The following is a 57,671-nucleotide window of genomic DNA, read 5'->3' as shown; positions in this document are numbered from 1 at the left end:
ATTCTGGCGCAATATTAACCTTCAAATTACAGTCATAATTAGTGCTGTATCTAGAATTTATAGATGCTTGTTTTAGTAGATTTTCACTCTTTATATACTCTTCGTTTATATCTTTCTTAATTATCCTATATAGTTCATTTTCGTTATCATCTGTAACTGTAAATTTAAAATCTTTAGCTAATTTTCTTAAAGTTGAATATTCTTTACCAATATAACTTAAATTCAGCTTATCTTTGCTTTTATCTATATGTTGCAGTATTTCATCTACTTCTCCTTCATTTAAAACATACCTAAACTTTTCTTCACTTTCTTCATTAAAATAGACAATAGGTTTAACATCAACATCTGTTATAATTGAAATAGGTAATTTAAGAGCAGGCAGTTTATATTCCTCTTTCCACAAGTTAGATCGAGAAAATAACTTAACATATCTTTCAAATGAAGTTCCTCTTACATTCACCAACGATATACCATATTTAAACAACGGATAATCTAATAATTCAGCTAATGCAGGAAGAAGAAGCATTTCTGAGTCCCCTTCGACCAAAATAACTCCCTTAGCAAAAAATAGATTACTTTTCGTAGAATCTAAAAACCTCTCCAAAAACTTATAATCTAATTCATTTAACATTGTATATTCTTCTTTTAAAGGAAATGCACAATTATCATATAATAAAATAATACTAGATGGATTAATTGAAGCAACTAAGTTTGGACTGTGTGAAGTTAGAATAAATTGACTTGCATTTTCTTTATCTTCTAATTCATTCTCTAAAAATTTAATTAATCTAATTTGTGCTTGTGTATGTAAATGTGCCTCTACTTCCTCTATTAATGTAATATTTGGGCCAATTACCTCACTACCTGTAAGGTAATTATTCAGAAGAAGTAATTCAGTTGCAATAAAAAGCAAATTTTGATTTCCTAAGCCTAAGTTTATGTCTTCCGTATCTAGACTTAACTTTCTTAAAATTGAATTCAAATCTGTTTTAGTAACACTAAATTTCGCTTTAGATTTACTCATATCTGCATTATCATAAAAATCCTCTAAAAGATTTTCTACATCTTGTAGTATCGAGTGTCCAGACACATATTCTGTTTCAAAATAATTTACAATCTCTTCATTAGCTTTTTTCATTACAGAAACTAATTTGTGATCTCCATTGTTATCTTCTTTAAAAGTTGGATGAGCTTTTAATATGTTCACAAGTCTTGATTTTACACCGGGTTTGAGTTCAGCATTTGCATCTCTTAAAGGCTTCAAATATGTAGCTTTTAGAACTTCTCTTGCTGCACTGGCTAATTGACGTTCAAAACTTTCCTCGCCAGCAACTAACTTTCTATCAATATATTCATTTCCATTATCATTTTTTCGTTTTTCCACTTTCAAAGCTACTCTTAAACTGTATTTCCCATCTTCATCAAAAGATAACCATTCTAAAAACAATCCAGCTTCTTTTTCACTTAAATCTGAAAAAAATCCTTCAATACAAAACTCTTCACTGTATTTATCTTTTTCATAACTAAAAAAATCTTCTGGTTTAATTTTCTCATATTCATCACTAACACTTCCCAATAAATAACGGATTGCATCTACAATTGCTGTTTTACCAGCATCATTTTCTCCTACCAAAATATTAAAAGATGGATTTAAATGTAGAGTTAACCCTGGACTTCCACCTTCTCCGGTTCCGAATTTTCTAAAATTATAGAGTTTGATTGTTTTAAGATACATAACATTAAATCCTCCTTTTAGATTAAAATACAATAATAACCAAATAAAGTATACCTTTTTCTTAGGTATACTTCAAAAAAAGTGGGAAATCAGTCACTCTTCCCTCTCTATATTACTTTGTATCACATCTTCTAAATAATATTCATCTAAATCTCCATATCTATTACTTTGAGTTAAAGATAACCCCAAACATTGATGCAAATATTCGACTCCAAAATTTATTGCAGCATATTGAATACTAGCAATTCTTAAATTTTTAGGTGTCATACTCGTTATTTTCTTTACAGATCTAGATATAACTGTCATATTAATCGGACGATCTTCAATTGTAAGATAAGAACAAAATAGATATTCACTTTCACGTAATCCTAACTTTTCTTCTCTATCTAATAAAATATGTGTAAGCAATTTGATCTCAAGATTTGACATTACAATTGAGGGTCTCCCTTCGATAATAATCGTATTACTCTCCAAAGAAATATGAGACATTTTAATCCCCAATATTTGTCTAGTCGTTAAACTATGGAAATACACTAAGACGGTAACCAATACTTCAAATGGATAATCAAATTTTAAATTTAATATTGAAGAATATATCTGTGCATGCTCATTTTTTGATAAAGGTTTGACGGTAACTTTATAGTCTCTAGCTGTAAAATCCTCTATTGGATTTGCAAAAAGCCAACGTTTTTTTAAACAGAATTCAAAGAAATTATATAGCGCACGTTTTTTTATTGTTCTATTTTTTTCAGGAAAGCCAATTAAAAAATTATTAATCTCTCTCTCGGTAACTTCAGACCAAGAATTCATAGATTCTTTTTCCACTAACCAACTGGCAAGATCAAAAACATGTCTTATTTTTGATTCCATAGTTGACCATTTAACTTCTTTACTAGCATTTTTCTTTATATAATTTTCTTTTTCTAATTCAAATTTGTTGAAGTAAGCTTGTATCGATTTTGCTAGCTCTTTAGGTAAACGGTCTAGCATTTTATTTATTCGATTTTTTGTTTTCATAGTCTCATTATCTATGTTATTTACCTCTAGTATTTCCTCTTGTTCTAAATAGCTTATAAAATATTTTTTAAATTTACTTTGGAATTTCTCATTAAATTTTTCTAACCAATTATTAGATAGTGAAAAATGGTACATATTTTTATTTTTTATCAGTTTAAGACCTTTATCATTGTCACAATCATTTTCTGCTTTTATTTGAGGCAAATAGTCAGAAGTAAAATTAATAAACTCAATGGATTCCTTTAAAATTTTGTCCATTATAATGTTGTCCTTACCGATCTTAAATAAAAATGCTATGTAACTTTTGTATAAATTTCTTGTAATTTCATTTAGAAAATTTGAATTAATAAATTCCTGACTTATTGTATTTACTAAGGTTCTATACCCCAAACATTTAAAACAATAATAATTTTTACTCTTTAATTTAGAGATATTTTTCCCACAATCTGAACAATATTCAGTATTAAAGTAATATTCTAAAATATTTTTTTGATATCTAGTATTTGGTCTAATAGATTTCAAACTATAATTCTCAGAAGGTACATCAAAATTCAAAATTTCTAAAGAATAAAAGTATACTTTTATTGCTTCAAGGATTGAAGGAGACTTAATACTACTTGACCGATAAAAATAGTCATTAACAAATACTTCACTGACATTATTTAAATTATTTAAACCATTAATAATCTTTATAAAATCAATTACTGCTCTATTTTTGAAGATATAAGAATTGTCACTTTTAGAAAGGAAGTCAATAAATTCTAGAACGTAGATTGATCTCTCAAATTTAACCAACTTCTTTTTTAGATAGTCTAAATCCAAAACATATTTTTCAAATGCTTTTTGAGCTATACAATTATTACAAAAACCAACTTTTAATAAAGTTTTTTTAGAAGCAAGATTATTACAACCTTGACAATTATCATATACTATATCTTTCAATTTTAAATTGGAGGAAGTGATCGTTCACCATTAGCTACTTTTAATACTTCCTTTTTCTCCTTTATATTTTTCTCCATTATTGTACTTGGAGAATGTACAAGTAAATCATTAGGTTTACAATTTAAAGTTGAACAAAGTGCATCTAAGGTAGTAACTTTCATTTGTTTAGGCATTTCATTTATTAAAGCTGAAATAGATGGAGCCGACATTTTATAACCTGTCTTCTCTTCCATTAATCTTGCCAATTCTGTACCTGTCCATATTTCATTCTTAGCCATTATATGACGTAATTTCCATTCAACTGTCATGATCTTCCCTCCTTAACACTTCTTCTAATTGTGCACGCCATTTATCTTGAGCAATTTTAATTCGTTTTTCAATAAAATTGCTGCTAGGTTCTAAATATCCAGCTGTTGTGGCTACATTAGAATGTCCTAACAACTTACTCATCGTTAGTATATCAACACCTAACTCTATGTAATTTGTAGCAAAAGCGTGCCTTAACTGATGTGCACTAAAATACTCGTGTTTAGGAATACCAATCTCTTTTTGTCGTCTAACTAGATTATTTCTCATTGTATCTCTACAAACTCTTAATCCTGATTCTGATAAAAACAAAGCTTGGTTATCGTTCAAGCTGCCTAAACCGGGTCTAATTTCTTCCAAATACCAATTTAGTAATACATCTACATTTGACAACATAGGAATCCATCTTGGTTTATATCCAGTTCCTCTACTGCCTTTCCCAAAACGAATATGAATTTTCCCAATTTCACCTAAATCAAATCTTAAATCATTAACATCAAGCATTACAAGCTCATTTATCCTCAATCCAGTTAATAATAATGTTTTGAAAAAAACATAGTCCCTAGCTACGGTAAAATACTTTCTGCTCTTTAACATCCTATTTTTTAAACCCTCAAAAAATAAATCTAATACTTCTTTTTTAGGAGGAACTACTCTAACATCATTATCATCTTTTCTATGGAAAAACTTATTAAACTCATCTATTACATCTGGGACTACATAACTAGTCACCTGTTTTATTTCTAAATTCCTTCTCGACTTTAAATAATTGTAAAATGTTGAAATATTAGATTGATATTTCCGTCGTGTACTATGTGCTAAACCTTTACCAACTAAACTTAAATAAAATTTTTCTACATCTTCAGCCTCAATTTCCCATACCTTTTTGTTAGTAAATTTGATGAACTCTTCAATATTTCTCAAGTTTAAAGCTATAGTTTGTCTTGTATATCCTTTTACAATTTGCTGTTTTTCCCAATCTTCTATCAATTTAATTTGAAATTCATCTAAATCAATATATTGATTCTGTAAATTATTATGTAGAACTTTCAGATTTCTCATTATAATTATATACCCCTCGTTTTAGGTGTTACCTAATTTTTTTAGGCAACACCATAGTATCACGAAGAACTTATATTGTCTAACTTGTACATAATCCGATGATTATGAGCACAAATAATGGAAGCGGCAGACCGTTTAACAGCTTCTCGAAAGTAGGGTGAGAATCCAGCGCCTTCATATATTTCTATATTAGGTTTCCAAGAACTCCCCTCCAAACCGTACGTACTCCTCTCAGAGTATACGGCTTTCCATTTACTTTAATCTAACTTACCATTATGTAAATCGTGATGACACGATGTACATAACGCCATTGTCTTTCTTCTTCGGGCAATCATTTTTTGTTCCCACATTTTCTTGCCTTTTAAATCTTTTAGTTTATGGATGTGATGCATTTCAAGTGGTACTCCCACTGTACTGCACCATTCACATTTTTCGACAAGTAATCGGTCAATCATACTCGTTCGCCCTGTATAAATTAATGTATTTTCAACTATATCAACTGTTGGCTGTTTAATCGTATCGTTCTTTTCCATTCATTGCTCTGTAAAATAAGCAATTTTTAGACCCTCTTTGGTTTCATATCGAACACCCATTTTCCTATTAATCTTATATTTAGTGATAATTTTGCTGACAGTACTTTTATATTTATTCGTATACGTTTTAATCATGCTGTATTTCATCGTTTGACGGAAAGACTGTAAAACATGTACATTACTCGCTAGACGATAGTAATTGTAGTAACCCTCTATTTCCGCATTGTACGTACGTAAAATTTCAAGATCATCATTATGCACCAAATACGGGCGATGAATGGGTTTCCAACCATTGTTTGCTCCTATTTTTAACGCATTTAACTGTAGAAGTTTTTGGATATATTTTTCATGTGGAACGAAAAGCTTTGCTTGATAGTTGAACTTACGCTTTTTTGTTCCATTTGGCATTTTCATTCTATGCCAATCTCTCATAACACGAATATCATACCCAAGAAAACGCGCATTTTTCTTACTGTGAGTAATTAAGGTCTTTTCATCGCTTAACTCTAACTTTAGTTGTTTTTTTAAGAACATTTTCAAGTCTTGCTTAGTTTGTTCGGCTTCCTTTTTACTACCGATGACACCTAGTATAAAATCATCTGCGTACCGCACATATTTTAAACGTCGGTAATTTGGGTCAAAAAGGTCTTTACTATCATGGCTTTGTAATTCTTTATAAAGCGCTTTTAATTCTTTTAACCGTTCTTTCTTTTGTTCTTCACTTAATTTAGACCAATCACGTTTATTGTTACTTTTTCTCTTCGCAATTTTTGATGCTAAGTTATGATAAGTAAGATTGTGTGTACGTTTATCACCTTTATTATAGCTTTCTATATATTGCTCCACATATTTGTCGAGTTCATTTAAATAAATGTTCGATAACAGAGGACTAATAATCCCGCCTTGTGGTGCACCACTATAAGTTTTGTGAAATACCCAATCTTCCACATAGCCTGCTCGCAAAAACTTCCAGATTAAATTGATGAATTTTTCATCTTGAATCTGTTTTCTTAAAATATTTATTAATACATGGTGGTCTATATTATCGAAGAAGCCTTTAATATCCCCCTCAATAAACCATCTTGTCCCCGTAAAAGTATTGCGGATTTCTTTCAATGCTGTATGACAGCTAAGATTTGGTCTAAATCCATGAGAGTGTATGGAAAAATGCGGTTCATAAATACTTTCAAGTAATCGCCGAACAACTTCTTGGACTAATTTATCCTCGAAGGTAGGAATGCCAAGCGGTCTTGTTTTCCCGTTCTTTTTTGGGATATACGTCCGTCGTGCTGGATTTGGTTGATACGTTTGCGTTTTTAATTTTTCAATGAGCTTTTCAATACGTTTTATACTCATACCATCAATCGTATCTTCATTGATCCCTCTTGTATTACTGCCCTTGTTTGTATACAATTTTGCGTAAGCTTCAAAATAGAACTCTTTATTGTATAAGTTACGATATAGCCGTTCAAATACATAATCCTTATCTTTTGCTTTGGCAGTTAGACGATTTAATACTACTTTTGGAATTCTCATAGAGCCTCCGCTCCTTCCCAATTTTGTATTAACGTTGTAAACTGCTCCCCTTCGCCATGTACTAGGCTTTCCCTAGCTCGGACTACTACGAGAGCTCCGTTACCATATCAGATATTCAGTGTCTATACACATAGCCCAAAGGCATTCTGACTTAGGTAATCCCCATTTAGATTTATAAAGACTTGTCGCATGTATAATGTCGGATATGACGTTCGCTCGTTACTTTTATACGAAAGTTGGGTGAAATGGTATCACATCATTGACCTCGAAATCTTTAAGGACAATGCACATTTCAAATAGCGTAAATCATGACCTCCCGCTAAAGGTCCCCGTAGTCCCCCTTGAGCTGTCATTCAAGCAGTTTAGCCTTTATCCTTATTTATACAATTCATCTCGCCATTCAGTCGTACTTCGGTCATTAAGTAACTTATGGCTTTTCCAACATGCTACACTCCCTGTCCGGTTTCCCTTTCAGATAAGTTGGCTGATGATAGGGTGAAGCTTGTGATATGTCCCTACTGCTATGCGAAAGCAGATTCCTTATAAACCCTTATGGGCGCACAATTTCCCTGGGATGAACGATCGAGGCGTTTAAACTACCTATAAAAATGGTCTGTTTATGAATAATTTGATTCTTGATATTCAGAAAAAGAACAACAAAATGCTCTTGGTTAAGCGACGTCATATCAGGCATTAAGTAGGCTGCTGCATCTTGCGGAGAACGTATCGTAAATTTCTCAATATTTTGTTTTTGAGCCAATCGTCTACCAAGTTCAATGGCTGCGAGTAATTGAATGGCTTTCACCTCACCGATTCCTTTAATAGCCACCATTTCTTCGATGGTTGCATGCTTCAAATGATGTAAACGTTCAAACACATTTAATACTCTATTTGCAAGAGCAAGTACAGATTCTTCCTTCGTCCCTGTTCTCAATAAAATGGCGAGCAGCTCTTGATTGGATAGACTTTCAGCCCCTTGCCGTAACAGCCGTTCACGAGGACGATCCTCCATATGGACATCACGTATCATCAAACTTGGTAAAACCTCTTCCAGCAAAAATACTCACTCCTTCGCAAATTGGATAATTTGTCGTGCTACCAATTGCGAAAACAAAGCTGCAAGTGGTAGACCTACAACATTGTTATAATCTCCTTCAATTCGTTTAACTAATAGTGTGCCTACTGTCTGAATACCATAACCACCAGCTTTATCAAATGGATCTCCAGAATCTACATAGGCTTCAATTAACTCTTGAGATAAATGATGAAAAATAACTGTAGTTTCCTCTACAAAAATCGTTTCTTTTCCATTTGGTTCGATAATTGCTACCGCTGTCATAACAACATGCTTGTTGTCTGACAATCGCTGTAAATGTGAAATAGCTTCCTCACGTGTTTTTGGTTTATGTAGTAGCTCATCCTTGTAAACCACGATTGTATCTGCACCAATAATCGTGGCATTAGGTGCTTTTCTGGCTACATCACGCGTCTTTAATAGAGCCACTCCCTTTACATAATCCTGCATAGTATTGGCTTGTACACTTGTTTCCTCCACTTCACTAGTCATTACTTCAAACGGAAGTGCTAACATGCCCAGTAATTCCTTTCTCCTTGGTGACGCAGAAGCAAGGACAAGCTTATAATTTGTTTTCAACATGATCTGACCATTCCTCCTTATCCTTATGATAACGAAGAATAGACGATTTGAAAATTTTCAAAAAATCAAGATAATGATACTTTCGCGATCTTTTATGCTTAAAACTTCACCTGAAGACATGTATTTTTAGATTGATAATGCGCAAAAACATGCAGTCGAATAATGTTAACATCGTTGGAAATAGTAGAGGCAGCCGCTCCAATTGATTGCCAATCCTCTGGTAATGTAGAGTCCTTTCCATTTTCTTTAAAATTTAATTTTGTAGCTTTTTTGTCTGCTAAGGCTGTTGGCAGTTCTGCAAGTGTTGGTTCCTTACAGCTTGCGCCACTGACAGTAAATGCTTTTTTAAAGGTTGCGGGTTCCTGTAAAAATTCTAGCTGACTTTCTTCTGTTACCATGCTTGTCCATACATAGAATTTTCCATCAACCTGAACAATCGCACTCTCTTTTAATGCTGGGTATTCCGCAACAAAAGAACTGGCACTCTCATAATTCGAATACACACCTGCTTGACTGGCAAAAAACATAGGGGCATTAGATGTATTGGTTGTCTCACCGGCAGTTGGAATCGTCTCTGTTTTTGATTGATTATTTGCTACTTCACTACCATTTATCTTTAACGGTAACTGTGTACTGGCCTGTAACACGCCTAAAAAAATCGCCACACCTAATAAACCAACAAATCCACCAATAATCATTGCTCGAAATATTTGTTTTTTTATCACATGACTTACAATTTTCATGCATCTATCACCTCACCCTTCCACCGATCTATCCAACTAGTAGCGTTGCAAAAATTCGATGACTCAATATGATATAAGTATATGTAGATTACGAAGTGTAAATGCGAGTTAATTGTGATTTGCTACAGAACTGTTGAAAGGAAAACATGGTCTCTAGCTATAAAAAAACTAGGACTCCCTCTCAAGAGTCCTAGTCGGTTTATTCTTTTAATCTATTACGTACCGCTGTTAGTAAATACAATGAGCCAGATACGATTGTTCTTTGCTGACTTAGTGACTGCGCCTGTAAAAAAGGTACATAATCCACAAGGACAGCTTTGGATGCTGCATTGGAAAGGGTTAGCATTTGTTGCGCAGTCATCGCTCGCGGATTGTCAAAATCAACAAAATAAAAATTATCGCTGACCTGCTCAAAAAGGCGGAGAATCTGCTGTACGTCTTTATCTGCTAATATACCGATAACAAATGTTATGCGCTCATTTGGAAACTCACATTGAATCGTTTCCACTAATTTTTCCGCACTTGCTGGATTATGAGCACCATCTAAAATAACACAGGGCATTATTTCTTCAAAACGTCCTAAAATAGTAGCCCTTTGCACTGCCTGACGTATAGCTACTTCACTCGTAGATACATCTAATACAGATGCCACTTCAAAAAATGCTGTAATGGCAAGTGCCATATTATTCGCTTGATGTGTTCCCTTCATAGACCGAGTTAGTTTTGCTATTTGAAACTGTTGCACTACATTGGTATAGCATTCTCCATCAGCTGTTGATTTGACAGTAAAATGTTGACCTAATGCTAGAACATTGGCATTTTTCCGAGCGGCTTCATCATCAACAATACGCTTAGCTTCATCTGGTAAATCACCTATAATGACAGGGCGAGATCGTTTAATAATGCCTGCTTTGTGACGGGCAATATGGGAAAGCGTATCTCCTAAAAATTTTGTATGTTCTAACGCGATGCTTGGGATAATGGAGACAATCGGTGTTACCACATTCGTGCTATCCAGTAACCCACCCATACCTGCTTCAATAAGCGCGATATCCACGTGCTCATTCACAAAATGTAAAAATGCAGCTACAGTTAGTAATTCAAAATCCGTTAGTTTTTCACTAAGCTCTGCCTGTTGCATTTGTTGAAAAACTCGATCCATTTCAGCTTCCGTTATAGGGTGACCAGCTATTTGAATTTGATCATGGACATCCACTATACATGGAGACATAAATTTGCCTACGCGTAAGCCATGTTCTTGAGCAATTGCCTCCAGAAACGTTAACGTAGATCCTTTACCATTTGTGCCTGCTAAGTGGACAACACGCAATGTTTGCTCGGGGTTTCCTACTAAGGACAAGGCCTCTTCAATCGCCTCAAGACCAGGTTTAATCACATCATCGCTTTTGACATGCCATTTTTCTTTATAATGATCAAGTTTTGGAATCATTGTCCTTCCTCCTCTAGCCATTGTCGAACTTCCGCTATAAAGTATAAAGAACCTGTAATGACCACAATATCCTCTTCATGGCGTTCATGTAGTACAGTTTGAACAATTTCTAGCCATTCTTCGTGATGTGTTTTATGTGCATGTGTCGATAACATCGCTAAGCTCTCGGCAGGCATTGCATTGGGCAGGTTTATTTGCGTAAAAGCAATTGAAATCGCCACAGCATCCATTAGCTCTATACTGTTGGCATGATCCTTATCAGCCAATGCTGCATAAATGAATCGATATTGGTTGTTAGGATAGACATCCTTGAGTGTTTGGATTAGGGCAGCTGTACCTTCTGAATTATGAGCGCCATCTAGCACAATATGATTCGGCCATTGCTCGAAACGGCCAGCCCACTGTGCGCGTTGTAGTCCTTGACGAATTGTATCATCAGCAAAGGAAAGGTATCCGTCTTCACGTAATAAAAGTAGAGCCGTAATAGCAAGACTTGCATTATTAATTTGATGGGGACCAGCCATTTTTAAAGGTACATCCATCATCACGACCTGTTCTTTTTTATATGTAAATTGCTGATAATCTGTGCCTTGCTCACTATTTGTCACCGTAAAATCTTGTCCTAAAACGAAGCATGGTGCGTGTCGTTCCTCTGCCGTGGCTTTAATAACAGCTAATGCCTCCTCATTCCTAACTCCTACTACAACTGGTACGCCTCTTTTGATGATGCCTGCTTTTTCACTGGCAACCTTTGCGAATGTATCACCTAAAAATGCAGTATGCTCTAGCGAAATCGTTGTAATAATCGCTAAAAGCGGCGTGACGACATTGGTCGCATCTAAACGTCCTCCAAGCCCTGTTTCAATAATCGCTATATCTACTCCTTGATGGGCAAAATATTGAAACATAATCAGTGTGACTACCTCAAAAAAGCTGGGAAAATCGCCATTGTATTGTTCTTCTATAATTTTGGCTAGTTGATTGAAATAGGCTAAAAATTGCTCATCCGAGATTTGCTTGCCGTTAATAGTCATCCGTTCATTGACTCTCTCCAAATGCGGGGACGTAAATGCTCCTACTTTGTAACCCGCATGTTGTAGCATTTCTCTTAAGGCATTCACCGTAGAGCCTTTGCCATTTGAACCTGCCACATGAATTACACGTAGTTGATTGTGCGGATGACCTAAATGGGCAAGTACTTCTCGCATGAGGACAAGTGGTGCACGTTTATGATCAACTGCTTTTAATGTAAAGATAAATTTTGTACATTCGTTCATTGTGTTAAACAAAAGAAACACTCCCTCTTACTGCAATACCTTTATTTTAGTACAAGTAATGTTTAATAACATCGTTAAATAGCAAAACACTCGAAAAAACACGCTGCTAGCGACTGCGTGTTAGTTTTATTTTTTCAATTAATGTACTTGGTGAGCATCTAATAGAACCCCCATATTGTCAATAGCGGGAGAATATTTGGACGTTGTACTCATTCAAAGGGGTTTTTAACATTTAAATATCGAAATTCGAGCAATACTCATTTATTTTTTGAATCGTTAATAAATCTGTACGTGATAACTGGATACAATTCTGTTGAGGTTTATTTGCTAATAGAGCACACGTCCACTGGCATTAAATAAACGATAATACTTTGCTTCTAATAATTTCAAAAGATTCGTTTCTATCAGTACCCTTGCACTTACAAAATCTAATTCATCACATGCTTTATTGACTTTCGTAATAATTGTGGCAATGTGTCCTGTCAACCTCAACACCTCCACTTTTCATACAATAGGCTCTACAAAAAGGGGGCTAGCCATCCCAATTCACCAAAACATTCAGGTTTTTTATCCTACTGAACGAATGATAACACTAATCTATTAGACTTATTATTTCGAATAACACTATATTTTAACCTAATTACACACATACCTTTTGCTCCATATAAAAAAGAAGCAATGGATGACTTTACAGCCATCCATTGCTTCCTCATTACATATTTTTTAATTCTTCTAAACGTTTTAACACAACAGCATGCTTGCTTTCATAATCTGCTAATTTTTCACGCTCTGCATTGACTAACGCTTCAGGTGCTTTCGATACGAACTTCTCATTTGATAACTTACCAGTAACAAGCTTTACTTCTTTTGCCCATTTCTCTAACTCTTTTTCAAGGCGAGCAATTTCTTCCTCTAAGTTAATAAGACCAACAAGTGGTAGGAACACTTGCGCTCCTGTGACAACAGCCGTCATTGATTGACCTGGTGCCTCTAAACCTTCACCAATTGTGAGGGTATCAGGATTACAGAATTTTTCTAAATAGCCTTGATTCGCTTCAAGAACAGCTACTGTTGCTGCATCTTTCGCTGAAATAAATAGCGGTACTTTTTTGCTCATCGGTGTATTCACTTCCGCACGAATATTACGTACTGAACGTATAATATCCATTAGGAGCTTCATATTATCTGCTTCATCAGCAAAATGAAGATCCGCACGTACTGTTGGCCATGCAGCCACTGTAATCGATTCACCTTCATGTGGTAAGTGCTGCCAAATTTCTTCTGTAATGAATGGCATAAATGGATGTAATAAACGCATTGTTTGATCCAGTACGTAAGCTAAAATAGAACGAGTAGTCTTTTTAGCTACTTCATCCTCACCATAAAGTGGTAATTTCGCCATTTCAATATACCAAGAACAGAAATCATCCCAAATGAAATTGTATAATTCACGACCAACTTCTCCAAATTCATAACGTTCTGCAAGAGAAGTTACACGTTCAATCGTTTCATTTAAGCGTGTTAAGATCCATTTGTCAGCAACGGATTTTTCACCTGTTAAGTCGATTTCATCATAGGTCATACCGTCCATATTCATAAGTGCGAAACGTGATGCATTCCAAATCTTATTGGCAAAATTCCATACTGCCTCTACTTTTTCAGTTGTATAGCGTAAATCTTGACCAGGTGATGAACCAGTCGCTAGGAAATAGCGTAAAGAGTCTGCACCGTATTGCTCAATAACATCCATTGGATCTACACCATTACCAAGTGACTTACTCATTTTACGACCTTCGCCATCACGTACTAAACCGTGAATTAACACATCTTTGAATGGGCGTTGACCTGTAAATTCAAGGCCTTGGAAAATCATGCGAGATACCCAGAAGAAAATAATATCATATCCCGTTACTAATGTGCTGGTTGGGTAATAACGTTTATATTCTTCATTTGCCTCATCTGGCCAGCCCATTGTAGAAAACGGCCAGAGCGCAGAAGAGAACCAAGTATCGAGTACATCTTCATCTTGCGTCCAATTTTCGGAATCAGTTGGGGCTTCTTTTCCTACGTAAACTTCGCCTGTTTCATTATGATACCAAGCTGGGATTTGATGGCCCCACCATAATTGACGAGAAATACACCAATCACGGATATTCTCCATCCAACGAGAATATGTGTTTTCAAAACGAGCTGGGACAAAGTTTACTTTCCCTTCTTCATCTTTTTGAAGCTCGAGGGAAGTGTCAGCAAGTGGTTGCATTTTAACGAACCATTGTGCTGAAAGGTATGGCTCAACAACAGCACCAGAACGTTCAGAGTGACCTACTGAATGCATATGCTCTTCAATACGAATCAGCACGCCTGCTTCTTGTAAATCAGCAACAATTTGCTTACGGCATTCAAAACGATCCATCCCTTTATATTTGCCAGCAAGATCATTCATTGTACCGTCTTCATTCATCACAAGAATGCGCTCTAGGTTGTGACGATTTCCAACTTCAAAGTCGTTCGGATCATGGGCTGGTGTCATTTTTACAACTCCAGTACCAAATTCCTTATCAACATAGTCATCAGCTACAATCGGAATTTCACGACCTACAATCGGTAAAATAACTGTTTTACCAATTAAATGCTGATAGCGCTCATCGTTCGGGTGAACAGCTACCCCAGAGTCACCGAGCATTGTTTCAGGACGTGTTGTAGCAACTTCTACATATCCTGAGCCATCCGCTAAAGGATATTTCATATGATAGAATGCACCTTGCACATCCTGATAAATTACCTCAATATCAGATAATGCTGTTTTCGCTGCTGGATCCCAGTTGATAATACGTTCGCCACGGTAAATTAAACCTTTTTCATATAACTCAACAAAAACTGTTTTAACTGCATCTGAAAGACCTTTATCTAGTGTGAAACGTTCACGTGTGTAGTCTAAACCAAGGCCAAGCTTTGCCCATTGATCACGAATATGTCCAGCATATTCTTCTTTCCATTCCCATGTTTTTTCAAGGAATTTTTCACGGCCTAAATCATAACGTGTAATATTATCCTCACGCAGTTTTGCTTCTACTTTTGCTTGTGTTGCGATCCCTGCATGGTCCATACCTGGTAACCAAAGGGCATCATAGCCTTGCATGCGTTTCATACGAGTAAGGATATCTTGTAATGTTGTATCCCAAGCATGCCCAAGATGTAATTTACCTGTTACGTTCGGTGGTGGAATAACGATGGAATAAGGCTTTTTCCCACTTTCAGGCTGTGCCTCGAAAAATTTCCCTTGTAACCACCATTCATAGCGACCGGCTTCAATGGACTGTGGGTCATATTTAGTTGGCATTGAAATGTTTTCTGTCATCTTGACTCCTCCTATTGTTTGAAGACTATTGGTAAAGAAATGCTGTTCATTTTTTTACCCAATAAAAAAACTCCTCTCGTCTAAAAGGACGAAGGAGTTTTAATTCGCGGTACCACCTTTAATTCCAGCAGCGGTTAAGATCAATGCTAAATGACACATTTTCTCAGCCTTCCCTACTGGCTCTTAATTCGGTAACGGTGTTTAACCGGCTTTAACTACTGTTAGTTCACTAAAGCTGCTCAAGGGCTACCTTCAATTAAGTACAAATAGAAACTTCTCAGCTACCGTTTCCTCTCTGAAAATGTAGACATAATTTACTCTTCCCTATCATAGCATCTGTATTTGATTTTCCTTATTGTACCGCAGAATCGTGTCATTTTTCAAGTGATTTAGTCATCTTTTAGTAAGAGTAAAGTAAATAGAAAAGGAAGTGACAATTCAATGCGTCGACGCAAGTATAACCCTTGGCTTTTACCTCCTTGGCTACGACAAGTTCGTTTTTATTGTAGAACCATTATTGTGCCAATTTGTGCTTTTCAGTTTATCCGTGTCATTATTGTGCCAACATCAGGCGATTTAGTCTTCTTATTGCTCCTACTACTTCTCTGCTATTTACTTTTGAAAGACATCATTTGAAACACGGACTTTAAGCGGTGTATACTCTTCTGTTAGGTCCCAAATCATGGAAGGCACTTCATGCCAAGTGCTGGATTCACGTACAACAATATGGCTTGAGGATTCTCTCATTACTATCTTTTGGTCAACTGTTGTAGAGGTCTCTTGGCGTGAAGCTGCTGCTACTGCGGTAGGTTGTTTCACTTGAACACTTTCCTCGATCACAGCCATTTTTTCTTCTTGATCGAAAGCATGAGCCATTAGGTGTGGATTGTCTAAAGTATCATTTTCAACAACGGGTTCATATTCGTTAAAAATACTTGTAACTGTCCACTCAAGCTGACACATCTGATTCGACAGACTAGGGCGAATATCTTTGACCATTAAATCTTTGACATCCGATTCTTTTGGTAAATCCACATGTAAAGGGACAGCATACTCAAAATAACCAGTATCTCCTTGGACATCAAGGGCATCAATTGTAATTAAATTATCATCACCTGTAAATGCTTGCATATCTTGAAAATCAAAACGAACATGTGCCGTAATATGGTAGATGCCCATTAATCGAAGTGAATCCTCTAACTGCATGGCTTGCCACTGTGGTTTAATTTGTACAGCAGCTAATTCTGTTGGGCAACCATATCCAGGAAAACAAAATGTTTCTCGCATATTCCAAGTTTTTTGTTCGATAATAATCCCTCCCTTTGCATCATATGACGATTTAAAGGATAGTATGCTAGTGTGTTTCAAGTTGAACATAATTATAAATAGATACTACTAGAAAAATGGCATGCTAGAATATTACTTCTAGCATGCCATTTTCATGGATGTTCTTATCATTTAAACATTGACTAATTTAATTTTATTAGCTACACGATCTGTTAGCATTTGTGTTGCCTTTGGTACAATCGGTTTAAAAATCGGATTTAACACAGGGCCAGCTAAGCCGCCAGCAACGACTTCTAAAAAACCTGTCATTTTTGTGTTTTCAGCATCAATGCTTTCTGCAAGGAAATAGCCATTTCCAGTGAAATTATCAGAAAGACCCTTTAATTCGAATGTAACTTTTGATGGTGCTACCCATTCTAAAATTGTAATTTCTACTTGTACCGTTTTTTTCAAAACGCCAACATTGCCTTTAAAAGTCCATGTTGAATGTTTGTCATCAATCATTTCGTGTGTATTATAACCTGGGACAAGCTTTGCCCATTTTTCCATATCACTGACGAATTCCCATACATTATCAATTCCTACGGGTACTTCGACCATGTGTGTGCCAGTTGCCATATTAATTCACTACTTTCTATTATGAATAGCTATATTATAAACGATATCGCCCACAATTTGGCCATGCTGAAAGATATAATTTTAACAAAAACAGGTCCTTCATCCAGTATAGAAGTTCTTATTTGCTAGTTAATATATGCTATACTTTCTCTTTTGCTCATTCATTGCTCAAGTACTAGAATGACTTCCATCATAGAAAACCATTAATCGTAAGCGCTTGCGGTTTTCTGCCTCTGTCGCTTCACTTTAAGCTGAATTAAGCTAAAAAAGGCACGCTAGATTTGTTTCTAGCATGCCCTAAACTTTGTTATCTTGCTAATTGTGCAAATACTTTATGGAAGGCATCCACTGTTTTAGCAATATGTTCTTCCGTATGTGCTGTGGAAATAAATAATCCCTCAAACTGAGAAGGTGGTAGGAAAATCCCTTCCTCTGCCATCAGGCGGAAGTATTCAGCGAATAATTGTAAATCAGATGATTTAGCAGAAGCAAAATCAATAACATCTTCATTCGTAAAGAAGAAACCAATCATAGAACCAGCACGATTAACTGTGTGCGGAATATTGTATTTTGTTGCGGCTTCACGGAAACCTGCTTCCAGCAGATCACCTAATTTTTTAAAGTAATCATACGTACTATGGTCTAAGCGTGATAACGTTTCGTAGCCGGCTGTCATCGCTAATGGATTCCCAGATAGTGTACCTGCTTGATAAATAGGGCCAGCTGGTGCTACTTGCTCCATAATCTCTTTTTTCCCAGCAAACGCTCCTACTGGCAGACCACCACCGATTACTTTTCCTAAAGTAGTTATATCAGGCGTGACATCAAAATAGCCTTGTGCACAGCCATAATCTACACGGAAACCTGTCATAACCTCATCAAAGATTAATATTGCACCGTGCTCCGTTGTAAGGGCACGTAGACCTTCTAAGAAACCTGGCTGTGGTGGTACAACCCCCATATTCCCTGCAACTGGCTCCACAATGACTGCTGCTAGCTCTGCACCAAATTTCTCGAACACCGTTTTTGCCCCTTCTAAATCGTTGTAGGCAACTGTTAACGTATTTCGAGCGATATCTGCCGGTACACCAGGGCTGTCAGGTAAGCCTAATGTGGCTACACCAGAGCCAGCCTTAATCAATAAGGAATCACCATGACCATGATAAGAGCCTTCAAATTTTAAAATCTTATCACGTCCAGTAACACCACGAGCTACACGTAAGGCAGACATAGTAGCCTCTGTTCCTGAAGAAACAAAGCGAATCATTTCCATACCTGGCAGACGATCTAAAACTAATTGAGCTAAACGATTTTCTGTATAGCTTGGCGCACCAAAGGAAGAGCCTTTTGCTGCTGTGTCAGCAATTGCTTTCACTACCTCTGGATGAGTATGGCCTAAAATCAGTGGCCCCCAAGATAATACATAATCAATATATTCGTTGCCATCAATATCTTTAATAATAGCACCGTGGCCAGATTCCATGAAAATCGGATCCATATTTACTGATTTGAATGCACGTACTGGGCTACTAACGCCACCTGGCATTAATTGAACAGCTTCAGCATAAGCTTGCTTTGATTTTTCGTAAGAACGTGTCATTTATTTCTCCTCCAACCAACGTGCAGCATCTTTTGCATGATACGTAATGATTAAATCAGAGCCTGCACGTTTCATACCTAATAATGTTTCAAGCACAACTTTTTTCTCTTCAATCCAACCATTCATAGCAGCCGCTTTAATCATTGCATATTCACCTGAAACATTATACGCAACAAGCGGTAATGGATAGTTATTTTTCATATCTCGAATAATATCTAAATAGCTAAGGGCAGGTTTTACAATTAAGAAATCTGCGCCTTCTTCGATATCTGACTCTGCCTCACGGAAAGCCTCTAAACGGTTCGATGGATCCATTTGGTAGGACTTCCGATCACCAAATTGCGGTGCACCATCTGCAGCGTCACGGAACGGACCATAGTAGCTAGATGCATATTTGACTGCATACGACATGATTGGAATATGCTCGAATCCTGCTTCATCTAGACCAGCACGGATTGCTGTAACAAAGCCATCCATCATATTAGATGGAGCAATAATATCTGCACCAGCTTTTGCTTGTGACACAGCTGTACGGGCTAACACATCTAATGAAGGGTCATTTAAAATCTGATCGCCTTCAATTAAGCCACAATGTCCATGGTCTGTAAATTCACATAAGCATGTATCGGCAATGACTAATAGCTCAGGATGACGTGCTTTAATAAGTCGTGTCGCTTCTTGAACAATGCCATGATCATGGAACGCACCTGTTCCAACAGCATCTTTTTCAGCTGGTAAACCAAATAAAATAACCGCAGGAATTCCTAATGCTACAACCTCATCAATTTCAGCTTCTAGTTTATCCAATGAAAATTGAAAAACGCCAGGCATTGAATGTACTTCATTTTTAATATTTTCGCCTTCAATTACAAAAATAGGATAGATCAGGTCCTCTTTATGTAAGTATGTTTCTTTTACCATTGATCTCATCGTTGCATTAGCACGCAAACGACGATGTCTTTGAAATTGTAGTTTTGTCATGATTTGTCCCCTACTTTCATAATTTCTTCGATAACTGCTTGCATGGTATATACACTTGGCATAATCTCCACAGTAGCACTATATTGTTCAAGAGCCGCTTCCGTAATATGACCAATGGCTGCAATACGAGTTGCTCGCCAGCCAACATGTGATGCTACATCCCTTGCATACACATCAACAGCTGATGGACTAGCAAAAATGACCGTGACATCTTGATGTTGCTCGATGCATTTGAGAATAACTGAGGTTTGATCATGTCGTTCCCTCGTTTCATAAACAGTCCACTCTTTTACTTCAAAGGGCAGTCCATCCTTCAGCGTACTTTTCGCCTTCTCTCCACGAATAAACAAACATCTCGGAAGATTACCTGCTACACTCGGAAATTCTTGGACGAAAATATCAGCACTAAATACAGAAGGCATAAAGCTCACTTGAAATCCTAGCTTTTCTAATGCTGTCGTTGTTTTTGTTCCAATGGAAGCAATTTTCCCTTGGAAGTGATCGGCATTCAAATGATGCCGCAGCATTTTACGAGCAAAAGCATCGACAGCATTTTGACTCGTAAAAATAAGCCAATCAAATTGATTCGCACAATTCAATCGTTCAGCATCATGATTGTCTAATCGTTCGCATGTTTCAATTAATGGGGCAATGATGGCATGGCCACCTAAAGCTGTTATATTGTCGACAATGGTTGTTGTCTTAGATGTCCCCGTTAAAAGGATCGTTTTACCTTTTAGAGGTAAATTACTTGGCATCTTGCTCTGCCTTTACACGTTGAATCAGTTCGAAAGCGCCCTGTTCTGTTAAAATAGCAGCCAGCTCTTCCCCAATTTTTTGTGCGTCTGTTCCTACTACTGTTTCCTTATACAAAACAGAAGCATCTGGAGCTGCGACAAGGCCAGTTAATGTCATTTCGCCCCCATTTGAAGTGGCATACCCAGCGATTGGTACCTGACAGCCACCATCCATTGCTGCCAAAAAGGCACGTTCCGCATGTGTCTCTTGCCAAGTGGATGGATCCGTTAATTTTCCTAACTCAGCTAATAGCTCCGCATCATCTCCACGACATTCAATACCAAGAGAGCCTTGCGCTACTGCTGGCAGACAATGTTCTACAGGTAAAAACTCTGTGACTACATCATCACTCCAGCCAAGACGTTTCAAACCAGCGGCTGCTAGAATAATTGCATCATATTCCTCTGTCTCCAACTTAGCTAAACGTGTATCAACATTTCCTCGAATCCATTTAATCTCGATATCTGGGCGTACTGTTAATAGCTGTGCACTGCGACGTAATGAACTTGTCCCAACTACCGCTCCCGCAGGAAGTTCTGCAAATTTAACATGACCTTTCGAAATAAAGGCATCACGTGCATCTTCACGTGGAGGAATGCAACCAATCACTAACCCTTCTGGCAACACAGCAGGCATATCTTTCATAGAATGCACAGCAAAATCAATTTCTTTATCGTAGAGGGCTTGCTCAATTTCTTTTACAAACAATCCTTTTCCCCCTACTTTTGAAAGCTGCACATCTAAAATTTGATCCCCTTTTGTTACGATCTCTTTTACTTCAAATTCGAATGGGGCACCAGCCGCTTTTAATTCATTAATGAACCAATTTGTTTGAGTTAGCGCTAGCTTACTTCTCCTAGAACCTACAATAATTTTTCTCAACAGTCTCCAACCTTTCTTCTAATACCATAAATGGAATCGCGATAAACTACTTCCTAGGAAGAAGTTCACAACAACTAATAGATAGGCATAAATATGTACCCATGCATAAGTTGTTCCTGTCAGCTTGCTTTTGCGATTCACATATAGGATAAAGCAATACAAAATTAAAATAATGAAGGACCCTATGATTTTCGAATCGAAAATCGAAAGACTCTCTAATGTTAATAGTGCCCATTCAAACCCTAATATTAAACTTATAAATAACATCGGAATCCCAATAAAAAATGAAATATTCATCCAGCTACTCGTTTGCTGTAGGGATGGTAATCTTGTCCATAAATGTGTCCACTTTTTCTTTTTCAGTAAACGATATAGAACGAGATACAAAATGGCAAACACGAATGTTAAAGTGAACGCTGCATATGACAGTATCGCAAATGATATATGAATAAAAAGCATTTCCGAAATTAATGTCTCTCCGACGGCTCCTGTAGGGCGTTTAGGCATAAATGTAAAGATACTAGCGAATAAAAATCCTAGTATATTAATAATAAACACCGGTAAGTCCACCTTCGCAATACAGTGAAGGATAATCGATAACGTCACAAGTAACCAGGAATAAAATAAAATTCCCTCGGACAAGGATAGAATCGGAAAACGCTTTGTTTCCACAAATGTTAAAATAATAATGGCACTTTGAATCACCCATACAAATGAAACAAGCCAAAAAGCAATGCGTCTTGCTCGTACTTGCTTATAAAAATAATCAGTAAAGTAAAAAACTAGACTGATCGCATACAAGACGATCATCACTTCATATAGTCTCGTCATGGTCAAATCAGCCAATAGACATCCCTTCTTTGTAGTAAAATGGTCAAGCTAGTATCTCTCAGAAAACAAAAAAACGTTTTCGTATCCTTAGTTTACCATACAGATACGAAAACGCCTCTTGTAATATCAGTAGAGAATCCAATTGCGCGAAGTACTTACGTACAACCATTTTGGCTACGCGTACACATTGGATATTTTAGAAAGAGTACTTTGGCTCAGCAGAAGTTTGAGATGCCTTTGAGCGTTCTTTACGCTCAAGATCTTGCTTTGTCATCTCCTGAACTTCAACTTCAACAGCCTCTTCTATACCAAAAATTTGTTGGAATAAACGTAACTGTTCATTTGCTTTTGGTTCATTTGCCAATTCTTTAGCTTGTAAAATTGGCTCTTTTAACAATTGATTGATAATAGATTTTGTATGTTTGCTTAAAATTTTACGTTCACGATCCGTTAAATCTGGCATTTTATTTTCGATACTAATCATCGTCTCTTCTTGAATACGATTAGCTTTTTTACGTAACGCTGAGATGACTGGTACTACACCAAGCGTTGCTACCCAATCTTTAAATTGGTCAACTTCTTTGCCAATCATATCTGTAATATCAGCAGCAGCACGTTCACGCTCTGCTAAATTCGCTTCAACAATACCTTGTAAATCATCAATATCGTATAAGAAAACATTTGGTAAGTCGCCTACTCGTGGATCAATATCACGAGGAACAGCAATATCAACCATAAACAAAGGTTTTCCTTTACGTAAACGTTCCACAAATTGCATCAGCTCATAATCAATAACAAAATCTGTTGCACCTGTTGAAGTGATTAAAATATCCGCCTCTAAGAGAGAACATTGCAATTCCTTCATTGACTTGGCTTCTCCGTGGAATTTAGCTGCTAAAGTTTCTGCTTTTTCAAATGTACGGTTGATGACAGTAACTTTTCCTACACCACTACCGTAAAGATTCTCAATAGCAAGTTCCCCCATTTTTCCTGCACCTAAAATAGCTACATGCTTGCGTTGTAAAGAGCCAAAAATTTTCTTAGCTAATTCAACGGCTGCATAGGAAACAGATACTGCATTCTCACCAATCGCTGTTTCATTATGTGCACGTTTTGCAAATGTTACCGCTTGTTTAAATAGCTGATTATAAACCGTACCTGTTGTACCAATCTCTTGTCCACTTAAAAAGCTTTTTTTTACTTGCCCTAAAATTTGTGTTTCACCAAGAACCATTGAATCGATTCCAGCTGTCACTTTAAATAAATGTTCGATTGCCTCATCTTCTTCACGAATCGTTAAATACGAAGAAAATGTCTCCACAGGCAAATCAAACCATTTGGCTAAAAATTGTTTCACAAAATGACGTCCAGTATGCAATTGATCCACAACAGCATATATTTCTGTACGGTTACAAGTCGAAACAATAACGTTTTCTAAAATACTTTTTTGCTTTTGCAGCGCTTCCATTGCTTGTGGTAGTTCACTCTCAATGAATGATAACTTCTCACGTATTTCAACAGGCGCTGATTTATAATTCAAGCCTACTACGATGGTATGCATGAATAACACCTCACACGTTCTAATTCACAAATCTCATTATAGCACAGTTCGACAATAGTTCATCACTAATTTGTGAACATGTCATGAAGAACTGCAATTCGTCATCTACATTAGAATTATTATAAACTAAGTGTAACAAATTATACGTCTTGTTTCAAATTAAAAAACTGCCCCCATTGTTTGGGGGCAGTTTGCTTATTAATTTGTAATTGTAACTGTTTGTAACGCGATTATATTGCCATCTTTATCATATGCCACAAACTGGATTTCATTATTGACTTTAAAGTCCTGCATCGTTTGTACAGTTTTCGTTAACATATAAACATGATCACTACGCTTTTGTAATTCAAATTGGACATCTCCACTAATCGAATTGTAGCGTACATTCATCTTATCAACGTTTTGACAATTACCATCAACTCGAGCGCTCATTGTAAGATAGCCTTTTCGTAGCGAAACGCTTGTTTCTTCAAATAAATCTTCCGGGTTGATACAGCTTGAAGCAGGTGTTTTACATAAAATAGTATCAATTAACTTCTGGAACACTTGATGCAATTTTAGATTATCAATCGCATGGAAATATGCTCCGCCAGTTTCTGTAGACAATTGCATTAATGTGGCATCATTTACTTGTGATTTTTTGCCCATACTTACAGTGTACACTTTAACGCCTTGCTTTTTCGCCTCATTAATAACCTTCGTCATTTTGGTTTTACTTGTTTTACCGTCAGATACTACGACAATCGCTTTGGCTGTTTTTGTATCATTTGAGAATTTTGTTAGTGCGATATCAATACCAGCAAAAATATCTGTCGCACCCTTCTCTTTGGATGCTTTGTAAAGATCTTTCTTCAGCACAGCATCTGTCGTCCCTTCACCAAGAACCGTTGCTTTTGTATTCGTTTCGATGACGATATTATTTTTTGCTTTCAATTGATTGATTAGCTCAATCATTTTTTTGCCACGATAATTCGTTGGATCAACTGCCTTCATAGAAGAAGAATAGTCGACTACATAGGCAATCTCTGTTGCTAACGAACATGAATTTTTACTAAAGTATGGATTAGTAAAAATATCTTTCGTTACTGTTTTATCTTTTAAACCCCTTAAAATTGTTGCATAGCGAGGATCTATTGGATTAACGAGTGTTGCCTCCACTTTTGATTTTCCATAAATAACTGAGTCAAAGTAGGCTACGGCCGTACCTGGGCTACCTGTATTATTTAATGGATCTGAAGTATTCGTAATGAATGAAGCTGTTTTTTCCACGCCATCATACTTAATTTTAACGGTTCCTTGATAATCCGTCACAGGCTCTCCACCAGGGCGAACTAAAGTCACCATAACTTTTGTATATCGATCTTTCCCAGATGGTCTTGAGGCTGCATCGGCACTTTCTTTCAATGCATCTACACGTTTTTTGTAGGCCTCTACTTGCCCAAGTAATTTCCCGCCTTGATATTTTAATAACACCGTACGGTCATAGTTACTTAAGTTAGTGAAGATAGCATAAATTTTCATCACACTATCATAGTGCTCTAATGTTAGATTTTTTTCATCTGGCATTTCTTTCATAAGTTGAATAATGGCGCCGACCGGATTAATATTTTCAACCTGTGATGCAATATCATCATCAATCCCTTGAACGCGATAAATTGGACGACCGTCTTCCGAAATCATATACATGATTTCAGTTTTAGCAGGTGTAGTCACAGAGTCGAGAAGACGACCTTTTATTAGTTCTTCAAATAAGAAAACGGAAATATCATAGTTTTCAAATTGTAATATTGCATGTTCATACCCTAATGCTGGATATCTAGGGTCAGATCCACCATAACGCAAATAGACATTTTGTACATTCCCCAAAGCATCTGTTACATTTGTTTGCTGCCCAATACTAAATAGCTTTTTATCCCCATCATAAGCAAAAGGAATTGGATCATACACATCAATTAAGTTTTGTGTGAAGAACTCTGGCAATTTTTCATAAGGGATATATGGAGGTGTCACATTGCCATTATCATCATCTGAATTTGCAGGATCATATACTTGATAATCAATACGTAATTCTGGCTGTGGTGCGTAACGAACTTCTGCATTTAGCTTCTCCCCAACAAGACATTTCATAGCTGGATCTGTATTATTCACTAGCTCAAAAGAGATAGTATCACGTACTGATTTAGTTAATGATGGTGCGATAACGATAGCTGATACAGTCGAGCCGTCAGATTGGACAGTTTTAACTGCTTCTCCAGATGTATCAACGATTGTGCCGTAAGATGACGTAACTTTGAACGTATACGATTTATCATCCGCAATCGGGTCACCATTACAAGCCTTTAGCGATACGGTCACAAGTGTAGAATCTACATCGTTCGCAATTAAATCTGGCTTTTCCACCACAATGCTTTGCAATGCATTATTAACATTGCTAGGACCAGTAAAATCATTGGAATTATCCTTTGGTACTTCAAAATCAGAACTGTTGGAGCCCATGAAACCAGGCGGTAAAGTGATACTGTCATTATCACGACCTGCTGCACTACGTTTTAATCCTTGTACAGCAAAATTGCCATTTTGAACAGCTCTATATAAAAAGGTTGCAACATCACCACGTGTTAGTTTAGTAGAAGGATTAAAACTAGCAAATGTTTTTTTGCCTGAACTACTTGTAGATAGTTCATTTGAATATAAATATTGTACAGCCTGTGGTTCATCTAAATCTAAGCCTTTAAAGGCAGCATAAATTCGAGCAAATTGGCCACGTGTAACGGCTTTTGTTCGATTAGCATTCACATTTGTACCATTAAACGGTAAATAAAAATCACTATAGAAATTATAAGCAACACTATCAATATATGATAATGCATAGTTACGATCCAGCTTAGCAAACATCAAGATAAGCTCTCGTTCCGTTACTTGTTCATTTGGTAAAAAGTTATTGGCATTGTTCAAAGACATTAGGTCATTGTCAACTGCCCAAGAAATAGCCTTATAATTATTGCTATTTGTAGGAACATCTTTAATTGTTGGAGCTGCTTGCGTGACGACAGGCGTTGCTGTCATCAGTATTAGCATGAAGCAAAGCGTAGTGAGCAGTGCTTTTTTTACATAGGTCATTTTTGTTCAGTCCTTTCCTTAGTTAAAGAACAATATGTCATCACGATAGTTTTGCTTTAAGTCATCTTCTAAATATTTCAAGAAACGCTCTAGAACAACTGATGCCTCTGCACGAGTTAATGGTTTATTTGGATTAAAACGACCGGCCGAGTCGCCAATCATAAGACCAATTTCATTTGCAATATAGATGCCATCTCTTGCATAGTTTGGAATCTGGTTTTCATCTTTAAATTTCGTTATATAGCCAGGATTTGGTGCTCTATTTTCAAGGCCTAAGGCACGAACAAAAATAGTAGCAGCCTGTGCTCTTGTTATGGCACTATCTGGCTTAAAGTAATCAGCAGATACACCCTTAATTATCCCTTTGTTTAAGGCTGACTCTATATAACCATAATCTTTAACTGAACGCTTTAAATCTCTAAACACGCTTGTAGTTGCAGTCTTTTTCGATTTCTTTTCTTCAAACACACGTAAATCTACTGCTTTACCAATTGCTGTTGTAAAGTCTATGCGTTTCATCGGTGTGTTTGGAGAGAAGAAATTACTTGAATCTGAATAAATTCCTAGAGAATATAGCTTTTCAATGGCTTCTTTTGCGTAGTGATTAGTTAAATCACGGAATTTAGGAATAATAAGGCGCTCGATCGTTGGCATGTATTCTGTATCTAAATCAAGCGTACCTTTTTGTCCAGAAGATAAATCATAAGTGTATTCTGAAATAACATCCTTTTCACTTAAAACTGCATAGCCACCCTCAAAACTTCCTAAACTACCAAGGTTTTCTTCATAATTTAAAACACGTGATTTACTTGTAGACAAACGATTTTTCACATGGCTTGTCTTGCCATTACTATAGGAATAAACTGACTCTGTAATTTGTGTTTCTGTTGCTCCCCAAAAATTTTCATAGCCAGCATGTCGACTATCTGTTTCAATCGTTACTGTGTTTTGAACTGCGTTTTTTCCTTTTCCTGTTTCAAATGCATACGTTTTTCGCGAGATTACATTTCCTGAGTAATAATCAGAGGCTGCACGATTATCCGTAACCGTTCCTTGAGAAAATTGATAATCGACTAATGTATAAGTAATAGATCCAATCGTAATTTTCTCCGTATACTTTTTAACCTCACCATTGGATGTTTTTTGGCCGAGTACCGCATAATCTACTACATCAGATTCGTAGGCAATATTTCTTGTCAATGTAGCCCCATTGCTTGCCGTTAGCTTCATGCTATACGTTTCTGTTAACTTACCTTTGGATTCCTTTTGTGCAATTTTAAGATCTTTACTTGTTCCCTTAAAAATAACTGGTGTCCCTGACAGGAACACGGCTTCCTCATATGTATACTCGTTTTTTACAGCACCTGTTGTTTCTAATGAAGCAGCCGATGCATTGAACGGGATAGTAGTTCCAATTACAAAAATAACAAGAACTACCAACGTTATTTTGGATAAATATTTTTGCATTTGCTTTTCCTCTCTTTCACTGTGCATGAAGTGCATAATGAAGCTTGGTCTCATGACTAACAAAAAATCTGCTCGTCTATCGAATGTATTCAAGCCTATGCGAAGTACCTTCCTCTTTTCAGATCATGTATACATCGCCTTTTTGCAAATACTATTCGCATTAGACTCACAGATTCTTTCTTTGTCTTTTATGCTAATCTACTAAAATAAAATGAGCTTTCACAAATCGATCGGATAAGACAACTAAACGATCGGATGGTTGTAAGTCAGAAGCTTGAATGACTTTTCCCGCTTTAATCAACGTCGCTTGGTCAATATTCACATTAACCATTTCACCCGCTTCATACCAACGACCATTTTGCCATTGGCTCACACTCTTGACATTTAGCACAGCAGGGTACGTAGATTTTACTGATTGTAGCTTCCCTGTCAGCATTAATGGAGCAACAGGTTTAGCATTATTTAAAATATGAAGTGCTTGTACATGCCCTTCCTTCACATAGAAGTAACCATAATCACCTTCAGATAAGTAAAGTTCAATATCCGGCATAACACTATACGTTTTATTGCCATCATCCACTAAAGCTTTTGTGGAATTACTTACTGACAGTACTGTACGTTCGGTTTTCTTGAAAACATTCGATTCAATTTTCATCGCATCGTCAATCTCAATTAAATAACCATCTGCTTGAGCTAAGCGTCCATAATATAATTCATGACCAGCTAAGTTAGGTGATATAAAGCTATCACTTGTCACTTGTACCACCTGTGCATAATGATCACGAGCAGCACCGTCTGTAATGACAAAAGCAGTACCATACGCCATCAGCCCAGTAGGTTCAATTAAACGCCCATTCCGAATTAAAATGGTACCATTATGGAAGTACATTGAGCCCGCTGTTTTTAGTTTCAACAGTTTATAATCTGTATCTACAGAAAGCATTGGCTCATAATACGTTCGCTCATTATTTTTCAATACTACAATCTTCTCAATGACTTCTTTCCCAAATTGTTTAACTGTCGCATAGTATGCTTCACTACCTATATAATTTTTCAGTTGACCTTTCTCTACTTTCGTATTGCCAACATATATTGGCACCTTGGATGTAAAAGACATTGTCGAAAGGTCATTTGTTGTTTGTGAGCCAAATTGCCAATTCACAAAGGCATGTTGGTTTTTCACGGTTAATTTATTAGCATTTGGATTGACCGCTTGTATTTCGCCTTTGTATAAGTTTTCCACTAGAGTACCTGTTTCACTAATGGCTACTTTCGTCACCACAGAGGTATTTTTATTTTTAAAACTTAATTTAACTCGATCTCCAACATATAACGCACTAATATCTGTTGCTGAAGAGCCTTTTTGATAATTGGTTTCTTTGTTTATATAGTAGGTTGTTTCTGCACCAACATCTGGTTTTACCATAATAAATAATCCATTTGGATCAATACTCGTTACGACACCAGCCGACGTTTTAACGCTACCTCCAGTTGATGTTCCATTCGTTTCTATTGGTGTATTAGATGTACCACGAAGTTCTACAACACTTCTTAAGGATATTTCAGCTTCCACTGCCATGCCCATTTTAAAGCCCTCAATAGTCGTAGACGTATTATTAATTGATAAACGAGTGTTCTTATTAATATTGAATGTGACTGTTCGTCCACGATCATTTTGCAATGTCACTTTGCTAAGCTGCTTTTCTATCGTACCATCTGGCTTTGTATATTCTGAATACGTTACATCGACAAAGGTCCCCGTCACCAATTGGGCTGCTTTTGCAGGTTGGCTAAAGGAAAAACCAATAACCATCAGTAACATCAGCATTAGTATGTATGAATACTTTCTCAAAAATCCTGCCTCCTTACTAAATATTAGTAATAGTATATCGTATTATTGGTAGTTTTTCTTATTCGAAAAGTTACATTTTAGAAGTTTCAAACATTCTTAAAAGTAAAGGTAGCTTTCAACTTCAAGCTACCTTGCCTGCATTACACTTGAATATCTATTGTATGTCCGGCTGTTGGATGTGGAGCATCTAACATTTCAACTAATTGTTCTGTGTTTTGTTGCTGCATATCCATAGCCTGTTTCGTAACAGCTAAAGATACATTTTGCATAAGTGTCGCTTGATTCATTGCCATTGATAAAGCTGCGATATCCATCTAGTCCACCTCCTATCTCATTTATCGGACAAATTGTTTAATCATCAAGCGTTTTCCCCAATTTTCTACTTATCTTACTGGTAAAAAGACAAAAAACATCTACTGTCCTAACGACTAGACACAATAGATGTTTTTACATTACATTTTATTTTCAATTGTTTCCCAAACTTCTTCAAAGCCAAGACCCGTTTCCGAAGAAAAGACAATAAGTGGATCACTTTTCTCCAGTTCCAATGTCTCTTTGACAATTTTTTTATGTTTATCCCATTTACCTTTTGGGATTTTATCTGCCTTCGTTGCAATAACAATACAAGGAATATTGTAGTGCTTTAAAAAATCATACATCATGCGATCATCGGCTGTTGGTGGGTGACGCAAATCTATAATTTGTACAACCGCTTTTAATTCCTGGCGCCCTGTAAAGTAACGCTCAATCATTTTTCCCCAAGCTTCGCGTTCAGACTTAGAAACCTTTGCATATCCATAACCCGGAACATCCACAAAAAATAATTGTTCTTCGATTTTATAAAAGTTAAGGGTTTGTGTTTTACCAGGCTTCGAAGAAATCCGCGCTAAAGCTTTACGTCCAATCATTCGATTAATGAAGGAAGATTTCCCTACATTCGAACGACCAGCTAATGCAAATTCTGGCAGTCCATCTTCTGGATATTGGTCTGGCCTTACCGCACTAATGACCATTTCGACATTATGGACTTTCATTTTTCTAAAAACCTCCGTCCAGTGCATAGGCTAATACTTCATCAGCCGACGACACTAGTTTAAATGTTAGTTGCTCACGCACACTGTCAGGAATATCTTCTATGTCACGTTCATTATCTTTTGGACAAATAATCGTTGTTAAGCCTGCACGGTGAGCACTTAATGTTTTTTCTTTTAGACCGCCAATTGGCAATACACGGCCGCGTAACGTAATTTCACCAGTCATACCTACCTCACGGCGAATCGGACGATGTAGAATCGCTGAGACAATAGCTGTTGCCATTGTAATACCAGCGGATGGTCCATCTTTTGGTACAGCCCCTTCTGGCACATGGATATGAATATCATGATTATCAAAATATTCTGCATCCACATTAAGTTGTTCCATTTTCGTACGAACATAGGATAATGCTGTCTGAGCAGATTCCTTCATGACTTCACCAAGTTTACCAGTTAGCTGTAACTTCCCTTTACCTGGTGTTAAGGATACTTCAATTTGAAGTGTATCTCCACCGACTGTTGTATAAGCAAGCCCTGTAGCGACTCCCACTTGATTTTCCTTTTCAGCCTGTCCATAACGGAAGCGATGTTTACCAAGTAATTCTTGTACAGACTTTGAGCTAACTGTTACTCGTTTTTTCTCACCAGATACAATTACTTTGGCGATTTTACGACAAAGTGTAGCAATTTGCCGTTCTAAACCACGAACGCCTGCCTCACGTGTATAATAACGTATAATGTCGAGGACTGCTTCATCCTTCATTACCACTTGTGTTTTTTTCAAGCCATGTTCTTTAAGTTGCTTTGGTATTAAGTGGTTTTTCGTTATTTGCGCTTTTTCAATTTCTGTATAACCTGCAATGGAAATCACTTCCATACGATCTAACAATGGTCCTGGAATACTGCTTAAATCATTGGCTGTTGCAATAAATAATACATTCGATAAATCATACGGTTCCTCAATATAATGATCACTAAATGTATTGTTTTGCGCAGGATCTAAAACCTCTAGCATTGCCGCTGCTGGGTCCCCTCTAAAATCATTCGACATTTTATCAATTTCATCCAATAAAAATACCGGGTTAATGGTACCCGCTTTTTTCATTCCTTGAATGATACGTCCTGGCATTGCGCCTACATATGTTCGTCGATGTCCACGAATTTCAGATTCATCACGCACGCCACCTAATGAAATACGAATAAACTTACGATCTAAGCTCTCCGCAATAGAGCGAGCTAACGATGTTTTCCCCACACCTGGTGGTCCTGCCAAGCATAAAATAGGTCCTCTAAGCGAATTTTTCAGCTGACGCACAGCTAAATACTCCAAAACTCGTTCTTTGACTTTTTCTAATCCATCATGATCTCGATTTAAAATATTCTCAGCATGGGCAATATTCATGCGATCTTCTGTTGAATTTGTCCATGGTAATGAGATGAGCCAATCGATGTAATTGCGAATAACGCCGCTTTCTGCACTGGCACTTGGTATTTTTTCATATCGATCTAATTCTTTCAGTGCCGCCTCTTTTGTTGACTCTGGCATACCCGCTTCGTCAATACGCTTACGCAATTCCGCTACTTCTCCAGTCTTCCCTTCGCGGTCTCCCAGCTCTGTTTGAATAGCTTTCATTTGCTCACGCAAATAATATTCCTTCTGCGTACGCTCCATTGATTGCTTTACTTTAGAATTAATTTTCTTTTCTAAATCTAACACTTCTTGTTCATCGTGCAAACGAATAATTAAGTGATCTAATCGTTTTTTTACATTCAGCATTTCCAATACTTCTTGCTTATCCGCAATCTTAAATGGTAAATGAGAAGCAATGATATCTGCTAAACGGCCAGGCTCTTCAATATCTGTTACAGTGTTGATGGTTTCAGTCGTAATCTTATTGGAGGATTTTGCATATTTTTCAAAATACGTCATTAATGTACGCATCAATGCCTGCGTTTCTACATCTTTATCTATTGACTCCTCTTTTACGTCAACATCCACAACAGTATACTTCTCTAGCGCACGGTAGTTATTCCAGGTAGCACGCGATACCCCTTCTACTAGTATACGCAATGTGCCATTTGGTAATTTTAGCATTTGTTTAACAAAAGCCATCGTACCAACTGCATACAAATCTTGCTCTTCTGGCTGTTCATCGTGCATTTCTTTTTGTGTCACCAATAAAATCATTTGGTCCTCTAACATCGCCTGCTCTAGCGCCGCTACAGAACGATTTCTACCCACATCAATATGTAACACCATCGATGGGTATACTAAAAGTCCACGTAAAGGCAATAATGGTACATTTGTTGTTTTTTGTATTGTCACCATGCGGGCATTCACCTCCGTCAAAATTTTCATGTTCACATCCCGCGCTACTAGTATGTGTTTAAAAAATTGATTCACACTAGTTATTGAAGCGAGCCAAAAATTTCTTCAAGTTACAGCTGGCTTTATGTAGGAATGAATAAAAAGCTGACTGTCGATATGTGCGAATATTGCACAATCGAAGTCAGCTAATTACTCTCTATCTCACAACGGTAGACAGCCACATCTATTCGTTATGCTGAAGTTTTAGTGTCGCTACCTTCATCGAGTTCAGTGCCATCTTCAAGAAGCAATTTCGGTTTTTCTTTATCCGTAATTGTTTTTGCTGTAATGATACATTTTTTTACGTCTTCACGGGAAGGCAATTCGTACATTACATCAAGCATTGTTGACTCAATAATTGAACGAAGACCACGCGCACCTGTTTTACGCTCAATCGCTTCCTTCGCAATTGCCACAAGAGCCCCTTCATCAAATTCAAGCTCAACACCATCTATTTCAAGCATTTTTTGATACTGCTTAGCTAGTGCATTTTTTGGCTCCGTTAAAATTTGTACAAGTGCAGCTTCATTTAATTGCTCTAGACTCGCAAGTACAGGTAATCGACCAATGAACTCTGGTATTAGACCAAATTTCAGTAGATCCTCAGGAATCAGCTTGGACATGATAGAACCTTCATCAACTTCTACTTTATTCGGATCTGAACCGAACCCAATTACTTTTTCCCCTTGTCGGCGTTTAATGATAGTTTCAATACCATCAAATGCACCACCAACAATGAAAAGAATATTGGTTGTATCAATTTGTAAAAACTCTTGATGAGGGTGTTTTCGTCCTCCTTGTGGTGGAACACTTGCAACTGTTCCTTCTAAAATTTTAAGGAGTGCCTGCTGAACACCTTCGCCAGAAACATCTCGTGTAATCGATGGGTTTTCTGACTTTCGTGCAACTTTATCGATTTCATCAATATAGATAATCCCTTTTTCAGCGCGCTCGATATCATAATCTGCTGATTGGATTAGCTTTAATAAAATATTTTCTACGTCCTCACCGACATAACCTGCTTCAGTTAGTGAGGTAGCATCCGCAATTGCGAATGGAACATTTAATATACGTGCTAACGTTTGAGCTAATAAAGTTTTACCGCTACCAGTTGGGCCGATTAACACAATGTTCGATTTTGCTAATTCAACATCATCAATTTTACTGTTCGTATTGATGCGTTTATAGTGATTGTAAACTGCGACTGCCAATGCTTTTTTAGCACGCTCTTGTCCAATTACATACTCATCTAGAATCGTTAGGATCTCTTTCGGTTTTGGGATATCTTGGAATTCGATTTCCTCTTCTACACCTAGTTCCTCTACAACGATTTCGGAACAAAGCTCGATACATTCATCACAAATATAAACACCTGGACCTGCAACTAATTTACGTACTTGTTCCTGTGGTTTTCCACAGAATGAGCATTTTAAATTGCCTTTTTCATCATTAAATTTGAACAATATGTTTCACCCCTATTCAAGCAACAATCTTACAAGATTATTGAACCTTTATCAAATAAATTGTCTGCATCATTTACTGCTCGGCGTTCCTGCCTACATAGATTATAACGCATCGTCATGTACTTTACTTCATTTGTCTCCTGAAGCACTGTAGAAACCTGTTACCTTTGCCACCTTACGCGCTATAAAGTTACGGCTCTTCACTCCAGTTATACAAAAGAATAACTGATCTCTATTTATAAATCTACTACATGCATGGACCGAGGGCTTTTTTCATTCAAAAGAATAAGTCATGTTAATAAGATCTATCTGAATGAAGTTAAATTTAGCATCGTATCAATTTCGCCTTGACGCATGGTCATCTAAATTTTAAATTGTGCTAGCACCTTTAATTTCTCGAAACCTGTCAATGGCTCTATCTTCATTCAGTGATTGGACACACACTACAAAGTCTATATAGAATACAACACTCCCCTAAAAAGAAGAGGTCTTTTGTACTGATCTATACTTTCAGTACAAACATCTGCTGAATGAAAATAAAAACTAAAACAATACTATGTATAAGTGAAGTAAAAAGAGAACTAAACTTTAAGGGGACTGATTTTAAGAGTTTATGTGATAAAACAAGGCACGGATTAATGCCGTACCTTGTTTTTTTTAACTATCTAATTACACAAAAACCTATTCAGTAATTTTAGCGTTTTCTACTAAAAATTCAACTGTTTTTTGGATTTTGATGTCGTTTTCAAGTACTGCTGTTCCACCTAAAGCACCTGTGATTTGATCTTTTGTCATGTTGAATTGAGCAGCCATTTTTTCTAATTCTGCTTCAATATCAGCTTCAGTTGCCTCAATTTTTTCAGCTTCAGCAATCGCTTCAAGTGTTAATGACACACGTACACGGCTTTCTGCTTCTTCTTTCATTTGGCCACGTAGATCTTCTTCTGATTGACCAGAGAATTGATAGTAAAGATCTAAGTTCATACCTTGCGTTTGTAAGCGTTGACCGAACTCTTGTAACATACGATCAGTTTCAGAGTTAATCATACCTGCTGGTACTTCAAATTCAGCATTTTCAGCAGCTTTTTCTACTAGCTCATCACGAAGAGCTGCATCTGATTCTGCTACTTTTTGCTCTGCAGTTTGTTCTTTAATTTTAGCGCGTAAAGCTTCTACGCCTTCCACTTCTGGATCAATTTCTTTTGCGAATTCATCATTTAACTCTGGAAGAACTTTTGTTTTAACTTCTTTCACAGTTACTTTGAACGTAGCTTCTTTACCAGCTAATTCAGCTGCATGGTATTCTTCTGGGAATGTCACAACAACATCTTTAGATTCGCCAGCTTTTACACCTACTAATTGCTCTTCAAACCCAGGAATGAATGAACCTGAACCGATTTCTAGTGGATAGTCTTCACCTTTACCACCTTCAAAAGCTTCTCCACCTACGAAACCTTCGAAGTCGATTACAGCTGTATCACCATCTACGATTGCTTCGTCTTCTTTAATTTCTAGCTCAGCTTTACGAGCTAATTGTTCTTGAATTTGAGCATCCACTTCTTCATCTGTTACTTCTACTGGAAGTTTAGATACTTCTAGACCTTTGTAGTCACCAAGCTTTGGTTCTGGTTTCACTGTTACTTGTGCAGTGAAAGTGAAGTCTTGGCCATGTACAAAGTTTTCTGTACCAGAGATTTCTGGGTAATCAACTGGCATAATTCCAGCATCATCAATTGCTTTTGCATAAGAATCAGGAACGATGATTTCTAATGCATCTTGGTATAGAGATTCGATACCAAAACGTTGTTCAAACATTTTACGAGGCATTTTACCTTTACGGAAACCTGGTACGTTAATTTGTTTTACAACTTTTTTGAACGCTTGGTCCATTGCTGCATCTACTTCTACAGCAGGTACTTCGATTGTAAGAGTACCGATATTACCTTCTTGTTTTTCCCATTTTGCTGACATGTATAAATACCTCCAAATAAATAATCAAGTTTAGATGTTAGACAATTCATTCGTAACTACGATTTTGACAACCATTTTAGTATAACATAGATGAGTATAGTTTCAACTTATTTCATACCTAATGTAGTTCTGTTAGCTTTTCTAACATTTGTAAAAAGTCGATGAGTTCATAGTCCATTTCCTGCACATTACCTAGCATCGCTGAGACAAAATCAATATAACTATAGGCAACATCATCGGCTTCGAATGGATGCCATTCAAACGGATACGTTACAATAGCATGTTTCGCCATTAAATATTGTACCATTTCTAATGTCGTTGGGTCTTGTTCTAGCTTCTTTTCTATTATATTTTTTATCTCGCCATACTGTGGTAGCTGGTTAGGTAATACTAACTGGACAGGATTAACGTTTTTGGTTTGCTTAAATTTGGCTATGGTAACGTCAATGGCTACTTCTTGTTCCACTAATAAAATTAATGCCAAGCTCTGAACAAAAGGATGAATCGTTGAACATTCAATAATCGCTTTTAGTGCCGTTTTTAATTGTCTTACATTTGTATCCATCAGACGATGTAAACGAATGGATTGTTCATTTGGAGTAAGCGCACAAAATTTCTCCAGCTCATATTCCTGTTCCTCTATTAAAAGCTGAGCATTTTCTCTTTTTTCTAGATTTTTAGACACTTCTCTATTTAAACTCTTCAATCGTTCAAATTTCTCCACTTGATCATGAGGCAATACATTTTCTTCAAGAAGCGTCGTAATTAATGTCTCAACCTGATGGTATTCTTTCAACTGCATACATATTGTAATGTACAATTCCATCACTTCCACATAAAGTGTCGTTCCCATCGTAAATAACTGTTCACAAACACCTTTCGCTTTGTCATAGTCTTTTAATTCATATAAAGCAAAGGCATATGCACTGAGTGCAAATTCATCTCCCGCTTCATAGACAAATGCCTTTTCAAAACTGGCTACCGCCTTTTCATATTGATAATTCTCAGCAAACATATGCCCTTCACGTAGTAACGTTTGGACAGTGCCAGGAAAAACAACAATATTGTCATGTTTAAGAACATGACGCTTTCGTTTTGTCATTTTTCTCACCTCTTTATTTCTATTTTTCATTTCGGTTATTTACTAAAAAATCCACAAGTTTCTTATTTTTAACAAAAAATCATTGCTTTACATTCATATTTTGTAATAAATTGTATTATAATTAGAATAATCTAAAATTTATTACAAATTGCGGACGCTCTTTATTAATGTCTGCTACTTCAAGAAAATCAAGTTCTTAATAAGGAGTGGAATCCATGCAATTACTAGATACAATCACAGAATTTGATCATTGTATCTCATCTGCATTTGAGGCATTATCAATTAAAGTCATTTCATTTTCTACAGCGGACGGACCTTTTCAAGATAAGCCGATAGAATTTGAATTTTTAACACGCACCAAAATTGACGTCTATACGCAAGAAGCCTGCACCTATATTTTACGTATTCAAGGGTGTATTCCTGGTTCTATTGCACTTGGTCATCAAAATGAATCACTTGCCATTATTCCTCAAAAAGTAAACATTGAATGTAACTACAAGCTGTTACATGTTGATAAAAAAGATATGCAGCAAATTTTACAACATCCTGAGCCAAATCATCATTACAGTGAATGGCTTATTGATGCGATCAAAAATACCCACATTCTTGTCGAGTTAAAAACAAATCAGCACACCCTTATCGAATGGCCCATTGGCATAAAAGCGGCGATCATCGTCTAACTAGACTAAGACATACTTAAATAGGTATGTCTTTTTTTATTGTTCACATTTAAGCTTTACCATTTTGTAGCGTTTCTATCATAACAACTTTCTATAGTTTCTGGAAATAATATTGTAAAAGTTATATTGGTAATTAGCCACATATCCTTTCTTCATATAATGAAGGTTTCAAATTGCTCCATTCGAAATAAAAAAGGCTATAATATATAGTACAAAAATGATGATGGGGGCTTTCTCAAATATGAACATTAAAGAAACATTACAGTCTTTTTCTACAATGACACTTTCTGAACGACAGGCACTTATGCTACAGCATAGTGATTGGTTATTACAAGAAATGTTAGCTCATATCGGCTCAGTTGATGCAGAATTACGCGACCACCTAATTTATCGGACTTTCATTGAATTACTAAGTGACAATTTATTAACTCCCCAACAACTACACTATTTATTTGAAACAGCAATTAGCGAGGATTTCTTATATTTACATATTGGTGAAAAAGCTACAGATAGCGTCTTTACTCGTTCATTTTCTGCTTTACTTGTAGCAGGGCTTCTTGCAAAGGATGCTGAATTATTAGTTTTAAACGATGATGACTTACACATTTTCTTTAAAAAAATCGGACGCTATCTATTATTGGAGCAAGATATAAGAGGTTATGTACAGGATAAAGGATGGGCACATAGCATTGCACACGGTGCTGACTTAGCTGCAACGACCATTAAACATCCAAAATTCGATTTACAATACGCACCATCAATCTTACACGCATTAAAGCTTGTAACTTGGAAGGACAATGTCTATATCAATGATGAAGAGGAGCGCTTAATCAACATAGTTGACGCACTATTACAACAAAATTATTCCGAAGAAGCACTAATAGAGTTTGTAGAGCAGGCTTTTGATAGATTTGAAATGCATTTAATGACACAAGGTTATAATAATTCCTTCTTTAGTGGGCGCACCTGTACCTTAAACTTTATGAAAACATTGTATTTTTCGTTGAAAATGAATAATAAAGCACATCAACTGCAAAACACGATTTATGGGCAAGTTTCTAAATGGCTAAAGCTCGGGGATTGACAGTCAACTTCAAAAATGCTGATTTACTACATTTCCTTCTCCATAACTTAAAAATTTTCTAAAACACCAGCAAACTAGGACAAGTCTTAGTTTGCTTTTTTACTTTTCAGATAGAATAAACAAAGTAAAAAATTGGATATTAAAGAAAAGTAATAGTTATATTAACATAATTAATAACCCCCTCCAATTATTCCCTTATTGCAAATTCCTTACATTGAAAATTCATCCTATAGTTTCCACACAACGCTATTGCGTTTACTCCTTTTTTTAAAAAAAGGCAAACAAAAAGTGTTGTAACGACTTATTAGGCGCTGATTTTATTACAAAACAGCGTCCAAAATGTGAAATGCTATTTTTCACAAAAAAATTTATTTACTTAGGTAAACATGAGGAATCCAGCATTTTCAACGTTTCCACAGTGTTTATTAATAAAAACCTATAAATACCAATACTAAAATAACGATTTTCGTTCAAAAAATGTTCAAATTCGGTGTCGTCTTACTATCATTTTCATAACAAAATTATGTTTTTTCTTAAAAACAGGGCGTATAATCCAATGTGCAAACAACGACAAAATGTGACAATCGTAGTCAGGCAAGTACGTCTTTAGAAACGATTGCACATCGCTTTGATTTTGCTAACACTTGCATCACATCAATCAACACTAGATTTTATGTTTCATATTGAACCATGCCATTGTAAATTCTTATGCTGTTGATTGATACTCCAAGATAAAAGAGGTGACCTCAGTATCTACTATTTGTAAATGTGAGACTGACAAAAAACACATGAATTTTATGAATAGCCGTTCTTATAGAAAGGAGTCAAACATGAAGAAAAAATTAAGTTTAATGTTTGTAGCATTGAGTGCGCTTGCTCTTCTTGCTGGTTGTGAACCATTAACAGTGTTCAACCCAAAAGGACCTAATGCCGAAACATTATCAAACACAATTATCTTATCCATTATTACAATGGCCTTTATATTACTAGTCGTGTATGTGCTTTTAGCCTTTATGCTAACAAAATATCGCGCATCAAAAGCATCTGCAGATTATGAGCCTCCTCATGAAGAGGGTAGCCATCTTCTTGAAATTACATGGACAGTAATTCCAATTATTATCGTAGCTTTCTTAGCTGTTGTTACAGTAAGAACAACTTCTACAGTAGAAGCCCAACCTGCGGGTTATGACGATAAGGAGCCTTTAGTTATTTATGCATCATCATCAAACTGGAAATGGCACTTCAGTTATCCTGAAGAAGGTGTTGAAACAGTTAACTATGTAAACATTCCAGTGGATCGTCCAATAGAGTTTAAGCTTTATTCATTTGGTCCAATTACAAGTTTCTGGATTCCTCAATTAGCAGGTCAAAAATATGCCATGAGTGATATGTTAACAACGATTCACTTGGCTGCAGATGAAGTTGGTTCATTTATGGGACGTAACTCTAACTTTAATGGTCGTGGCTTTGCAGAAATGGAATTTGAAGCACAAACTATGACGCAAGAAGATTTCGATCAATGGGTTGCTGATGTCAAAGCAAAAGAAGCACCATTAACTGAAGAAAAATTTGACGAGCTATTAGAGGCGGAGCATGTTGGTCGCCAAAGCTTCTCATCTACACACTTAGACTTCAGACCAGCTCCAATGGAACATGGTAAACACATGAATATGGATGACATGGATCATGAGGATATGTCTGAAGAGCATTCAGGACATCACTAATTTTTTATTCGAACGAATATTTACATTTATTTTTAATTTTGAAAGGAGCGCATCCAATGAGTATGGAAGAATTATTCCATCCAATGCAAGAACCGATGATTTTAGCGGCAGCTATTAGTATCGTAGTTGGTGCAGTGGTTATCGTAGCAGGCCTTACTTATTTCAAAAAATGGGGCTATTTCTACAAAAACTGGCTATCAACTGTTGACCATAAAAAAATCGGGATTATGTATATCGCAGTAGCCTTATTAATGCTATTCCGCGGTGGTATCGATGCACTGTTAATGCGTGCACAAACAGCCGTTCCAGATAACGGACTTCTTGATGCACAACACTATAATGAAATTTTCACAACACACGGTTTATTAATGATTCTTTTTATGGCGATGCCATTTGTGATCGGCTTAATGAACATTGTCATTCCACTTCAAATCGGTGCACGTGACGTTGCTTTCCCACGTCTAAACGCTGTCAGCTTCTGGCTATTTGCAGCAGGTGCTGGTTTATTAAACTTATCATTCATTATCGGTGGTTCACCAGACGCTGGTTGGACAGCCTACTTCCCTCTTGCAAGTACGGAATTTAGTCCGACTGTAGGGAATAACTATTATTCTTTAGCACTTCAATTATCAGGTATTGGTACTTTAATGACAGGTGTTAACTTTATCACGACGATCATTAAAATGCGTGCCCCTGGTATGACATTAATGAAAATGCCAATGTTTTCTTGGTCTATTTTAATTACAAACATTATTATCGTATTCGCGTTCCCAGTATTAACTGTAGCGCTTGCACTTATGATGTTTGACCGTCAATTCGGCACAAAATTCTTTGCAATGCAAGACGGTGGTATGGATATGCTTTGGGCCAACCTATTCTGGGTTTGGGGACATCCTGAGGTTTATATCGTTATCCTACCTGCTTTCGGTATTTTCTCAGAAATCATTGCAACGTTTGCACGTAAAAACTTATACGGTTACAAATCAATGGTGATGAGTATGGTGGTCATTTCCCTACTATCATTCGTAGTTTGGGCCCACCACTTCTATACAATGGGTCACGGTGTAATGGTTAACAGTGTTTTCTCTATTACAACAATGGCAATCGCAGTTCCTACTGGTGTTAAAATATTTAACTGGCTACTCACAATGAGGCACGGGAAAATTCAATTTACAACACCGATGCTTTATGCACTTGGCTTTATTCCTATCTTCACTATTGGTGGGGTTACAGGGGTTATGCTCGCGATGGCAAGTGCCGACTACCAATATCATAATACGATGTTCTTAGTTGCCCACTTCCACTATGTATTAATTCCAGGTACAGTATTTGGTGTACTTGCAGGTTACCACTACTGGTGGCCAAAAATGTTCGGTTTCCGTTTAAATGAAAAATTAGGGAAAGCTGGCTTCTGGTTCATTGCCATTAGCTTCAACGTAACATTCTTCCCACTATTTATTTTAGGTTTAGATGGTTATGCTCGTCGTATGTACACTTATTCAGAGTCCACTGGTTATGGTCCATTGAACATGTTATCGTTCATCGGTGCGCTAGGACTTGCAGTCGGCTTTGCATTAATTGTTTATAACATTTACTACAGCTGGAAACATATGCCTCGCAATGAAAAGGCAGATGTTTGGGATGGTCGTACACTTGAGTGGGCTACACATTCTCCAGTACCAGAATATAACTTTGCCGTAGTGCCTACTGTTACTCGCTTAGATGAGTTTTGGTTCGCGAAAAAAGAAGGTCGCGATATTACTGCAGGTCCAATCGAAAAAATTCACATGCCAAATAATACAGGCACACCATTCTGGATGAGTGGATTCTTCTTCCTTGCAGCATTCTTCGCTGTATTCAATCTATGGATTCCAGCCATCATCAGTATGCTTGGTGTATTTGGCTTCATGATCCATCGTTCATTCGAAAAAGATCATGGTCGTTACATTTCAGTTGAGGAAGTAATGGCAACTGAAAAAAGCTTGAGAGGTGATAAATAATATGAAAATCGATTCTTCACTTCCATTAGAATATAGTACAGAGGAAAACCGTCTAAAAATCTTTGGTTTCTGGATTTTCCTCGGCGCCGAAATCGTGTTATTTGCCACATTATTTACAGTGTATTTCACACTTCATACACGTACAGGTAGTGGCCCAAATGGTGCCGAAATTTTCGAATTAACTCCAGTGCTATGGGAAACATTCTTATTATTAACAAGTAGTTTCACAATTGGTCTTGGTGTTCATGCAATGCGTATTGGTCGTAAAAAAGCGATGATGACATTCTTTATCATCACTCTTTTACTAGGTCTTGGCTTCTTAGCTATTGAGATTGATGAATTTGTCACTTATGTACACGAAGGTGCGACGATTCAAACAAGCGCATTCTTATCGTCCTTAATGACTTTACTTGGAACGCACGGTGCCCACGTAACATTTGGTTTCTTCTGGGGCGTAGCTATTTTAATCCAAGTGGCTAAACGTGGTTTAAATCCACAAACAGCGAACAAAGCGTTTATCTTCTCATTGTACTGGCATTTCCTAGACGTTGTTTGGATTTTCATCTTCAGCTTCGTCTACTTGAAAGGACTGATTAGCTGATGAAGGAATTATTCCCAAAACAACATGTGATGGGCTTCGGCTTCTCACTATTACTAACAATTGTAGCTTTAGCTGTTGTTAAATTCGATATGTCTCTTAATATGGCATTTGGAATTTTACTAGTAACTGCCCTTGCACAAGCAACTGTACAATTAGTATTATTCATGCACATCGGTGAATCTGAAGATAAGAAAACGTTGTATACAACGATTTTATATTCAGTATTCGTAGGTGTAGTCACAATCATTGGTACATTATTCGCCATGATCTGGGGTTATAATTAATCCATTACATCAGGGCATTATCGTGATCAGCGGACACTTAAATCTCTGCAGAACAAAGATAATCAAAAAAGCTGTCCCAAGCTATTGTCATTGAACAATTGCTTGGTGACAGCTTTTTCCTTTTTAATTATGGCTTCTGTACCTTTATTAATTTTTGCATGTTTATCACGTGCAGTTGTGAAAAGAATGTTATTTTTTTAATAAAAGCTTAGTCTTTTTTAAAAAATAACGAAACTTTTCCTTTTTTAGGGCGTATAGTAGTAGATAGTGTTTTTTACCAAGAATAGGAGATGAAAGTAATGAAGAAAATTTTTAAAGTATTAGCAGTTGGGACACTAGCATTGACACTTGCAGCTTGTAACTCGAGTGCTACCCCTACGAAAGACACAACTAAAACAAGCAAACTCACTTTAGAACAAGTGTATGACAAAGCAGTGGACCGCCAGGCTGACATTAAAAGTGCAAGTGCCAATATGGACATGACACAGGTAACAAAGGTTGGATCTGGTAAAGAGGCTATGGAATTTTCTATCGACTCTAAAATGGACATGGACATCATTGTTGACCCACTTGCAATGCATTTGTCAGGTTCAATGTCGATGCCCGATATGATGAGTGAAGGCGAAGAAACAACGGACATGCCAATAGAAATGTACATGAAGAAAGACACTGGTCTTTTCATGAAAGATATGACAACTGATAGCTGGATCAAGTTACCTGATGAGAATTTTGATGAGATTTTAGATCAAACGGCTGCTTCTGCAGATGCGAAAGAACAGCTAGAACATCTAAAAAAATTCATTGGTGATTTTAAATTTGAACAAACAGACGATGAGTATGTCCTTACTTTAGAAGCAAAAGGCGATAAATTTAAAGAGCTAATTGATTCTGAGATCACTAAATCTATCGAGGATATGGGATTAGAAGAAAATCCAATGGATCAATTAACAATTGAAAAAATCAACTATGTATTACACATCGATAAAGAGACTTTCGATACAAAAAAAATGGATATGAATTTTGATTTAAAAATGGCCGTAGAAGGTGACGAATTAATCATGAATACAAAATCAGTCGTTACTTACACTGATTTCAACCACCTAAAAACAATTGATATTCCTCAAAGCATTATTGATAACGCTCAAACAATCGAATAATAATGAAAAAACCTGCTTGTCTACTAGCACAAGCAGGTCTTTTTTATTCAAAAAATTAACGGACAATTAGCACATCACATAGAGCATAGCGCACTACTTTCTCTGCAACAGATCCTAACATCATTTTCTCCATACGATTTAACCCTGTTGCACCACAGACAATTAAGTCCACATTCGGTAATTGCGTTAAAATACCTTTTGGTGAGCCTGCTTCTACTACAGATTCCACGGTTTTGACTCCTGTCTGCAATGCCTCTTTTTCCAACTGTTCCATTTTTACAACGTTTTCTTTCTTTAGTTCCTCCGCATATTTCAAATCATATGCAGATACCGCTCCAAATGATTTTGTATCAATGACGTTCACTAATTGCAAAATAGCATTGTGTTGCATGGCTAAGTGACTTGCTCGATCCAATGCTTTTAATGATTGTTCCGAGAAATCAATTGCCACTGCGATTTTAAGATAATTAGCCAATGTTAGTCCTCCCCATTCCTTATACCCTTCTATGTCTTCACAAATAGTATATCACAATGGTATCCGATATAGTTTATCGTCCTGTGACTGTGGGCTTCCTCGACCATCTGTATTATTGCTAATAAAATAAAGAAATGCGTCATCCACAAAGACATCACGAACTCTTCCAAATTCCGACAATCGTTCAATATATTTGTTTTCTTTCACAGCAAACGCTAACACTGCACTACCTCTTAAAGCTGCGACATATAATTGATCATCCATCATATCAATGCCAGATGGTGCCCACGTTTTAGAAGTACCTGATGTAAAGAGAGGTGTGATCATACCTTGCTGTTTTTTTGTTCCTTCAATATCGGGCCATCCATAATTCTTCCCCTTCTCGATTATATTAATTTCATCGTTTGCGGCATTGCCATGCTCACTGGCATACATCGTACCATCTGTTGCCCAGGTCAAGCCCTGTGGATTTCGATGTCCATAGCTGTATACATAGGACTGTGGAAAAGGATTATCGTTCGGTATGGAGCCATCCAAATTGATGCGTAAAATTTTTCCCTCTAGAGCATCTAAATTTTGTGCTAAGGAAGGTTGCGTCGCATCACCTACTGTTGCATACAGTTTACCATCAGGCCCTATTTTTAAACGACCACCATGATGATATGTACCACTCTTTATTCGATCTATGATAAGATCCGTTTCTAACCACTTATTATCGTTAAAGGTTAATGTAACAATTCTATTAAACTGCTCGCTTCCTTCAACATACGTATAATAAGCAAAGGCAATCTGTTTGTCTGAAAAATTAGGTGCTAATACAAACCCCAATAAACCAGCTTCTGGCGCTGTTGAAAGCTCCTTATCGAGGATGACCTGTTGCCTGTCAACTGCTCCTCCTTCCTCAATTTTCACAATACTACCAGGCCTTTCTGCTACATAAAAAACAGTACCATTTTTTTGAATCGACCATGGTGTTTGCAATTGATTTGCCAGTATTTCTACTGTTGAATTTATTGAAGGAGCCATGCGCGTTTCCTCTTTTTCTAAACCTCCGTCATTCTTGTCCTTAGGTGGCGCGCAAGCAACACATAAAACCATTACTAGCAGTAATAATGGCATGATACATTTCATTGTTGTTCACCCTTTCATTTTTAATGCATTAAGAAAATAGAAAAAGACGCCCCTAGACGTCTCTTAGTGTTGAAAAACAAAACGATCTATAGAAATTTTGTGAAAGGTAAAAATAGATTTCCGTTGCAGGCTACTTGCTTTCCTGTGGGCGAGCGCCGAGCCGCTTCCTCCGCTACCGCTCCGTGCAGGGGCTCGCCTGTCTCGCTATCCCACGGGAGTCAAGTAGCCTTCCACTCCAATCCATAAAGATGTTTCTTTTCAACAAAGGTTTTCAAATAAAGCGAAGGTGTTCCCTACTCTTTATGAAGAGGTGTTGTCACGCATCACTTCTCCACATTGAAAATAAGGAGCTTTCCTTTCTCTCATCAGGCAAATAAGGAGCGATTTTGATCGTGACGGCTCGTATGAAAGAGAAAGAAAAGCCACTTTTGCCAAATGGTTGATTGAAGTGGAGCCAGCGTCACTCCTAGGGGATTTAGCGTCACAGCTGAGACCCTGGAGCGAACGGAAGTGAGTGAAGCGGCTCAGCGGACGCCCCCTGGAAAGGACGCTGGTGGAACGGAAATCAACCCCTCGCTAAAAGTTCTTTTTCTGCTATTGACATGATCTTATTTCAACAACATGAGACGTCCCCTAGACGTCTCTTTTATTACCTTTTATACCTTCAAAAGTGATTATTTCACCAAATGCTTTTGTTTTCGCTAACACATCAAGATACGCTTCTTTTCGATGGATGAGTCTTTCTTGTTGCAATTTCTGATGGGAATGTTGAAAATCATCTATAGCTATTTTGTCCATAAACTCACCTCTTCTAGTAGTGTACGTTAACACTATTATAATGTTGGAAAATTCTTACGACAATTCTATTTCTATTTTTGATTACAAGTTCCCAATAATAAAAAGGAAAAAAGGCATATAATTTTAGCCATTAGCTATTCAAATTTATCTAGCTAATGCATAAAAAAAGGTAGCACTTTTTCTTCAACAGCTTGTTCGCCTGCTTGAATCCATCTACTTTTATCGTGAATATACCCGTCTTTATCAAGCGGAGTTTGGAATTGACTAACACCAGTTGCATCAAGTAAAGACCCCTCATCATAATCTAGACCTATATTCTCAACATGCTTAATGACAAATGGTTTTTGAAAACGAATTTGGGCATCCTCATTATCAAGTTCCCCTGATGTTACGATAAAGGGAACACGCAAATAAATAGTTTCCCCTGCCTCTTTCCATAATATCGAATCGAAGCTTCCTTTATAATACTCCCAATTCCCACCAATCGTAAAACCTCGATTGGCAATTTTATCACGTAAATAGCCGAAACCAATCTCTTTTCCAACAATTTTTGAATCAAATTGTAGCAATTTGTATTCTCCTCCTTTCACTCGATAAAAGTCTAACCTAAAAGGTGGCATTACAAACTAGTTATGATGTAATTATGATTGCCAAAAAAGTCTCGAAACTTTTTTAAATCAAAGTTTCGAGACTTTTGTAAGTTATTTATAAAGGCACTGAAATCTTTCGATGCAAAACATATTTAGCAGCTTCTACATACTCTGTGGCAGCCCTTTGACTGACTGCGGCTGTTGGAGCAATACTTTCAAAGCCATGATAGCAACCTGGGTATAAGTGGAATTCGACATCTACTCCAGCCTGACATAGCTTTGTCACATATTGTAAAGTCTCGTCACGGAATGGATCTAATTGTCCAACACATGTATACGTAAACGGTAATCCTGATAAATCATCTGCTCTAGCTGCTGCGGCATATGGTGACACATTGTCGCTGCCGTTCTCTCCACTCAAATACATTTCCCAGCCTTTTTGATTGAGCGAGTGGTTCCAGATCATATGTCCCGTAATTTCCAATGAAGATGGTGTGTTATTCCGATCATCTATCATTGGATATAGAGGCATTTGGAAACTAAGCTTTGGATAATTACGATCTCGAGTAAGTAATGCGAGTGCAGCTGTGAGACCTCCTCCAGCACTTGCTCCAGCAATTCCTAAACGACTGGGATCAATCCCTAATTCGTCCGCATGATCTGCTACCCATTTTAACGCAGCATAACAATCTTCAAGTGGTGCTGGATAAGGATGTTCAGGAGCAAGTCGATAGTCTACAGATACAACCACACACTTCGCTTCATTAACAAAGCGCTGACAAAGCAAATCATCTCCTTCTGGAGCACCTAAGACATAGCCGCCGCCATGAATCCATAGTAGCCCTGGGGAAATTTCTTTCTGCTCTTTTGACTTATAAATACGAATGCGAAGAGAATTGTTGTCATCAGGCCCTTGAATCACTTTATTTTCAACTGTTATCTGTTCATCTATCGGAGCTGGCACAGCAACGGCTGCCATTCCTTCTCTTGTTGCCTGTACATTATCTAAATCTAATGGGGGGAAAATTGCTAACGTTTCTCTTAGTTCTGAATCAATACGATGTTCCATTAAAATTCTTCCTTTCTTATTTAAAATATTTTTTACGATGTTAAACCGCCATCAATTGGTACGACAGCGCCATTCACATAAGAGGCTTCCTCCGAAATTAAGAAAGCGATTACATTTGCGATTTCAGAAGCATCTGCTAATCTTCTTAGGGGGCCGTTTTCCTCTGGACTGGACGTTAAGCCCTTTGTCATATTAGTCATTACACCACCTGGACAAATAGCATTTACTCGTATACCGCTAGGACCATATTCAATGGCAGCAGTTCTAGTTAACCCAATAACACCGTGCTTACTAGCAGCATAGCCGCCTAAATAGGGTTGTCCTTGTATTCCTGCCGCTGAAGAAGTATTCACGATGACACCTGACTGTTGTTGCTCCATCTCTTTTAATACATATTTTAAGCCTAAAAAAGTTCCTTTTAGATTGACCGAAATGACGTTATCAAATGTCTCTTCCTCTAAATCTGCTAGTAAAGATGGCGGGCTTAACACACCTGCATTATTGATGAACGCATCAATTCTACCAAACGCTTCTTTTGCAGCCTCCACATATTTCTTCACGTCTTGGCTTTTCGAAACATCTGCGTGGACAAAGATAGCCTGTTGTTGATGTTCCTTCACAGCGTGTAGTGTGTCTTGACCACTTTTCTCATCAAAATCTACTAATACTAATGCCTTGTCCTGTGTGGCTAGTAATTTTGCTGTTTCTCTCCCTATACCATTTCCTGCACCTGTAATAATGACTACTTGTTGTCCCATATTGATATATGCTCCTCTCTTGCAAACTATGATATTGATTTTAATCTCATTAATTTAAAGCCTTCATAATTATTTTGAGCCACCTCATGACAATGCTTTGTATAATAATCAAATCCGCCCAGATAAATTAAAAAACTGCGGGGTTTACCTTCAATATTAGCTCCCGTATACCAGGAATCACCTTTGACGTAAAGTGTTGTGTTAGCAACCTCTCGACAATGCTTGCTCCAAGCTTCCTTGGCTTCTTTATGTGGTTCCACAAGGTCAATGTCATGCTCACGCAAGTAATCGATACATTGTGCAATCCATTCTACATGCTGCTCAATAGCGATTGGCATATTCACGAGGACAGATGGACTTTCTGGACCAGTAATCATAAATAAATTAGGAAAACCTGCTGTTGTTAGTCCGAGATATGTTTGAACAGAAGCACCATCCTCCCATTTTTCCTTTAATGTCTCACCGTTCCTTCCCCTTATATCAATTTTAAATAATGGTCCTGTCATGCCATCATAGCCTGTTGCAAAAATGATACGATCTAAATCGTAATGTTCATCCGTCGTTTGAATACCTGTTTCTGTTATTTTTTTGATAGGTGATTCTTTTACATTCACCAGTACAACATTCTCCCTGTTGTAGGCTTCAAAATAATCACTATCTAAAACCTGTCTTTTCGTGCCATACATATACTTCGGACATAATTTTTCTGCTACCACAGGGTCTTTCACAATTTGTCGTATTTTAGAGCGAATAAATTCCGCTGCTTTTTCATTGGATTGTTCATTTGTTAACAAATCATCATAAGTGGCTGCGAAGGCAAAACCACCTTGTGCCCAAGCTTCCTCAAAAACCGTCATCCTTTTATCATCACTATCCTCCATTGCAGATTGCTGATTTTGTGCAAAAGGTGTACCTGATATAGAATTTCTCATCGACTGCTTTAAAGCTTCGAAATTTTGCTTGGTTTCTTTGATAAAGTTCTCATCATATGGATGATTACGAGCTGGAATCGTATATTGTGGTGTCCGTTGAAATACAGTAAGCTGCTCTGCTTCTTTCGCAATTACAGGTATGGCTTGAATACCACTGGAGCCTGTCCCGATAATTCCTACTCGTTTCCCTGTAAAATCAACCTTTTCATGTGGCCAATGCCCCGTGTGATACCAATTTCCGCTAAACTGTTGCAGTCCTTGAATGTTAGGAACATTGGCAGCAGACAGACAGCCTATTCCTGTAATAAAATACTTTGCTAAGATGTGCTGTCCGTCGTTTAGATAAACAATCCATTTATGACGTTCCTCATCAAAATGTGCTGCAGTGACCCTTGTATTAAATTGGATATCCGTTCGCAATTGAAAGCGATCTGCCACGTAATTTAAATAACGTAATATTTCCGCTTGTTCTGGAAATCTAGATGTCCAAGTCCATTCTTCATACAACTCTTTTGAAAATGTATAGTTATAATAGATGCTTTCTATATCACATCTAGCGCCCGGATAACGATTCCAATACCAAACACCGCCTACACCATCTCCAGCCTCGCATACAATGGTAGAAAAACCTTTACTCCTCAGCTGATGTAACATATACAAGCCTGCAAAGCCAGCGCCTAAAACAACTGCATCCACCTCTTTAATTGTTTGGCTATTCACCCACTACACCCCTCACTCCAATAAATTATTAAATACAAATACAAGAAAATACTGGATTTCCTTAGCTTAAATACTACAACTTACAGAAAATATTGAAAATTCCTTATTTTAAGCGTAGTATATACTTAAAAAAGGGGATAGGTCATGTCCAATCTTTATACCATTCAAAAACGTTTCGACACGGTACAAAGTTATGCCAATCATGAAGAGCTGTTGATACATATTTTGCAGGTATATTTAGATTCTTTTCCTATCAAAGATGCCTACTTATTAAGGTATTCTCCAATAGGCTTTGTAGCTGAAGGAATCATTTTTTTGAATGAATCTGGAGGTAGTCATATCGGTGAAATTCGAGAGGAGATTCGTAGCTTCCCTATTATTTATGCTGCTATTGAGGACAAGAAGGCTAAATTTTGTACAGGAATGGATTATTTAAAAAATATAAGTATTAAATATTCTATTCCCTCACAAAATAATTCATTTTTAATCATTCCCATCTTCATTGGCCAATATGTTTTCGGCTATATTTGTAGTACACAATTGGAAGAGGAAATCGCTATAAATGAAAAGCTATTGGATGACATGACAGCTTTTGGAAATGTTATTGGTCAGCTTATCATGCAAGCTAGAAATAGCAAAAAGGAAGGCCTTCTTAGCAAACGTGAGCTGGAGGTGATGAGACAGGTAGCACAAGGGGGAAGTACGAAGGAAATTGCAGATTTTATGGATTTAAGTGAATTAACTATTACCCAATATGTCAAATCTGCTATCAAAAAATTACATGCCAGAAATCGTTCTCATGCCATTAGCATTCTTTATCAAGAGGGAATTATTCTATAAAAATTCAGGGGGAGCATGCAACTCCCCTCGATTACTACACAAGTATGCTCTGCATCCATTGCATAATGCAACAATTTTCTTAGACTCAAATGTCTTCGCTTTAACAACTTTATTACCCCCAGTAGGCCCTCATTAAATCTATTGACCATGCTGGCTGTTGAACATCCTTTTTAGGTAAAAACTCTTTCATCACAGGCTTTATATCTAGTATAGGTGTGCCATCAATGGCATCTAGCCCTTGGACGATTAATGCTCTTGGTTTGACCTCTAATAACTCAACGATTGTACTTCCTAATTTATTGGGTCTATTCTTACCCCTTTGCGCGAAAATGCCGACCTCGGGATAATTTTGATTATTTCTAGGATGTCTCGCCTCATATTGGATATGATCGTCTGTAACTTTATCAAAATAAAAAATAATTTCTAGATGAGAAAAATCTCCTATTCCTTTTAAGGATGCCTCCTGGATATGATCAGCAAGTTCAATAGTTGAAATAATCTCTCCCCAATGATCATCTTTGATCATTTGCCGATTGTTATAAACTGTAGCGATTGATTGAACGATATATTGCATGTCTTTTATCTCCCATCTTTTCGAATGTTTAATAATACGGACTTTAATTCCAGTATATACAAAATAGACAAAAAAAGATGATTAACCTCGTTAATCACCTGACGTCCCATAATCTTTAATGGTTACATTCACTTCACATGTGATTGGAACCTCACTAAATGTTTGATCCCAATCTTTTTTTATTTTTTGCCATACCTTTGGATAATCTATTCTTATTTTATTGCCAAATCCAGCAACATCCGTTTGAAATTCATGTTGCGTTTTTTCCAAAACCTTCTTCACTAATCGTTCAATCTCTTTTTCAAATACTTTCTCCGCTTTTTTCAAAAATCGATTGTCAAATGCCTTATCTGATAGGACCCAATGTTCAGAGATTCTACCCTCTGTTTGAATTTTTATGGTAAAAGAGATTTGATCGTCCTTTATGAGAGGAATAATTTTACTTTTAGCTGAAATAATTTCATAGATAATGGGTGCCCCTGACTCCTCATCAAAGCCTTTGACTAAACCACCTTTCCCTTCGCCTGTTATCCATGCAATTCCTTCCAAGTCACTTTCATTTAAAAAGCCACGCAACTTTTTCGTTTTGCCTTCAATGACAGCAGCTCCTGCAAACCTTACTTCCCCATCTTCCGCTAACACATTTTGCAATAAAAAGCTTGAGTCTGAATAGAGCTTTCCTTCTAACTTGGCAACGGTCATCGGTGGTAAAATCTTAGTCGTCCTTTCATGCCCCTCCATCATTTCCACTAATTGAAAAGCTGGAATTTTCGTTGGTTCATTCGTTTCAAGTGCCTGACTTGCACGATTTTGAGCAATAAGGAGCAGGCCACTCGGTCGTATTTCTAATTCTCTTAGAAAAAAATCTAGTGTTTGTTGAAGATTGACGGTACTGGCTAAATCTTCCCCAATAATAATCACTTTGGAATGTTCAGCAAAGGAGCGTTTATCAACTTTTAGAAGCATATTTCGTAATGTTGGCAACACCGCATCGCCCGTTTCAGTGACATTTTTATATGCTTTTTCAGGTAAGGTACCCTCTTTCGTTCCAGAAACTGTTGTCTCTGATGTAATGAATTGATTGGTAATTGTTAGCAGATCCCTATTTGCATATCTAGCATCTTGTTGCTCCTCAGAAGATACATCACCTGTTTCTAAATCCAATGATGTGCCTACAATAATACCTAAATCCTCAATCTCTTTACTACTCCAGCAACCAGTAAGAAGAAAGGATACAGTCATTAATAGAAGGTATCGGATATATTGATGTTTTCGCTTCATGCTTTATTTCCTCTCCATTTCGATATAAGGAGTAAAATTATAGGTACGGCACCAAATAAAATTAGTGCAGCATGGCCAATCTTATCGCCAAATGTAAAAAGATCATTAATATTTTTTGGCGTCATCGCAATGATATAAATAATCGGTAATAATCCGTATAAGAAAGGATTCATACTTTTCTTAAAAAGTTGAGCTAATCCTAAAGCAGCTGCATAATAGGTAATCGAGAAGGTAGCAAATATTTGCATAATCCAGATGACCAGTAAAAACGACTCAAAGCGTTCAAAAATTAATCCAGGAATTTCAAAACTTCGCATCAATTCAATCGTGGGCCATGTCCTTGTCATAACCCCTTCAATGGATAAAGCTCCAATAACCATAACAACTGTAATAACATAAAAAAGTAAAGGAATCGTTATGCCCACTAGTACAACCTTTACAGCTTTTGATTTATCTGATGGATACATAAATGCTACTATAAGCAGCATAATTTCAGGACCTAAAAATGCCAGTGTCGCTGTTTTGATCCCCTTTAACATGGGTACAACACCCAAACCTAATACTGGTCTAAGATTATCGATTTCAAAGATTCCTAAGCTTAAAAAGGCCACGAGCAAAAAAATCACAAAGGTTATAGGGAAAATGATTTCAAACAAACGAGCAATTGTATTGATGCCACCACTAATCAAATAAATCCCTACCCACAAAAAGGGCAAAATGATAGCCCATGTAGGTGTTCCTTCTAATAAGAAGAGAGAGGTTACTTCAGCCATTATGCGAACCTCAAAAGCAGAAATGGTAAAAAAGTAGACAATTACACATATACTTATGAATGAGCCCAACCATTTCCCTATAATATCTTGATTGTATTGATAAAATGTTTTGTCAGGATATTGTTGGCTTAGCTTGACAATAATTACGCCCGCAATCATGGCAACAACCCCACCTAAAAAAACACTAATCCATACATCCGGCGTTTTTACTTTTTCTACAGATGCACGAGGTAAGGTAAGAATTCCAGTGGCAAGAATATAGTTAATAATAATAACAACTGCTTGTGATGTCGTTATTTTATCTTTTAAAGTGCTGTTCATGGCTGTTTTTCTCCTTTCCTCTTATTTCCCTTTGCGGATAGAATCTTTTGGCTTTAATAATCTCGGACGATGTTTCATCACCCTGAACGGCATACGAACCATAAAGTCTTTCCAGTCACCTGCTCTATACGGAACAGTAGGACTAAGATATGGTACGCCGAAGCTCTTTAGTTTCACTAAATGACTGCAAAGGAATAAGAAAAATAGGATGATGCCATATAGTCCAAATAAAGCAGCAGAAAACATTGAGACAAATCGCAGCATTCGTAGCGTGATGCCAGCATTATATTGAGGAATAGCAAAGGAAGAAATCGCCGTTAGTGCAACAACAATAACCATAATTGGACTAACAATTCCTGCCTGTACTGCTGCTTCTCCAATGACAAGCCCCCCAACAATTCCCATTGTCGGACCAATCGGCTTAGGCAAGCGAAGGCCCGCTTCTCGTAGTATTTCAATGGCAACCTCCATAATGAGAGCTTCGATTAATGCTGGGAAGGGTACCCCTTGCCTTGTCCCCATCATGGACAACGCTAGTTTAGTGGGAATTAACCCCTGATGAAACGACACAAAAGCAATATACAAGGATGGTCCAAATAAAGTGATACCTGCAGCAAAATAACGAAGCAAACGGATAAGAGAGCTAGGCAACCAACGTTCATAATAATCTTCTGGTGATTGCAATAACATATTAAATGTGACAGGTACAATTAAAGCAAAGGGAGTGCCGTCTAATAGAATTGCAACTCGTCCTTCCAGTAAAGCTGCAACAACACGATCAGGACGCTCGGTACTCTGTACTTGCGTAAACGGACTAAGATAATTGTCCTCAATCAATTGCTCAATATAACCTGATTCAGCTACATCATCCAAATTGATTGTTTCAATCCGTTTCCTCACCTCTTTGACGAGATCAGGTTCCACAATTTCATCTATATAGGCTAAGACTAACTGTTTTTTTATTCGCTCCCCCACTTCCATTTCAATAATAGATAAATGTTGGTTTTCACCATGTTGCCTCAATAAAGAAGTATTGACACTTAATTTTTCCGTGAAGCCCACCCTTGGTCCACGTACCAATGCTTCAGAAACAGGCTCCTCAAGATTTCGAGTCTTTCCATGTGCGGTACCAATGATAAATACACTCGGTATACCGTCAACAATTAATACAGTAGAGCCAGTTAATACTTTTCCCACGGAATTCATGACATTCGATTCATCTATAAGATCACTCACTGGTAGGATTTCATTTGCAATCAATTGTTGTAATTCATAACCTCTTATCAACGTGGAACTTTCTGAAAGTCCATTCATTAATGATTTTAAAA

General features: G+C 37.0%; 46 protein-coding genes, 2 pseudogenes and 1 other annotated feature (2 of these 49 only partly in view). Of the genes and pseudogenes, 8 read left to right on the top strand and 40 right to left on the bottom strand.

Features of this window, described 5'->3' with window-relative positions:
* The 29 genes and pseudogenes from MHI34_RS14350 to MHI34_RS14210 form a co-directional block, all read right to left on the bottom strand.
* Positions 1-1,735: the 5' portion of an AAA family ATPase gene (locus MHI34_RS14350; RefSeq protein WP_342503563.1), read on the bottom strand. The gene continues 344 nt to the left of window position 1, outside the view; 1,735 of the gene's 2,079 nt are visible here — the first part of the coding sequence; the start codon lies at positions 1,733-1,735; its stop codon lies off the left edge, out of view.
* A 93-nt stretch (positions 1,736-1,828) separates the two neighbouring features.
* On the bottom strand, positions 1,829-3,694 hold the full coding sequence (locus MHI34_RS14345; RefSeq protein WP_342503562.1) for a hypothetical protein: 1,866 nt from the start codon (positions 3,692-3,694) through the stop codon (positions 1,829-1,831).
* Between the two features lie 2 nt (positions 3,695-3,696).
* Complete coding sequence (locus MHI34_RS14340) at positions 3,697-4,002, bottom strand: helix-turn-helix transcriptional regulator (protein ID WP_342503561.1); 306 nt, start codon at positions 4,000-4,002, stop codon at positions 3,697-3,699.
* On the bottom strand, positions 3,992-5,062 hold the full coding sequence (locus MHI34_RS14335) for a site-specific integrase (RefSeq protein ID WP_342503560.1): 1,071 nt from the start codon (positions 5,060-5,062) through the stop codon (positions 3,992-3,994). Before MHI34_RS14335 ends, MHI34_RS14340 begins: the two co-directional genes overlap by 11 nt.
* A 257-nt stretch (positions 5,063-5,319) precedes the next feature.
* Positions 5,320-7,131: pseudogene (locus MHI34_RS14330) on the bottom strand (reverse transcriptase domain-containing protein).
* A 562-nt stretch (positions 7,132-7,693) separates the two neighbouring features.
* Positions 7,694-8,161 (bottom strand): annotated as a pseudogene (gene radC / locus MHI34_RS14325) (DNA repair protein RadC); the annotation flags it as partial.
* 33 nt (positions 8,162-8,194) lie between these two features.
* On the bottom strand, positions 8,195-8,788 hold the full coding sequence (locus MHI34_RS14320) for a Maf family protein (RefSeq protein ID WP_036124089.1): 594 nt from the start codon (positions 8,786-8,788) through the stop codon (positions 8,195-8,197).
* Positions 8,789-8,886: 98 nt separating this feature from the next.
* Entirely contained in the window at positions 8,887-9,531 is a 645-nt protein-coding gene (locus MHI34_RS14315) for a hypothetical protein (RefSeq protein WP_058844888.1), read from the bottom strand.
* 199 nt (positions 9,532-9,730) lie between these two features.
* Entirely contained in the window at positions 9,731-10,981 is a 1,251-nt protein-coding gene (locus MHI34_RS14310; RefSeq protein ID WP_101966530.1) for a folylpolyglutamate synthase/dihydrofolate synthase family protein, read from the bottom strand.
* On the bottom strand, positions 10,978-12,258 hold the full coding sequence (locus tag MHI34_RS14305) for a folylpolyglutamate synthase/dihydrofolate synthase family protein (protein ID WP_180957786.1): 1,281 nt from the start codon (positions 12,256-12,258) through the stop codon (positions 10,978-10,980). Before MHI34_RS14305 ends, MHI34_RS14310 begins: the two co-directional genes overlap by 4 nt.
* A gap of 327 nt (positions 12,259-12,585) precedes the next feature.
* Positions 12,586-12,744 (bottom strand): hypothetical protein, encoded by a 159-nt coding sequence (locus tag MHI34_RS14300; protein WP_230593861.1) that lies wholly within the window; start codon positions 12,742-12,744, stop codon positions 12,586-12,588.
* Positions 12,745-12,970: 226 nt separating this feature from the next.
* Positions 12,971-15,616 carry a valine--tRNA ligase gene (locus tag MHI34_RS14295; protein ID WP_036124012.1) on the bottom strand — a complete coding sequence of 882 codons (2,646 nt, stop codon included), beginning with the start codon at positions 15,614-15,616 and terminating at the stop codon, positions 12,971-12,973.
* 81 nt (positions 15,617-15,697) lie between these two features.
* Positions 15,698-15,956, bottom strand: a binding site (T-box leader).
* Between the two features lie 272 nt (positions 15,957-16,228).
* The gene (locus tag MHI34_RS14290) at positions 16,229-16,993 is read right to left on the bottom strand and encodes a hypothetical protein (protein WP_036124006.1); all 765 of its coding nucleotides are present in this window, start codon (positions 16,991-16,993) and stop codon (positions 16,229-16,231) included.
* A gap of 81 nt (positions 16,994-17,074) precedes the next feature.
* Positions 17,075-17,521 carry an SRPBCC family protein gene (locus MHI34_RS14285; RefSeq protein ID WP_036124000.1) on the bottom strand — a complete coding sequence of 149 codons (447 nt, stop codon included), beginning with the start codon at positions 17,519-17,521 and terminating at the stop codon, positions 17,075-17,077.
* Positions 17,522-17,828: 307 nt separating this feature from the next.
* Positions 17,829-19,121: a glutamate-1-semialdehyde 2,1-aminomutase gene (gene hemL / locus MHI34_RS14280; protein WP_058844884.1), complete on the bottom strand. Its 1,293-nt coding sequence runs from the start codon at positions 19,119-19,121 to the stop codon at positions 17,829-17,831.
* The gene (hemB, locus tag MHI34_RS14275) at positions 19,122-20,102 is read right to left on the bottom strand and encodes a porphobilinogen synthase (RefSeq protein WP_036123992.1); all 981 of its coding nucleotides are present in this window, start codon (positions 20,100-20,102) and stop codon (positions 19,122-19,124) included.
* A complete protein-coding gene (locus MHI34_RS14270; protein WP_342503559.1) occupies positions 20,099-20,860 on the bottom strand; it encodes a uroporphyrinogen-III synthase in 762 nt (253 codons plus the stop codon). Before MHI34_RS14270 ends, hemB begins: the two co-directional genes overlap by 4 nt.
* On the bottom strand, positions 20,850-21,782 hold the full coding sequence (gene hemC, locus MHI34_RS14265; RefSeq protein ID WP_342503558.1) for a hydroxymethylbilane synthase: 933 nt from the start codon (positions 21,780-21,782) through the stop codon (positions 20,850-20,852). Before hemC ends, MHI34_RS14270 begins: the two co-directional genes overlap by 11 nt.
* An 18-nt stretch (positions 21,783-21,800) precedes the next feature.
* The gene (gene ccsA, locus MHI34_RS14260) at positions 21,801-22,628 is read right to left on the bottom strand and encodes a cytochrome c biogenesis protein CcsA (RefSeq protein WP_036123979.1); all 828 of its coding nucleotides are present in this window, start codon (positions 22,626-22,628) and stop codon (positions 21,801-21,803) included.
* Positions 22,629-22,809: 181 nt separating this feature from the next.
* A complete protein-coding gene (hemA, locus tag MHI34_RS14255) occupies positions 22,810-24,174 on the bottom strand; it encodes a glutamyl-tRNA reductase (RefSeq protein WP_036123975.1) in 1,365 nt (454 codons plus the stop codon).
* Between the two features lie 198 nt (positions 24,175-24,372).
* Positions 24,373-27,294: a VWA domain-containing protein gene (locus MHI34_RS14250; protein ID WP_340811802.1), complete on the bottom strand. Its 2,922-nt coding sequence runs from the start codon at positions 27,292-27,294 to the stop codon at positions 24,373-24,375.
* Positions 27,295-27,312: 18 nt separating this feature from the next.
* A complete protein-coding gene (locus tag MHI34_RS14245; protein ID WP_036123969.1) occupies positions 27,313-28,761 on the bottom strand; it encodes an S-layer homology domain-containing protein in 1,449 nt (482 codons plus the stop codon).
* Between the two features lie 193 nt (positions 28,762-28,954).
* On the bottom strand, positions 28,955-30,613 hold the full coding sequence (locus MHI34_RS14240; RefSeq protein WP_036123966.1) for a hypothetical protein: 1,659 nt from the start codon (positions 30,611-30,613) through the stop codon (positions 28,955-28,957).
* 140 nt (positions 30,614-30,753) lie between these two features.
* A complete protein-coding gene (locus MHI34_RS14235) occupies positions 30,754-30,927 on the bottom strand; it encodes a YjfB family protein (protein ID WP_082673761.1) in 174 nt (57 codons plus the stop codon).
* A gap of 138 nt (positions 30,928-31,065) precedes the next feature.
* Positions 31,066-31,647, bottom strand: coding sequence for a ribosome biogenesis GTP-binding protein YihA/YsxC (gene yihA / locus MHI34_RS14230; RefSeq protein WP_036123963.1), 582 nt, complete (start codon positions 31,645-31,647; stop codon positions 31,066-31,068).
* A gap of 4 nt (positions 31,648-31,651) precedes the next feature.
* Positions 31,652-33,976 carry an endopeptidase La gene (gene lon / locus MHI34_RS14225; RefSeq protein WP_058844880.1) on the bottom strand — a complete coding sequence of 775 codons (2,325 nt, stop codon included), beginning with the start codon at positions 33,974-33,976 and terminating at the stop codon, positions 31,652-31,654.
* Positions 33,977-34,206: 230 nt separating this feature from the next.
* The gene (clpX, locus tag MHI34_RS14220) at positions 34,207-35,478 is read right to left on the bottom strand and encodes an ATP-dependent protease ATP-binding subunit ClpX (RefSeq protein ID WP_036123956.1); all 1,272 of its coding nucleotides are present in this window, start codon (positions 35,476-35,478) and stop codon (positions 34,207-34,209) included.
* 681 nt (positions 35,479-36,159) lie between these two features.
* Positions 36,160-37,449 carry a trigger factor gene (gene tig, locus MHI34_RS14215; protein WP_036123952.1) on the bottom strand — a complete coding sequence of 430 codons (1,290 nt, stop codon included), beginning with the start codon at positions 37,447-37,449 and terminating at the stop codon, positions 36,160-36,162.
* Positions 37,450-37,567: 118 nt separating this feature from the next.
* Entirely contained in the window at positions 37,568-38,551 is a 984-nt protein-coding gene (locus MHI34_RS14210; RefSeq protein ID WP_058844879.1) for a DUF3196 family protein, read from the bottom strand.
* Positions 38,552-38,766: 215 nt separating this feature from the next.
* On the opposite strand from MHI34_RS14210, the gene MHI34_RS14205 reads away from it, so the two are divergent.
* The 7 genes from MHI34_RS14205 (at position 38,767) to MHI34_RS14175 (ending at position 46,081) form a co-directional block, all read left to right on the top strand.
* Positions 38,767-39,231: a hypothetical protein gene (locus tag MHI34_RS14205; RefSeq protein WP_036123947.1), complete on the top strand. Its 465-nt coding sequence runs from the start codon at positions 38,767-38,769 to the stop codon at positions 39,229-39,231.
* 241 nt (positions 39,232-39,472) lie between these two features.
* A complete protein-coding gene (locus MHI34_RS14200) occupies positions 39,473-40,315 on the top strand; it encodes a DUF2785 domain-containing protein (protein WP_058844878.1) in 843 nt (280 codons plus the stop codon).
* 830 nt (positions 40,316-41,145) lie between these two features.
* The gene (gene qoxA, locus MHI34_RS14195; RefSeq protein ID WP_036123941.1) at positions 41,146-42,039 is read left to right on the top strand and encodes a cytochrome aa3 quinol oxidase subunit II; all 894 of its coding nucleotides are present in this window, start codon (positions 41,146-41,148) and stop codon (positions 42,037-42,039) included.
* Positions 42,040-42,095: 56 nt separating this feature from the next.
* Positions 42,096-44,039, top strand: a complete 1,944-nt coding sequence (gene qoxB, locus MHI34_RS14190) for a cytochrome aa3 quinol oxidase subunit I (RefSeq protein WP_036123939.1) — start codon at positions 42,096-42,098, stop codon at positions 44,037-44,039.
* Between the two features lies 1 nt (position 44,040).
* On the top strand, positions 44,041-44,640 hold the full coding sequence (gene qoxC, locus MHI34_RS14185) for a cytochrome aa3 quinol oxidase subunit III (protein ID WP_004226587.1): 600 nt from the start codon (positions 44,041-44,043) through the stop codon (positions 44,638-44,640).
* Positions 44,640-44,924 (top strand): cytochrome aa3 quinol oxidase subunit IV, encoded by a 285-nt coding sequence (gene qoxD / locus MHI34_RS14180; protein WP_004226585.1) that lies wholly within the window; start codon positions 44,640-44,642, stop codon positions 44,922-44,924. The genes qoxC and qoxD overlap by 1 nt, the downstream gene beginning before the upstream one ends.
* A gap of 299 nt (positions 44,925-45,223) precedes the next feature.
* Positions 45,224-46,081 carry a DUF6612 family protein gene (locus MHI34_RS14175; RefSeq protein ID WP_058844877.1) on the top strand — a complete coding sequence of 286 codons (858 nt, stop codon included), beginning with the start codon at positions 45,224-45,226 and terminating at the stop codon, positions 46,079-46,081.
* A 55-nt stretch (positions 46,082-46,136) separates the two neighbouring features.
* Here the strand turns inward: MHI34_RS14175 and MHI34_RS14170 are convergent, their stop codons facing one another.
* From MHI34_RS14170 to MHI34_RS14140, 7 genes are all read right to left on the bottom strand, one after another.
* Complete coding sequence (locus tag MHI34_RS14170; protein ID WP_036123932.1) at positions 46,137-46,556, bottom strand: universal stress protein; 420 nt, start codon at positions 46,554-46,556, stop codon at positions 46,137-46,139.
* A gap of 51 nt (positions 46,557-46,607) precedes the next feature.
* A complete protein-coding gene (locus MHI34_RS14165; RefSeq protein WP_342503557.1) occupies positions 46,608-47,687 on the bottom strand; it encodes a PQQ-dependent sugar dehydrogenase in 1,080 nt (359 codons plus the stop codon).
* 633 nt (positions 47,688-48,320) lie between these two features.
* Positions 48,321-48,485 (bottom strand): hypothetical protein, encoded by a 165-nt coding sequence (locus MHI34_RS14160; RefSeq protein ID WP_186436205.1) that lies wholly within the window; start codon positions 48,483-48,485, stop codon positions 48,321-48,323.
* Between the two features lie 152 nt (positions 48,486-48,637).
* Positions 48,638-49,054, bottom strand: a complete 417-nt coding sequence (locus tag MHI34_RS14155) for a YugN family protein (RefSeq protein ID WP_036128457.1) — start codon at positions 49,052-49,054, stop codon at positions 48,638-48,640.
* Between the two features lie 136 nt (positions 49,055-49,190).
* On the bottom strand, positions 49,191-50,144 hold the full coding sequence (locus MHI34_RS14150; protein ID WP_342503556.1) for an alpha/beta hydrolase: 954 nt from the start codon (positions 50,142-50,144) through the stop codon (positions 49,191-49,193).
* 32 nt (positions 50,145-50,176) lie between these two features.
* Positions 50,177-50,902: an SDR family oxidoreductase gene (locus tag MHI34_RS14145; protein ID WP_196243750.1), complete on the bottom strand. Its 726-nt coding sequence runs from the start codon at positions 50,900-50,902 to the stop codon at positions 50,177-50,179.
* 26 nt (positions 50,903-50,928) lie between these two features.
* Positions 50,929-52,554, bottom strand: a complete 1,626-nt coding sequence (locus MHI34_RS14140; protein ID WP_342503555.1) for an NAD(P)/FAD-dependent oxidoreductase — start codon at positions 52,552-52,554, stop codon at positions 50,929-50,931.
* A 144-nt stretch (positions 52,555-52,698) separates the two neighbouring features.
* Here MHI34_RS14140 and MHI34_RS14135 point away from each other — a divergent pair, with 144 nt between their 5' ends.
* On the top strand, positions 52,699-53,394 hold the full coding sequence (locus MHI34_RS14135) for a helix-turn-helix transcriptional regulator (RefSeq protein WP_058844352.1): 696 nt from the start codon (positions 52,699-52,701) through the stop codon (positions 53,392-53,394).
* A 112-nt stretch (positions 53,395-53,506) separates the two neighbouring features.
* On the opposite strand, the gene MHI34_RS14130 is transcribed toward MHI34_RS14135, so the two are convergent.
* From MHI34_RS14130 to MHI34_RS14115, 4 genes are all read right to left on the bottom strand, one after another.
* Positions 53,507-53,968: an SAM-dependent methyltransferase gene (locus tag MHI34_RS14130; RefSeq protein WP_342503554.1), complete on the bottom strand. Its 462-nt coding sequence runs from the start codon at positions 53,966-53,968 to the stop codon at positions 53,507-53,509.
* Positions 53,969-54,058: 90 nt separating this feature from the next.
* Entirely contained in the window at positions 54,059-55,249 is a 1,191-nt protein-coding gene (locus MHI34_RS14125; protein ID WP_036124261.1) for a Ger(x)C family spore germination protein, read from the bottom strand.
* Entirely contained in the window at positions 55,246-56,343 is a 1,098-nt protein-coding gene (locus MHI34_RS14120) for a spore germination protein (protein ID WP_036124259.1), read from the bottom strand. Before MHI34_RS14120 ends, MHI34_RS14125 begins: the two co-directional genes overlap by 4 nt.
* Positions 56,344-56,364: 21 nt before the next feature.
* On the bottom strand, positions 56,365-57,671 hold the 3' portion of the coding sequence (locus MHI34_RS14115; RefSeq protein WP_036124257.1) for a spore germination protein. 361 nt of this gene lie beyond the right edge of the window; only the last 1,307 of its 1,668 coding nucleotides appear in the window; its start codon lies beyond the right edge, outside the window — the gene reads right to left on this strand; its stop codon occupies positions 56,365-56,367.

This window comes from Lysinibacillus sp. FSL L8-0126 (genome assembly GCF_038630385.1).
Classification (GTDB): Bacteria; Bacillota; Bacilli; order Bacillales_A; family Planococcaceae; genus Lysinibacillus; species Lysinibacillus fusiformis_D.
This window is presented reverse-complemented; position numbering and strand designations above follow the sequence as displayed.

Coding starts and splice junctions, on each gene's coding strand:
- MHI34_RS14340 (WP_342503561.1), bottom strand. CDS start 4,002: ATGACAGTTGAATGGAAATTACGTCATATAATGGCTAAGAATGAAATA.
- MHI34_RS14335 (WP_342503560.1), bottom strand. CDS start 5,062: ATGAGAAATCTGAAAGTTCTACATAATAATTTACAGAATCAATATATT.
- MHI34_RS14320 (WP_036124089.1), bottom strand. CDS start 8,788: ATGTTGAAAACAAATTATAAGCTTGTCCTTGCTTCTGCGTCACCAAGG.
- MHI34_RS14315 (WP_058844888.1), bottom strand. CDS start 9,531: ATGAAAATTGTAAGTCATGTGATAAAAAAACAAATATTTCGAGCAATG.
- MHI34_RS14310 (WP_101966530.1), bottom strand. CDS start 10,981: ATGATTCCAAAACTTGATCATTATAAAGAAAAATGGCATGTCAAAAGC.
- MHI34_RS14305 (WP_180957786.1), bottom strand. CDS start 12,258: ATGAACGAATGTACAAAATTTATCTTTACATTAAAAGCAGTTGATCAT.
- MHI34_RS14295 (WP_036124012.1), bottom strand. CDS start 15,616: ATGACAGAAAACATTTCAATGCCAACTAAATATGACCCACAGTCCATT.
- MHI34_RS14290 (WP_036124006.1), bottom strand. CDS start 16,993: ATGTTCAACTTGAAACACACTAGCATACTATCCTTTAAATCGTCATAT.
- MHI34_RS14285 (WP_036124000.1), bottom strand. CDS start 17,521: ATGGCAACTGGCACACACATGGTCGAAGTACCCGTAGGAATTGATAAT.
- hemL (WP_058844884.1), bottom strand. CDS start 19,121: ATGACACGTTCTTACGAAAAATCAAAGCAAGCTTATGCTGAAGCTGTT.
- hemB (WP_036123992.1), bottom strand. CDS start 20,102: ATGACAAAACTACAATTTCAAAGACATCGTCGTTTGCGTGCTAATGCA.
- MHI34_RS14270 (WP_342503559.1), bottom strand. CDS start 20,860: ATGCCAAGTAATTTACCTCTAAAAGGTAAAACGATCCTTTTAACGGGG.
- hemA (WP_036123975.1), bottom strand. CDS start 24,174: ATGCATACCATCGTAGTAGGCTTGAATTATAAATCAGCGCCTGTTGAA.
- MHI34_RS14250 (WP_340811802.1), bottom strand. CDS start 27,294: ATGACCTATGTAAAAAAAGCACTGCTCACTACGCTTTGCTTCATGCTA.
- MHI34_RS14245 (WP_036123969.1), bottom strand. CDS start 28,761: ATGCAAAAATATTTATCCAAAATAACGTTGGTAGTTCTTGTTATTTTT.
- MHI34_RS14235 (WP_082673761.1), bottom strand. CDS start 30,927: ATGGATATCGCAGCTTTATCAATGGCAATGAATCAAGCGACACTTATG.
- yihA (WP_036123963.1), bottom strand. CDS start 31,647: ATGAAAGTCCATAATGTCGAAATGGTCATTAGTGCGGTAAGGCCAGAC.
- lon (WP_058844880.1), bottom strand. CDS start 33,976: ATGGTGACAATACAAAAAACAACAAATGTACCATTATTGCCTTTACGT.
- tig (WP_036123952.1), bottom strand. CDS start 37,449: ATGTCAGCAAAATGGGAAAAACAAGAAGGTAATATCGGTACTCTTACA.
- MHI34_RS14210 (WP_058844879.1), bottom strand. CDS start 38,551: ATGACAAAACGAAAGCGTCATGTTCTTAAACATGACAATATTGTTGTT.
- MHI34_RS14205 (WP_036123947.1), top strand. CDS start 38,767: ATGCAATTACTAGATACAATCACAGAATTTGATCATTGTATCTCATCT.
- MHI34_RS14200 (WP_058844878.1), top strand. CDS start 39,473: ATGAACATTAAAGAAACATTACAGTCTTTTTCTACAATGACACTTTCT.
- qoxA (WP_036123941.1), top strand. CDS start 41,146: ATGAAGAAAAAATTAAGTTTAATGTTTGTAGCATTGAGTGCGCTTGCT.
- qoxB (WP_036123939.1), top strand. CDS start 42,096: ATGAGTATGGAAGAATTATTCCATCCAATGCAAGAACCGATGATTTTA.
- qoxC (WP_004226587.1), top strand. CDS start 44,041: ATGAAAATCGATTCTTCACTTCCATTAGAATATAGTACAGAGGAAAAC.
- qoxD (WP_004226585.1), top strand. CDS start 44,640: ATGAAGGAATTATTCCCAAAACAACATGTGATGGGCTTCGGCTTCTCA.
- MHI34_RS14175 (WP_058844877.1), top strand. CDS start 45,224: ATGAAGAAAATTTTTAAAGTATTAGCAGTTGGGACACTAGCATTGACA.
- MHI34_RS14165 (WP_342503557.1), bottom strand. CDS start 47,687: ATGAAATGTATCATGCCATTATTACTGCTAGTAATGGTTTTATGTGTT.
- MHI34_RS14160 (WP_186436205.1), bottom strand. CDS start 48,485: ATGGACAAAATAGCTATAGATGATTTTCAACATTCCCATCAGAAATTG.
- MHI34_RS14150 (WP_342503556.1), bottom strand. CDS start 50,144: ATGGAACATCGTATTGATTCAGAACTAAGAGAAACGTTAGCAATTTTC.
- MHI34_RS14145 (WP_196243750.1), bottom strand. CDS start 50,902: ATGGGACAACAAGTAGTCATTATTACAGGTGCAGGAAATGGTATAGGG.
- MHI34_RS14135 (WP_058844352.1), top strand. CDS start 52,699: ATGTCCAATCTTTATACCATTCAAAAACGTTTCGACACGGTACAAAGT.
- MHI34_RS14130 (WP_342503554.1), bottom strand. CDS start 53,968: ATGCAATATATCGTTCAATCAATCGCTACAGTTTATAACAATCGGCAA.
- MHI34_RS14125 (WP_036124261.1), bottom strand. CDS start 55,249: ATGAAGCGAAAACATCAATATATCCGATACCTTCTATTAATGACTGTA.
- MHI34_RS14120 (WP_036124259.1), bottom strand. CDS start 56,343: ATGAACAGCACTTTAAAAGATAAAATAACGACATCACAAGCAGTTGTT.